At 60.9% G+C, this 57,671-nt stretch carries 48 protein-coding genes; 12 read left to right on the top strand and 36 right to left on the bottom strand.

What is annotated here, in order from left to right:
- Window positions 1-44: 44 nt before the first annotated feature.
- Together HNQ50_RS11360 and zigA are read right to left on the bottom strand one after the other, a co-directional pair.
- Window positions 45-593, bottom strand: a complete 549-nt coding sequence (locus HNQ50_RS11360) for a glutathione peroxidase (protein ID WP_184100741.1) — start codon at window positions 591-593, stop codon at window positions 45-47.
- 100 nt (window positions 594-693) lie between these two features.
- Window positions 694-1,923, bottom strand: coding sequence for a zinc metallochaperone GTPase ZigA (gene zigA / locus HNQ50_RS11365; protein ID WP_184100743.1), 1,230 nt, complete (start codon window positions 1,921-1,923; stop codon window positions 694-696).
- Window positions 1,924-2,039: 116 nt separating this feature from the next.
- On the opposite strand from zigA, the gene HNQ50_RS11370 reads away from it, so the two are divergent.
- Window positions 2,040-2,930 (top strand): metal ABC transporter solute-binding protein, Zn/Mn family, encoded by an 891-nt coding sequence (locus HNQ50_RS11370; RefSeq protein ID WP_184100751.1) that lies wholly within the window; start codon window positions 2,040-2,042, stop codon window positions 2,928-2,930.
- 66 nt (window positions 2,931-2,996) lie between these two features.
- Here HNQ50_RS11370 and HNQ50_RS11375 read toward each other — a convergent pair whose 3' ends face one another.
- Together HNQ50_RS11375 and HNQ50_RS11380 are read right to left on the bottom strand one after the other, a co-directional pair.
- Window positions 2,997-4,577 (bottom strand): thioredoxin family protein, encoded by a 1,581-nt coding sequence (locus tag HNQ50_RS11375; RefSeq protein WP_184100753.1) that lies wholly within the window; start codon window positions 4,575-4,577, stop codon window positions 2,997-2,999.
- A gap of 108 nt (window positions 4,578-4,685) precedes the next feature.
- Window positions 4,686-7,385, bottom strand: a complete 2,700-nt coding sequence (locus HNQ50_RS11380; protein WP_184100755.1) for a TonB-dependent receptor plug domain-containing protein — start codon at window positions 7,383-7,385, stop codon at window positions 4,686-4,688.
- A 415-nt stretch (window positions 7,386-7,800) separates the two neighbouring features.
- Between HNQ50_RS11380 and dsbD the strand changes: the two genes are divergently transcribed.
- A complete protein-coding gene (dsbD, locus tag HNQ50_RS11385; RefSeq protein WP_184100757.1) occupies window positions 7,801-9,297 on the top strand; it encodes a protein-disulfide reductase DsbD in 1,497 nt (498 codons plus the stop codon).
- 23 nt (window positions 9,298-9,320) lie between these two features.
- On the opposite strand, the gene pgaD is transcribed toward dsbD, so the two are convergent.
- The 10 genes from pgaD to HNQ50_RS11435 all read right to left on the bottom strand — a co-directional run bounded on the left by pgaD (window position 9,321) and on the right by HNQ50_RS11435 (window position 21,111).
- Window positions 9,321-9,851, bottom strand: coding sequence for a poly-beta-1,6-N-acetyl-D-glucosamine biosynthesis protein PgaD (gene pgaD, locus HNQ50_RS11390; protein WP_184100759.1), 531 nt, complete (start codon window positions 9,849-9,851; stop codon window positions 9,321-9,323).
- A complete protein-coding gene (gene pgaC, locus HNQ50_RS11395) occupies window positions 9,848-11,161 on the bottom strand; it encodes a poly-beta-1,6-N-acetyl-D-glucosamine synthase (RefSeq protein ID WP_308419155.1) in 1,314 nt (437 codons plus the stop codon). The genes pgaD and pgaC overlap by 4 nt, the downstream gene beginning before the upstream one ends.
- On the bottom strand, window positions 11,158-13,131 hold the full coding sequence (gene pgaB / locus HNQ50_RS11400; protein WP_184100761.1) for a poly-beta-1,6-N-acetyl-D-glucosamine N-deacetylase PgaB: 1,974 nt from the start codon (window positions 13,129-13,131) through the stop codon (window positions 11,158-11,160). The genes pgaC and pgaB overlap by 4 nt, the downstream gene beginning before the upstream one ends.
- Before the next feature lie 2 nt (window positions 13,132-13,133).
- Window positions 13,134-15,602: a poly-beta-1,6 N-acetyl-D-glucosamine export porin PgaA gene (gene pgaA, locus HNQ50_RS11405; protein ID WP_184100763.1), complete on the bottom strand. Its 2,469-nt coding sequence runs from the start codon at window positions 15,600-15,602 to the stop codon at window positions 13,134-13,136.
- 437 nt (window positions 15,603-16,039) lie between these two features.
- On the bottom strand, window positions 16,040-16,753 hold the full coding sequence (locus HNQ50_RS11410) for a GGDEF domain-containing protein (protein WP_184101321.1): 714 nt from the start codon (window positions 16,751-16,753) through the stop codon (window positions 16,040-16,042).
- A gap of 11 nt (window positions 16,754-16,764) precedes the next feature.
- The gene (locus tag HNQ50_RS11415; RefSeq protein WP_184100765.1) at window positions 16,765-17,154 is read right to left on the bottom strand and encodes a DUF1987 domain-containing protein; all 390 of its coding nucleotides are present in this window, start codon (window positions 17,152-17,154) and stop codon (window positions 16,765-16,767) included.
- Between the two features lie 50 nt (window positions 17,155-17,204).
- Complete coding sequence (locus HNQ50_RS11420; protein WP_184100767.1) at window positions 17,205-17,762, bottom strand: SiaB family protein kinase; 558 nt, start codon at window positions 17,760-17,762, stop codon at window positions 17,205-17,207.
- Between the two features lie 96 nt (window positions 17,763-17,858).
- Window positions 17,859-19,106, bottom strand: coding sequence for a SpoIIE family protein phosphatase (locus HNQ50_RS11425; protein WP_184100770.1), 1,248 nt, complete (start codon window positions 19,104-19,106; stop codon window positions 17,859-17,861).
- A gap of 219 nt (window positions 19,107-19,325) precedes the next feature.
- Window positions 19,326-20,090 (bottom strand): alpha/beta fold hydrolase, encoded by a 765-nt coding sequence (locus HNQ50_RS11430; protein ID WP_184100772.1) that lies wholly within the window; start codon window positions 20,088-20,090, stop codon window positions 19,326-19,328.
- Window positions 20,080-21,111, bottom strand: coding sequence for a M14 family zinc carboxypeptidase (locus tag HNQ50_RS11435; RefSeq protein ID WP_184100774.1), 1,032 nt, complete (start codon window positions 21,109-21,111; stop codon window positions 20,080-20,082). Before HNQ50_RS11435 ends, HNQ50_RS11430 begins: the two co-directional genes overlap by 11 nt.
- A gap of 132 nt (window positions 21,112-21,243) precedes the next feature.
- On the opposite strand from HNQ50_RS11435, the gene HNQ50_RS11440 reads away from it, so the two are divergent.
- The 4 genes from HNQ50_RS11440 to HNQ50_RS11455 all read left to right on the top strand — a co-directional run bounded on the left by HNQ50_RS11440 (window position 21,244) and on the right by HNQ50_RS11455 (window position 24,708).
- On the top strand, window positions 21,244-21,726 hold the full coding sequence (locus tag HNQ50_RS11440; protein ID WP_184100776.1) for a hypothetical protein: 483 nt from the start codon (window positions 21,244-21,246) through the stop codon (window positions 21,724-21,726).
- Between the two features lie 247 nt (window positions 21,727-21,973).
- A complete protein-coding gene (locus tag HNQ50_RS11445; RefSeq protein ID WP_184100778.1) occupies window positions 21,974-22,309 on the top strand; it encodes a hypothetical protein in 336 nt (111 codons plus the stop codon).
- A gap of 152 nt (window positions 22,310-22,461) precedes the next feature.
- The gene (bla, locus tag HNQ50_RS11450) at window positions 22,462-23,355 is read left to right on the top strand and encodes a class A beta-lactamase (protein ID WP_184100780.1); all 894 of its coding nucleotides are present in this window, start codon (window positions 22,462-22,464) and stop codon (window positions 23,353-23,355) included.
- A gap of 1,176 nt (window positions 23,356-24,531) precedes the next feature.
- Entirely contained in the window at window positions 24,532-24,708 is a 177-nt protein-coding gene (locus tag HNQ50_RS11455) for a hypothetical protein (RefSeq protein WP_184100782.1), read from the top strand.
- A 22-nt stretch (window positions 24,709-24,730) separates the two neighbouring features.
- Here HNQ50_RS11455 and HNQ50_RS11460 read toward each other — a convergent pair whose 3' ends face one another.
- Window positions 24,731-25,330, bottom strand: coding sequence for a TetR/AcrR family transcriptional regulator (locus HNQ50_RS11460; protein ID WP_184100784.1), 600 nt, complete (start codon window positions 25,328-25,330; stop codon window positions 24,731-24,733).
- A 122-nt stretch (window positions 25,331-25,452) separates the two neighbouring features.
- Between HNQ50_RS11460 and HNQ50_RS11465 the strand changes: the two genes are divergently transcribed.
- Window positions 25,453-26,730: an MFS transporter gene (locus tag HNQ50_RS11465; protein ID WP_184100786.1), complete on the top strand. Its 1,278-nt coding sequence runs from the start codon at window positions 25,453-25,455 to the stop codon at window positions 26,728-26,730.
- Between the two features lie 751 nt (window positions 26,731-27,481).
- Here HNQ50_RS11465 and HNQ50_RS11470 read toward each other — a convergent pair.
- On the bottom strand, window positions 27,482-28,243 hold the full coding sequence (locus tag HNQ50_RS11470; protein WP_184100789.1) for a 3-oxoacyl-ACP reductase: 762 nt from the start codon (window positions 28,241-28,243) through the stop codon (window positions 27,482-27,484).
- Window positions 28,244-28,383: 140 nt separating this feature from the next.
- On the opposite strand from HNQ50_RS11470, the gene HNQ50_RS11475 reads away from it, so the two are divergent.
- Window positions 28,384-28,578 carry a cysteine-rich CWC family protein gene (locus HNQ50_RS11475; RefSeq protein ID WP_184100791.1) on the top strand — a complete coding sequence of 65 codons (195 nt, stop codon included), beginning with the start codon at window positions 28,384-28,386 and terminating at the stop codon, window positions 28,576-28,578.
- A gap of 72 nt (window positions 28,579-28,650) precedes the next feature.
- On the top strand, window positions 28,651-29,364 hold the full coding sequence (locus HNQ50_RS11480) for a glutathione binding-like protein (RefSeq protein ID WP_184100793.1): 714 nt from the start codon (window positions 28,651-28,653) through the stop codon (window positions 29,362-29,364).
- A 16-nt stretch (window positions 29,365-29,380) separates the two neighbouring features.
- On the opposite strand, the gene HNQ50_RS11485 is transcribed toward HNQ50_RS11480, so the two are convergent.
- From HNQ50_RS11485 to HNQ50_RS11505, 5 genes are all read right to left on the bottom strand, one after another.
- Window positions 29,381-30,262, bottom strand: a complete 882-nt coding sequence (locus HNQ50_RS11485; protein ID WP_184100795.1) for a phytanoyl-CoA dioxygenase family protein — start codon at window positions 30,260-30,262, stop codon at window positions 29,381-29,383.
- 42 nt (window positions 30,263-30,304) lie between these two features.
- The gene (locus tag HNQ50_RS11490; protein ID WP_184100797.1) at window positions 30,305-31,624 is read right to left on the bottom strand and encodes a methyltransferase domain-containing protein; all 1,320 of its coding nucleotides are present in this window, start codon (window positions 31,622-31,624) and stop codon (window positions 30,305-30,307) included.
- Window positions 31,625-31,789: 165 nt separating this feature from the next.
- A complete protein-coding gene (dkgB, locus tag HNQ50_RS11495; protein WP_184100799.1) occupies window positions 31,790-32,593 on the bottom strand; it encodes a 2,5-didehydrogluconate reductase DkgB in 804 nt (267 codons plus the stop codon).
- A gap of 778 nt (window positions 32,594-33,371) precedes the next feature.
- Window positions 33,372-34,988 (bottom strand): methyl-accepting chemotaxis protein, encoded by a 1,617-nt coding sequence (locus tag HNQ50_RS11500; RefSeq protein ID WP_184100801.1) that lies wholly within the window; start codon window positions 34,986-34,988, stop codon window positions 33,372-33,374.
- A gap of 185 nt (window positions 34,989-35,173) precedes the next feature.
- Complete coding sequence (locus HNQ50_RS11505; protein ID WP_184100803.1) at window positions 35,174-36,550, bottom strand: S41 family peptidase; 1,377 nt, start codon at window positions 36,548-36,550, stop codon at window positions 35,174-35,176.
- 166 nt (window positions 36,551-36,716) lie between these two features.
- On the opposite strand from HNQ50_RS11505, the gene HNQ50_RS11510 reads away from it, so the two are divergent.
- Entirely contained in the window at window positions 36,717-37,616 is a 900-nt protein-coding gene (locus tag HNQ50_RS11510) for a polysaccharide deacetylase family protein (RefSeq protein WP_184100805.1), read from the top strand.
- Between the two features lie 6 nt (window positions 37,617-37,622).
- On the opposite strand, the gene HNQ50_RS11515 is transcribed toward HNQ50_RS11510, so the two are convergent.
- From HNQ50_RS11515 to HNQ50_RS11525, 3 genes are read right to left on the bottom strand one after another with little or no spacing between them, the layout of a single operon-like run.
- Entirely contained in the window at window positions 37,623-39,014 is a 1,392-nt protein-coding gene (locus HNQ50_RS11515) for an HdeD family acid-resistance protein (protein ID WP_221303139.1), read from the bottom strand.
- Window positions 39,015-39,063: 49 nt separating this feature from the next.
- Window positions 39,064-39,843 (bottom strand): Lnb N-terminal periplasmic domain-containing protein, encoded by a 780-nt coding sequence (locus tag HNQ50_RS11520; protein ID WP_184100807.1) that lies wholly within the window; start codon window positions 39,841-39,843, stop codon window positions 39,064-39,066.
- 3 nt (window positions 39,844-39,846) lie between these two features.
- Window positions 39,847-43,083 (bottom strand): autotransporter outer membrane beta-barrel domain-containing protein, encoded by a 3,237-nt coding sequence (locus HNQ50_RS11525; protein ID WP_184100809.1) that lies wholly within the window; start codon window positions 43,081-43,083, stop codon window positions 39,847-39,849.
- 240 nt (window positions 43,084-43,323) lie between these two features.
- On the opposite strand from HNQ50_RS11525, the gene HNQ50_RS11530 reads away from it, so the two are divergent.
- A complete protein-coding gene (locus HNQ50_RS11530; RefSeq protein ID WP_184100811.1) occupies window positions 43,324-44,577 on the top strand; it encodes an arsenic transporter in 1,254 nt (417 codons plus the stop codon).
- A gap of 18 nt (window positions 44,578-44,595) precedes the next feature.
- Here HNQ50_RS11530 and HNQ50_RS11535 read toward each other — a convergent pair whose 3' ends face one another.
- From HNQ50_RS11535 to HNQ50_RS22485, 12 genes are all read right to left on the bottom strand, one after another.
- Window positions 44,596-44,853, bottom strand: coding sequence for a PAAR domain-containing protein (locus HNQ50_RS11535; protein WP_184100813.1), 258 nt, complete (start codon window positions 44,851-44,853; stop codon window positions 44,596-44,598).
- A gap of 110 nt (window positions 44,854-44,963) precedes the next feature.
- A complete protein-coding gene (locus HNQ50_RS11540; protein WP_184100815.1) occupies window positions 44,964-46,181 on the bottom strand; it encodes an EAL domain-containing response regulator in 1,218 nt (405 codons plus the stop codon).
- A 12-nt stretch (window positions 46,182-46,193) separates the two neighbouring features.
- Window positions 46,194-47,324, bottom strand: coding sequence for a protein-glutamate methylesterase/protein-glutamine glutaminase (locus tag HNQ50_RS11545; RefSeq protein ID WP_184100817.1), 1,131 nt, complete (start codon window positions 47,322-47,324; stop codon window positions 46,194-46,196).
- Entirely contained in the window at window positions 47,321-47,842 is a 522-nt protein-coding gene (locus tag HNQ50_RS11550; protein ID WP_184100819.1) for a chemotaxis protein CheD, read from the bottom strand. Before HNQ50_RS11550 ends, HNQ50_RS11545 begins: the two co-directional genes overlap by 4 nt.
- A gap of 11 nt (window positions 47,843-47,853) precedes the next feature.
- Window positions 47,854-48,675, bottom strand: coding sequence for a CheR family methyltransferase (locus HNQ50_RS11555; RefSeq protein WP_184100821.1), 822 nt, complete (start codon window positions 48,673-48,675; stop codon window positions 47,854-47,856).
- Between the two features lie 611 nt (window positions 48,676-49,286).
- The gene (locus HNQ50_RS11560; protein WP_184100823.1) at window positions 49,287-49,835 is read right to left on the bottom strand and encodes a chemotaxis protein CheW; all 549 of its coding nucleotides are present in this window, start codon (window positions 49,833-49,835) and stop codon (window positions 49,287-49,289) included.
- 23 nt (window positions 49,836-49,858) lie between these two features.
- Window positions 49,859-50,374, bottom strand: a complete 516-nt coding sequence (locus HNQ50_RS11565) for a chemotaxis protein CheW (protein ID WP_184100825.1) — start codon at window positions 50,372-50,374, stop codon at window positions 49,859-49,861.
- A gap of 12 nt (window positions 50,375-50,386) precedes the next feature.
- Window positions 50,387-52,006, bottom strand: a complete 1,620-nt coding sequence (locus HNQ50_RS11570) for a methyl-accepting chemotaxis protein (RefSeq protein WP_184100827.1) — start codon at window positions 52,004-52,006, stop codon at window positions 50,387-50,389.
- Window positions 52,007-52,021: 15 nt separating this feature from the next.
- Window positions 52,022-54,202: a chemotaxis protein CheA gene (locus HNQ50_RS11575; RefSeq protein WP_184100829.1), complete on the bottom strand. Its 2,181-nt coding sequence runs from the start codon at window positions 54,200-54,202 to the stop codon at window positions 52,022-52,024.
- Between the two features lies 1 nt (window position 54,203).
- A complete protein-coding gene (locus tag HNQ50_RS11580; protein ID WP_184100831.1) occupies window positions 54,204-54,521 on the bottom strand; it encodes an STAS domain-containing protein in 318 nt (105 codons plus the stop codon).
- A gap of 12 nt (window positions 54,522-54,533) precedes the next feature.
- Window positions 54,534-54,902 carry a response regulator gene (locus HNQ50_RS11585; protein WP_184100833.1) on the bottom strand — a complete coding sequence of 123 codons (369 nt, stop codon included), beginning with the start codon at window positions 54,900-54,902 and terminating at the stop codon, window positions 54,534-54,536.
- A gap of 38 nt (window positions 54,903-54,940) precedes the next feature.
- Complete coding sequence (locus tag HNQ50_RS22485) at window positions 54,941-56,116, bottom strand: methyl-accepting chemotaxis protein (protein ID WP_308419156.1); 1,176 nt, start codon at window positions 56,114-56,116, stop codon at window positions 54,941-54,943.
- A gap of 473 nt (window positions 56,117-56,589) precedes the next feature.
- On the opposite strand from HNQ50_RS22485, the gene HNQ50_RS11595 reads away from it, so the two are divergent.
- Entirely contained in the window at window positions 56,590-57,624 is a 1,035-nt protein-coding gene (locus HNQ50_RS11595; RefSeq protein WP_184100835.1) for a CAP domain-containing protein, read from the top strand.
- Window positions 57,625-57,671 lie beyond the last annotated feature (47 nt).

Below are 57,671 nucleotides of genomic sequence, written 5' to 3' on the forward strand. Positions count from 1 at the left end.
AAAAAAAGCACCCGAGGGTGCTTTTCTTGTGGCGTGCCAATAAATCAGGCCTTGGCCAGTTCGGCAGCGATGGCGCCGGTCAGGCGGGCGTCATCGGCGGTGACATCCGGCGAGAACCGGCCCACCACGTCACCCTTGCGGTTAACCAGGAATTTTTCAAAGTTCCACAGCACGTTCGGTTGCGGGGCGATGTCGATGCCCTTGCTGGACAAGCGCTCGCGGAACGGGCCTTCGCCCGTGGCGTCGGGCTGGGCATGGGTCAGGGCGTTGTACAACGGGTGCTGATCTGTGCCGACCACCGAAATCTTGGAGAACAGCGGGAAAGTCACGTCGTACGTGGTCGAGCAAAAGCTCTGGATTTCTTCATCCGTGCCCGGTTCCTGGCCCTTGAAGTTGTTGGCCGGGAAACCCAGCACTTCCAGACCTTGCGCTTTTTGTTCGCGGTACAGTTTTTCCAGCGCTTCATATTGCGGGGTCAAGCCGCATTTAGAGGCCACATTCACCACCAGCAGTACTTTGCCGGCATAGTCGCCCAGCGTGGCCGGGGTACCGTCGATTTTATGCAGCGCGATATCTTGGATGGCTTGTGTCATGTTGAATCCTGTTGGCGTCGTGTGAGTGGAAACCGGCGCGACCGGATGGTCGCATCAGGCGCCATTTCACCGTATCTGCCGGCGCCGCGCCAGTGCTTTCTTATGCCTCTGGCATCACCTGCCACGATGCGAACAGGTCAGTCAGGGTCTGCGGGTTGCGGCGCAGGGCCACCAGTTCCGCTTCCGTCGCCAGGCATTCATCCAGCATGTGGGTCAGGCGGGGTTGATCCATCTCGATACCGATCAACACCAGTTCCTGGGTGCGATCGCCAAAGACCGGGTGCCAGTTTTCCATGATGGCGGCCAGCTCCTCCGCCTCTTGCGGCCAGTGTTTGCGTGGTACTGCGGCGTACCACATGCCTGCAGCGCCATGACGGGATGCCCCACCCGCCTGCGACCAGCTGCCGACAAAGTCCGGGCGGGTGGCCAGCCAGAACCAGCCTTTGGAGCGCAGCACGCCCGGCCATTCTTGCTGGATGCATTGCCAGAAGCGTTGCGGATGAAACGGGCGTGGATTGCGGTACACAAAACTGTTGATGCCGTATGCATCGGTTTCTGGCGTGTGTTCCCCACGTAGTTCCTGCAACCAGCCTGGCGCGTTGGCGGCCTGGGCAAAATCAAACAAGCCGGTGTTGAGAATGCTGGCGGGCTGCACCCGGCCAAATTCACTTTCCAGGATGCGGGCACGCGGGTTCAGCGCTGACAACACGGCCCGCAGCCGTGCCAGCGCGTCGGGGGTGATCAGGTCTGTTTTGTTCAGGATCAGTACATCGCAAAACTCGATCTGTTCAATCAGCAGATCCACCACCGCCCGGTCGTCCTCTGCGCCCAGGGTTTCCCCGCGCAGGGCAAGGAGGTCTTCCGAGGCGTAGTCGGCCAGGAAATTAAACGCGTCCACCACCGTGACCATGGTGTCCAGCCGGGCAATATCAGAGAGGCTCAGGCCGGCTTCATCCCGAAAGGTAAAAGTTTCAGCCACCGGCAAGGGCTCGGCAATGCCGGTGGATTCAATCAGCAGATAGTCAAAGCGTCCCGCTTGCGCCAGCCGGGTGATCTCGACCAGCAAGTCTTCGCGCAGGGTGCAGCAGATGCAGCCATTGCTCATTTCCACCAGCTTTTCTTGCTGACGGGACAACGCCGCGCCGCCATCACGCACCAGCCGGGCGTCGATATTGACTTCGGACATGTCGTTGACAATCACCGCCACTCTGAGCCCCTCCCGATTGTTGAGGATATGGTTCAGCAGCGTGGTTTTGCCGGCCCCCAGAAAACCGGACAGAACGGTAACGGGCAAGCGGGAATCTGTGGAACAGGAAAGCGTGGTTGACATGGTTGGGTCCGGTTACAAAAGCAGTTTGCAACAATGTTGCATCTGACATATGCTGCCATCCGTTTTTGCAAATTGCAACAATGTTGCATTTACCATTCAATCAGAGGATTTCACCCATGCGCCCCCTCCTGCCGCTGACCGCACTGACCCTGGCCCTGCTTGCCCCGCCGGTATGGGCCAAAGACATCAAAGCCGTCGCCAGCTTTACCGTGCTGGCCGATATTGTGCGTAATGTGGGGGGCACGCATGTCACGGTGACCAGCCTTGTCGGCCCCAATGGCGATCCCCATGTGTACGAGCCCAGCCCGCAAGACGCCATGGCCCTCAAACAGGCGGATGCGGTCTTTATCAGTGGCTTGGGGCTGGAAGGCTGGATGACCCGCTTGATCAGCAATTCGGGCTACACCGGCAAGGTGACGGTTGCCAGCACGGGCATTCATACGCGCAAGATGACCGATGACGGCAAAGTGGTGACCGATCCGCACGCCTGGAATGACATCAGCAACGGGGTGATCTACACGCGCAATGTCGTGGCTGCGCTCTCTGCGGCAGACCCGGCAGATGCTGCGGACTTCAAACGCAATGGGGATGCCTACATCGGCAAACTGCAAGCGCTGGACGCTTATGCCAAGGCGCGTTTTGCCAGCTTGCCCCGGGCCGAGCGCAAGGTGCTGACCAGTCACGATGCTTTTGGCTACTTCGGTGCCGCCTACGGGGTGACGTTTCTCTCGCCCGTCGGGATTTCAACGGATGCAGAACCCTCCGCCAAAGACGTGGCGCACTTGATCAACCAGATCAAGAAAGAACATGTGGCGGCGTATTTCTTTGAGAACTCCAACGATCCGCGCATGGTAAAACAGATTGCAGATGCCACTGGCGCAGCGCCGGGTGGCGAGTTGTATGTGGAAGCGCTGTCGCCACCCAACGGGCCAGCCGCGACCTATGAGGCCATGTTTCGCTACAACGTCGATACCCTCTATACAGGCATGACGCGCGCGGCGCGGTAACGGATACGCCTCTACCGGGTAGCCGGGCCGGGTGGTGGATCGCACACGCCCGGCCGGCCACGCCGGTCAGGCTGCGCCGGATGAGGCAGCCTTGATCAACCCTTCGCATGTGGCTTTTTGCGGGTCTGCGGCTTGCAGCTTGCCGCACACGCCTTCAAAGCGCGCCACCACTTGCTTGAACGCCGCATCGTGTGCGCCGCCCTGGTTCCATTTGGACAAATGCAGCGCCCAGCGTTGCAACGCCGCCCGGTTGCTACCGTAAAACGCGCTGGAGGTCTGCGCCAGTTCACCCAGCACCTTGCCGGACACCGCCTGGATACGCGCTTCGTCCTGCGGGGCCAGATCGATAATCCCGTTGAGATAACTCACGCCCCAGCGCAAGCGGGTGGCCGGGCCTTCGGCGGTGTTATACGCCTGCTCGTACCAACCGAGCGCTGCCGCCTTGTCCCCGCGCAAGCGCGCATTGTGTGCCAGGCCAGACATGAAGTAATACGGCGCTGGCGAGCGCTTGAGTTCGGCTTTCAACAGTGCGTCTGATTCGGTGACAAGGCCGGCGTCGGTCAGCGCATCTCCTGCCGCACTGATCACGGATTGGCGCTCGTACCCATTGGTGGTGGCTTTGTCCGCGGCCGCGACCTGGCTGCGTACGGCGGCCAGCAAGGCGGGCGGCAGCGGCTTGTTCTCTGGCTGATCCAGCCGGGCCAGCGCCACACGACCATCCACCGCAGTCAGGCGATCCGTCGTGGAAATACTCTGATCCGCACCCAGCGTGACCAGGGCTTTATCCCAGGCTTTGGTCAACTGCGCGCGTGCGGGCGTGCCTGGCTGCGTCAGATAGCGGGAGATGTCCGTGGGGTAAGCGACCACCAGATCAAAATTGCTGCGGGCCAGTTTGCCGTCAGTCAGCACCCGGCTCACCGCTGGCAGGGCACGGGCCTTGTCGACTTGCCCTTGCGGCTTGCCGCTGGCCGCAGCGGCGACAGCTTTGAACTCCAGCCGCGTGGCCGGGCCGGGGGCATGGTTGGCAGCGGCATGCTGCGCCAGGGTTTGCAGCGCCGCGGGCAGATTGTCGCCGGGCACTTGCAAGGCGCCATCGGTATCCCAGGAGTAATCAGCCAGCATGCTCCACTGCGCCTGATCCAGCCGGGCACCAGGTTTCAGGCCGGCGGCGAGCGTGTCTTTGACCGGATGCGCGGCATTCAGCCCCAGCGAGAGCACCTGCATATAGCGCGTGGCATCCACTTCACCGGGCAGGCGGGTGATTTCCGTGCCATCCGGCTTGAACAGGATCATGGTGGGATAGCCACGCACCTTGAATTGTTCGCCCCACTTTTGCGCGTTTTCGGTATCGCCATCCAGATAGACCGGTACAAACAGCGCGGTACGTTTGATAAAGGCATCCTGATTGAAGATGGTGGCTTTCACCTGATTGCACGGCGGACACCAGACGGCGCCCCAGTACAGGAACAGCGGTTTGTTTTCAGCTTTGGCGCGGGCAAAAGCGGCGGCAACATCGCCTTGTTGCCAGGCAATGCCCGGCGGTAAATGGGTGGCGGCTGCGGGGGCAGAAGCATCCGCGCCAGCCCAGGCGGCGGTGCCAGTCAGAATCACGCCGGCCACTGCCAGCGCGTAGATGCGTTGTTTCATGCAACACCTTTTGTTCTTGCATCGATCACTACGGCAACGGGTTGTTGCCGCGCTGTGGATGGGCCAGCGCTACGGATCTGCGGCGCGGGCCCACCCGGTCAAACCGGGTCAGTCAAAATGGTAATTGAACGCCAGCCAGCCCTCACGTCCGATCGGCGAGTAAGAGCCCACCGCGTAATAGGGCCAGCCGGCGGAGTCGTCTTCCTTGATGGTGTTAAAGACGTTATTCACAATCAACGAGAGCGAGGCATTCTTGCTGACCTGATAGCCCAAGCTCCAGTTAGCCAGTGCGGTCGGCGTCAGATAGCCGGTACCGGCCTGGTTAGGGATCTTGCCGTAGCGTTCTACCTGCACGGTACTGGTCCAGTCGCCCCGGTTCCAGGTCAGGCTGGTCATGAACTTGTCCGGCCAGTCGTAGTTATCCATGGCTTTGGTCAAGTCCTCAACCTCATCGCCCTTGAACTGTTGCGACTTGTGCACCAGCACCTTGGTATACGTGGCCGTCAGCAGGAAATTGCCCACCGCCCCGGCACGCCAGCGGTACTTGCCGGTCAGATCGTAGCCGGCGGTTTCTTCCATGGCGGCGTTGATCGGGTTCACCAGAATGGTGTTGATGGCGCCGGGGTCCAGCACCGCGTTATCCGGATTGCGGATCACCCGGCTGATAGCGTCCTGGCACTGCGAAGAATTGATGTCTTTCAGACCCAAACGGCAGTCTGACTCTGTACGCAGCAAGGCATCGGCATCAATGTTGGTCACTTCGTCATCAATGCGGATATGCCAGTAATCGGCCGACACATCAAAGCTGCTGGTCGGTGACCAGACAAAACCCAGCCCCCACGAGCGGCCATTCTCCGGCTTCAGGTCCTTGTTGCCCGTCTGCACATAGTTGGCTCCGGGCGAGACATTGGCATAGTCGCAGTTGCCCAGGGTCTGGCCAGCGGCGTTGCAGCGGTAATAATCCGTAGTGCTGGCGTAATAGCCCTTGGTCGGGCTCTGGAAAATGTAATTCATGTCTGGTGCGCGAAAACTGGTGGCGTAGTTACCGCGCACCAGCAACTCTTTGAGTGGACGATATTCCAGTGCGGCATTCCAGGTCAGCTTGCTGTCGCTTTGCCCGGCAAAGGAATAATCGTCATAGCGCCCGGCCAGCGTGGCATCCAGAGATTTGACAATGGGGATGTTCAACTCCAGCGCGGCAGCATAACGCGTGCGATTGCCGCTGGCCGGGTCTGCGCCAGACAAGTTGTAAAACACCCCTTCGTTGATGCGCGCATCCGGCTTGTTGGTAAAGCCCTGGCTGCCCCACTCCAGCAAGCCGGCCGACTTCACCGGCCCGGCCGGCAAATCAAACAGCTTGCCGTTGGCGGAGAAACTGGCGGTCTGCGTCCACGAGGTATTGGTGGATTCGGTCTGACCGTACAGGCTGGCAAACTGGCTGGCGGTCAGCGGTTGGGCAAAGCGGCTGGCATCCGGCGCGTAAATGGGAATGCCGTCTGAGTCCGTCCCCAATTGCGGCCCCAGGAAATAACTGTCGATCCCGGCGTACAGACGCGGAACATCCGCCACGCTCTTGTAGCCTGAGGCGTTATACGCCGCTTCATAGTTCCAGCCGGTGTCAAACAGACTGCCGCGCACACCCACCGTGATATTGCCGGCAGTGTCGTGCCAGTCTTTATCAAATGCCGAAGTACCGCCGATCTCTTCTGGCGCAAAGCGGCGCGTCCAGCTTTCATAGTCACCGGTATTCTGGTTCAGGAAATATCCGCTGGTAGCCCCCAAGGATGTCCAGCTTGGCCCGCGTGTGTTGTTGGTGGTGTGGTTCCACCCCAGCATCACATTGCCAAACAACGTGGTGCTGTCGGTCAGGCGATAATCGAACCCACCATAGAGGTTCTCGCTCTGGTTGGCGGTTTGCACGGTCCAGTAATCCGGTTGCGCCTTGCCACTGCCGCAATACACACCCGACTTGCTGTTGACCGGCACATTGGTGCCGCCAAACAGGCCGGACAAATTGCCGCATGCCGTGCTGCCATCCAGATACTGGCCGGTAGTGGCATCAAGGCGGGACCAGGTCTTGGTCGGCGTTTCGCCTTCCAGCGTGCTGGAAGACATGAAATCCCGATCCTGCGCAGCAATAGATCGCGTCTTGCTGATTTCCAGCCCGAATACGGTGGAAAGATCGCCAAAGTCTTTGCCGCCGGAAATCTGCACGCGGCCATTGTCGCCACCGCCCCGGCTGGTAGAACCTGCCTTGACGTTCACATCCACGCCATCGGCATGGTGCTTGAGAATAATGTTGACCACGCCGGCAATGGCATCAGAGCCATAAATGGCCGATGCACCCGCGTTGAGGATTTCAATCCGGTCCACGAGGGCCGACGGAATATTGGCCAGGTTAACAAAGTTGACGGTGCCGTCATACGCCACCGGGTAATCAGCCACGCGCCGGCCGTTGATCAAGACCAGGGTGTGATTGGGCCCAAGGCCGCGCAAGTTGATGGCGTTGGCCGCAGGGGTGAAGGTGTTGCCGTAGTCCGCGCCCTGGGTAAAGCCGGTGTTCTGGGTCTGCTGGTTCAGGGCATCAAACACATTGCGGTAGCCCTCTTGCTCCAGTTGTTCACCGGTAATCACCGTGACGCTGGTCGGGCCTTCTTTCTGGGCGCGGGGAATGCGGCTGCCGGTCACGGTGACCTGGCCCAGGTCGGTGGCAGGGTCGTCGGCAAAGCTGGTCTGGCTTGCGGCAAGCAGCGCCACGGTAATGGCACTGAGCCGGAACGCACAGCCGGCCGTTCTGCTTTTTTGCATGAGCGTCTCTCTTCCTGGCTGGTTGCATAAACCAGCATGTGATGTCTGCCCCGAAACCTTGCGGGTGTAATAGTTTCGGGCCGTGCCCTGTTCTGGGCGCCGCCAGGATATCAAGTCACCATATATTTCTCAAAAGTATATATAAGTTTATTTATATTTCTTTAGAGAATATCAAGAGCTGCGCTAAGATGCGCCGACACTCTGCGCAGACCCACTACCAGACCCGGAAATAACCCGATAAAACACGCTTTTCGGGCGGTAGTTCAGGACCTTTTCCTGCCAGAGCAATACCCCATCAGTAGTTGATTATCAAAGGGTTAGCGATCGGACCACGCTGTTACCGCAGCAAGGCCCCAACCTGGACCCGAACCCCGCTCACGCCACAAGCGTGAACAGGCCCAACTGGAGATTTGTCGTGCGGCGCTTGTTGCCTCTGTTGTTGTCGATATGTGTTGTATTGTTGAGTCACCCTGTACTGGCGCTGGATGAGCATGACCTGCTGCCACCCGAGCAGGCCTTCAAAGCCAGTATCACCGCCCCCACCGCTGAAGCGGCCGCACTCAACCTGACTGTGGCGCCGGGCTATTACCTGTACAAGGAACGGATCAAGATCAGCGCCACGCCGGCGCAAACGGTCACGCTGACGTTGCCTGCGGGCAAGATCAAGAACGATCCCAATTTCGGTAGGGTTGAAATTTATCCGCACGACGTCACCGTGCCACTGCATGCCAGCCAACCGTGGCAACCCGGTACGGTACTTAATGTGAGTTATCAGGGCTGTGCCGCTGCAGGTGTGTGTTATCCGCCGCGTACCGTACAACTTGCGCTGAACACCCCCACAGCAACGGCCACCGGGCCGGACGAAGGCAGTGCGCTCATCCGCAGCAATCTGGCTGTGACGCTGGGGCTGTTTTTCCTGGCGGGCGTGGGGTTGTCGCTGACGGCGTGCATGTACCCGTTGTTGCCGCTGGTATCGGGCATTGTGATCGGACAGGCGCGCAGCCGGCGTAAAGCATTCGGACTGACGCTGGTGTACGTGCAGGGACTGGCGCTGACCTACACCGTCATCGGCATTGCGGCCGCCAGCACCGGCACATTGCTGACGGTACAAGTGCAAACCCCCATCACGACCACGTTGTTTGCGGCTTTTTTTGTGGTGATGGCCTTATCCATGTTCGGCCTGTTTAACCTGCAGTTGCCCAGCGCCTTGCAAAGCCGGGTGACCGAAACCGCCAACCGGCTGCCAGGCGGGCAATTGTTGCCAGTGTTCATCATGGGCGCGTTGTCGGCACTACTGGTCGGTGCCTGCATGGCACCACCACTGTTTGGTGCGCTGGCCTATATGGCCAAAACCGGAGACCGTGTGCTGGGGGGCAGTGCGCTGTATGCATTGGGGCTGGGCACGGGTGCGCCCCTTCTGCTGATTGGTGCGTTTGGTGCCACGGTGCTGCCGCGCCTGCCGGGCAAGGTCATGCTCAACGTCAAGCGTGCTTTTGGCGTGGTCTTGCTGGGGACAGCGGTATGGATCAGCCACCCGCTGTGGCTCAAGTCATCCAGCCATGATTTCACGCCGGTGAGCACCACCGCAGCACTGGATGAGGCGATTGCGCACGCGGCCGGCAAACCGGTGCTGCTGGATTTTTATGCGGACTGGTGCGTGTCTTGCGTGGAGTTTGAACGCAACGTGTTGCCGGATGCCGGCGTGAAGGCGGCGCTGGCCGGCTTTGTACTACTGCGGGCGGATGTCACCGCCAATACGGCGGACGATGCCGCCTTGCTCAAGCGTTTTGGCCTGTACGGGCCGCCGGCCATCCTGTTTTATGACCGGCAGGGCCGGTTGCAAAGCACGCGGCTGATTGGCCCTGCCACCCCCGCACAGTTTGTGCGCTTGCTGGGTAACGCCGCGCGTTGAACGCCCGGACCGGGCATCCTGGCTTAGTGCATGACCGGTGGCGCGGGCTGCGGGACCGGCCCTGGCACCACGGTTGGCGGGGCGGGCGGTGATCCGGCATCCACCCGGATCACCTGACCGTTTTCCGCATGCCAGACCACAAGGCGCTTGGCCTTGTGCCATTGTTCGACATCCGGCTGGGGAACATTGTAAAACGCAGCCAGATCCTGATCGGTCACGGTCGGGCGCGGTTTGCGCCGATCGTAGCCCCTGAACCGCAGATAGTTGTACATGGCCCAGCCGACAAAAATCCCGCCCAGCACGGTCAGCGTGCCCACATAGGATGCGGCCAGGTGTTCAAAGGCAATGAAGCCCCGCAACTGGATCATGTGGTGCCAGGCAAAAAAGCCCTCGCCCAGCCAGCCGGCAGCGGTCAACAGCGGCAACCACAAATAGCCCCAGAATGCCCAGAACAGCGCAGAGAACGAGCCATAGGTCAGCCGCTGGCGGCGGGTTTGCCAGTCTGGACGCTCAATGATCAGGTGTGTTGCCGAAACCGGCGGCAAATCCATCATGATTTGGTACCCACATAGTGTTCATGCGCGGGCGGGTGTGGTGTCTGCGCAGTTTGCTGAATGCCCCGGTCAGGGCTGACCCATACCGCCCGCGAGTTACGCTTGCGCATGAGTGTTTTGGGCACGGCCCAGATGGTGGTCAGCATGTTCAGCAACCAGTACGCCAGCGGATACCACACCATCCAGTAGTAGGACTTGCCCATGCCTTCGTCGTATTGCGAGTCCAGCCGCAGCGCGACGCCAATCTGCATCAAACAGGTCACGCCGATCACCACCCCGTTCCACCCCGGCAGGATGGTCTGGATATACAAGGGTTGCGGCAGTGGCATAAAGAGGCCGAGGAACCACAGCAGCGTGACGCCACCCATGATGTAGGCCCAGGCCACGCTCAACAGGAACTCGGCGTAGATCGCCCACATGCGGCGCTTGCGCCAGAACAGCAGCGACGGCAGATATTTGATCAGCACCTGCACCCCGCCCATGGCCCAGCGCAGGCGCTGCTTCCACAGCCCCTTGAGGGTTTCCGGCATCAAAATCCAGCAGCAGGCTTTGGGTTCGTAACGGATATCCCAGTGTGCAATCTGCAGTTTCCAGGAAATGTCGATGTCTTCGGTCAGCATCTCCGGGCTCCAGTAGCCCACGTCGTGCAGCGCGGCGCGGCGGAACGCGCCCACCACGCCAGAGATGGTGAAAATGCGGCCATAGGTGCGCTGGGCGCGCTTGATCATGCCGATGATGGAAGAGAACTCGCCCACCTGCAGTTTGCCCAGCAGGGTCGAGCGATTGCGGATGCGCGGGTTGCCGGTAATGGCGCCCAGGCGCGGGCCGTGGACAAAGTGCTGCATGAACCAGGCGGCGGCGTACTCATCCAGCAGCGCATCGCCATCAATGCAGATCAGGAACTCGTATTTGGCCATCAGCGCGGCGGTGTTCAGACCCATGGCCTTGCCCTGGTTGGTGGCCAGGTGGATCACCCGCAGACGCGGATATTGCTCGGCCAGGTCATCCAGAATGGCGCCGGTGTCATCTTTACTGCCATCGTTGACAGCAATCACTTCAAACAGCGGATAGCGCTGGCACATCAACTGGGCGATGGTCTCGCGCGCGTTTTCACCTTCGTTGTGCATGGGCACAATCAAAGACACGCCCGGGTAGTGATCCAGAATCGGCGGAATCTGCACGCCCACCGTCTGCCGTTCAAAACGCCAGTAGTAATGCACCGCGCCGATCATCCACATCCAGGCCATGGTCAGCGGATAAAAGAACGCAAACTGCAGCAGCAGCGTGGAGAGGGAGGCCAGTGTATTCACTTGCCGCTCCGGTACGGAAAGCTGCGCAGCGAGAAGCGCTCGATCAATTCGTCGAGTTTGGGCTGGTCGCGCACAAAGTCATCGGGGTAGTAGCCGTAGTTACGGGCGCCGGCGTCAATCAGCACATCCATTTGTGTGGCCAATTCGTGGCCGCTGATCGGGGTGCTGGTTTTCCAGTCGGTGGCTTGCAGTTCAAACACGCTTTTATCCAGCGCGCCGGGAATCTGGCCCACGGTTTGCGCCAGGTTCTTCAGCCACGGCAGCGGCTCTTTGGCGCCTTCCATATACGGCATCGCCATGATGGCGGTGTAATCGTAGTGATTGAGGAAATCCGGCAAGGATTGCGCAAACCAGGCTTGTGATTCCGGCTGCAAGATCACGCGGGCGTAGATGTTACGGGCGGTTTTCAGATTGGGTTGCCACTGGCGTACCCGGTCGGCCAGTTGCATGGAAAAGTCGGTCAGATACGCGGTCTTGAGCGTGCTCCAGCGGCTGGCCAGGGCCGGGTCTTTGCGGATGTCCGCCACGGACCCCGGCAGACCCCAGCTTTGGTACACGGCACGGGCGGCCGGGCTGTCATCTTCAAAGTCAGTCAGGGTGGCGTCGTCATGGAACAGCACGCCCTGGAAGATGGCGTGGGTGGCCAGGTCTTCATACAGATCGCCAATCAACGCCCGCGCGGCCGGGTCAAACGGGCTCAGGCGATGATACGCATTGGCCCCCTTGGGATCGCTGGCGGTCACCACATGGCTGGCCAGCGGGTCTTTCTCTGGCAGCACATACGCCATCAGCGGCATCCAGGCGTAGACCTTCACACCCGCACGCGTTTCCAGTTGCCAAGCGGCGCGGCTGAACAAATCGGCGCGCATGGGCAAGTGGCGATTGGGGAAATACAGCGCCGTGGCCGCGCCCGCGCCAGAGGGGTCGGCATATGCTTGCAGAAACACCGTGGTGGCGCCGCTGGCTTTGACGCGGTCCAGCAATTTGCCCAGGTTGAGTTCCTGCTGCTTGGGGTCCGCGTCGTAGACGTAATCCAGGTCCACATGCATGACGCGGATCGGGCGGACTGAGGACGCGCGCATGGCGGCGTCCAGTGCTTTGGTGCTCTCGCCATCGTTATGCGTGATCAGCACGCGGCGCAGCCGATCCAGCCCCACATCCGGGCTGTTGGTGCCGTCATCCAGCGTCAGCGTGATGGGCATGCCGGCGGCTTTGGCGGCGTTGATGGTGGCCTGGTTGTAACGCCCATACGGCCACACCATCACACGCGGGGCCTTGCCGATATGTTTGGCGATCACATCCGAGTTTTGTTGCAGGTCAGACCGGATGCGCGACTGATACTCATCGTCGCTTTCGTACAAACCGGTGCTGGGGTCATACACATGGGTGATCAGGGCCGGCAACTGATTGCCTTGCGGGTTGGCCTGGCTGCCGTGGTGCTCGTTGAAGCTGTGCGAGGCAATCTCGACGAGGCCAGAGTCCGACAACTCCTTGATCTGCGCCCAGGTCATGATGTCATCCCGGCTGTAATTGCGGGATTCGGCGGTGATCTCGGCACCTTCGGTGGCGTCGATCCAGTGACCGACGATGCCTTGTACGGCGTGATAACCAAACGCTTTGAGCAGCGGGAATACGTTGGTGTAAAAGCTGCGATAACCGTCGTCAAAGCTCAGCAGAATGGCTTTGGGTGGCAGCGGCTTCTTGCCGGCACGGGCGTCCAGGATGTCGTCCACGCTGATCACGTGGTAACCGTTTTCCCGCAGCCACTCAAAGTGCTGCGCCAGTCGGCGCGTGCTGACCGCATAGGGATCGGGCAACACCCAGACGTCGTCGCGCACTTCGTGGTAGCACAGCACTTCAAAGCTGTCGGCCGGCCAGGTGGCGGTATCGGCGCGGGCCGGCAAGGCCAGCACCAGGGCCGCCAGGGCCAGTGCGGCAAAGTGCCGGAGCAAGGTATGCACATTGGGCATGATCAGAATTTCCAGTCCAGTGTGGTGCGAACGGCGTAATCGGTTTCCGGATTGCCGTCATACACAGCGCGACCCACGCTGGCGCCTACGCGCCAGTCGTGCAGCGCATCGATCTGGTAGTCGAGTTCGTAATCGGCAGCGGCAATCACCGCGCTGCCATAGCTTTGTTGCCAGTTGTCACCCACGCTCAGCGTGAGCGTGTGGCTAACCTGGCGCTCGTACTGGCGCCACTCTACCCAGCGGTTGATCATGGAGGCCGATGCGGCCACCTGGCTGGACGGGTTGAAATAGCTGGCGTTGTCCGCAGAGAGCGAGTTGTGCGTGCCGCCCACATCCAGACGCGCATCCATCTGGTAGTACGGCTGGCTGATGATGCGGCGCTGGCCGTAGACACCCCAGTTCACCCGGTTGTTGTCATCCGAGAAACGGCCATTGGCGGCAGAAATGCCCGCCTCGGCCGATTCGTTCCAGCGGTAGCGAAAACCCACGCTGTAAAAGTCGGTATGCACGCCATCGTTGAAGGCACGCAACGGGGTGTCGTCGCCGTTGTGGGCGTAGCCGAAATCCAGATTCCAGAAGTCGGTGGGGTGATAGCTGAGCGCCACGTGCCCGCCGACATCGCCGGCAGAGCCGTTGGCACCATCCACTTGTGCCTCGCCCGACCAGGTCGGCGCGCGGTATTCCATGCCGGCACCGGCTTCGCGCTGCAACAGGTTTTCCACGCTGTCGCGGCTTTGCTGCCAGCCCACATGGGCGTAGGCACGCCAGTTCCAGTCGATGGGCTGACTGTAAAAGCGCGTATCAAAGGTGATATCGGTAACGTCGCTGTTGTCGCTGCCGTTATTCGACAAGCCTTCTTTGCCGCCGCCGCTCCGACCCATGCGCAGCGTGGAGATCATTTCCGGCCGCATATGATCTTGCCAGGCCTGCGCCATACGGGTGGTGGCGTCGTCATCCGGCAGGGCCTGGCGGGCGCGGGCCAGATCGGCGGCGGCAGACTGATAGTCCTGGGCATCCATATGCGCGTCAAAAGTCGGCGGCAGCGCCCAGACATAATCCGGCGAGGCGGTTTGCAAGCGGGTCAGCAGCGTAATGGCACGGCGCGGCCAGCCGCGCAGGCGGTCTATCGATGCCTGTGCGGCGCTGATGTCTTCGTTGCCGGGTGCGCGGTGGTGCAAATCGTCGACCCGGCGCTGGGCATCAGCCAGTTGTTCAGAGTAAGCACGCACCTGGGCGGCCAGCAGTTGTGCCGCCGGATAATCCTGGTTTTCCAGGCGCAGCGCCGGATACGCGTTGTTGCGCCATTCCGGGGTATCGGCCACCAGTTGGTCGGCGGCGGCGATGGCCGCTTGCGGGTGCTCGGCCTCCAGCTGCGCATAAACATAGGTCACGTGCGCGTCAAAATCCCCGGCTTTGGCGGCAAAGGCTTCATCCAGCAAGCGGATCGCCACCAGCGGCTGGCGCACGGCCAGAAATGCGCTGGCGGCGGGCACTTTCACCCACGGCGGGATCGGCGCATGTTGCGTCTCAAGGCTTTGATAGAGCTTGACCGCATCTTGCATGCGGCGGCGGTTGACCAGCGCTTCCACCAGGTCATATTGCTGAGCAAAGAGCGCGTCGTCGCCAGCGGCTTCCGGGCCACGCAAGGCGGTGACGTGTGCCTGGCCATTGGCAATGGCTTTGTCGGTCAGCGTCCAGCGCGTGGGCGAATCGGCGCGGCTGTTGTCGGCCTCTGCCTTGCCCCAGCGGATTTCCCGCTGCACGGCCGCCGTTTTGGCTGCGGCCAGATCAGCCGGCTTGAGGGTCAAGGTGGTAGAGAGCGCCAGATGCGGGGCGCTCATGCGCAAGGTGGCGACAAAGCGTGATTCCGCCGCCGTGCGGTTGGCTGGGTCCAGCGTTTGCAGGTGATCGCACCAGTAGAGCACTTGCGCGTAATTGGTCAGCACGCTGTAGACGTGGATGAACATCTCGGAAAGCGCAATCTTGTCTTTGGGCTCAAGAATGTCTTCGTCCACCACTTTGAGGCGTGCCAGTGCTTTTTCTGGCTTGTTGCGCTGCAGGTCAAGCTGGGTCAGGGAAATCTGCACATCAAAGCGGGCGGGATCACGCCGACCCAGCACTTCATACAGTGTCTGGGCGGCATCAAGATGGGCAAGATGTTTTTCGGCATCAGCCCAGGCGGCCAGCACGTAAAGCGGCGCGGTGTCCGGGTCCAGCCCGTCTGCGGCAGCCACGGCATCGGCATCGCGCCCGGCCCAGACCGAGACCGCAATCAGGTCGTTGCGAAAACGCAGCTCTGCCGGGTGGGCGGCGTGCAGCGCCTGCAAGGTGCTGGCGGCGCTATCCAGATGACTGTTGCGGGCATCTTCTACAGCCTGCTTGTAGCGGGCTTCTTCCTCGGCAGAAACCGGGGACTGCGCCGCGTATGCACCCGTTGAGAGCGTAAGTAATGCAAGGGAAAACTCCAGCATTGAGCGCCGTGCAGTACGCCAGCTTGTATCTGGCCAGAAAAATACAGCAGTCCGGACGCTCATGCGGGAACCTTGATTCCTTTCAACATTTGTTAGAATGTAAGACTAAAAATCGACAGATTCCCACACCTCGAGGTCGGAGTTTAATGAAAAAATCCAACCCACTCAACATATTGAGCAACGTTTATCGGAAATATAGTTATTTCTAGTCACGCGTTCATTTTGTAAGACAACTTCTTTAATGTTGCATACAAAAATGAAGTTTTTGCATTTTATGACAATATTCTGCCGCCAGGCGACAAGTGGTCAGAAAATTCTGTTGTGAACATACGTAAGAAAGCACCGAGCGGATGCAGGAAGCAGCCCTCAAATGGCGCAGGAAAATTCAGGCAGGAAGAAAACGGGGCAAGACAGGGAAACCCGCCAGGCGGGCGCGCTTAGTCGCGGGCGCGCACAACCTGGTCACGGCCATTGCGCTTGGCAATGTAGAGCGCTTCATCCGCGCGGGCGTAGGCACTTTCGAACGGCGTGCCGGTGTCATTCCAGCTCACCCCAAAGCTGGCGGTGACATTGCGTTCGATCGGCGCGCCAAAGATATGGGCAGCCACGGCGGCCCGCATGCGCTCAGCGATCTCGAGCGCCTCATCCAGCGAGGTGTGCGGCAGCATGACGGTGAATTCTTCACCGCCCACCCGGCCAATCTCGCCGGTTTCTGGCACTACCGCCTGCAAATGCGCCACCACCGTTTGCAACACGGTGTCGCCAGCGGGGTGTCCGTAGGTGTCGTTAATGCGCTTGAAGTGATCCAGATCGAGCACGATCAGCGCCATGTCGCAACGTGAAAGCAGCTCATTGGATAACTCAATGACCGCCCCCCGGTTGAGCACGCCGGTCAGGGTATCGTGGCGGGCACGGTATTCCAGACTGAGTGCCAGCGCTTGCAGGCGCTGGTTGAGCACGGTCATTTCGCGCTCTTGCCGGTCGCTGCGGCGGATCAGCCGGCCGGTTTCCCGCAACAGGCGCTCGTAATGCCCGATCAATTCACCCAGCGCCAGCCGGTAAATGCCGGCGGGGGCGTGGGCGTCGTCAAACACCAGACCGGCCTCCGCCAGGGCGGCATGTTCCAGGTCAAACAGATCGGGATCAGTCACGGTGGTCAAGTTCAGACGCCAGACAATGCGTGGTCGTGGAAATCCAGCGCGCCGAAGTCGTCACGCAGTTCCTGACCAAACTCAAGAATGGTGTCGTCTTCTTCATCGTGATACCAGTTCAGGGTGACCACGTTGCCCATCATGGCGGCCTGGTTAAAGGCGTCAAACAGGTTGAACAACACTTTGGTGCTGGAGCTGTTGAAATACGCCAGCGCCACGTTGACCACAATGTGCTGGCCCTGGCAGCTGGCCAGCCAGCTACGCACCTGGCTGATCACGTCACTGTAAAAAGCAGCGGCGTTTTCCGGGTAAGACTCACCCTTGAGGCTCAGCACATGCTGGCTGAAGCGAAAATCAACCTCTGGCGAGGTTGGGGTGGCGGCAATGTAGAGATCATCCATATGTATTTCCTGTAGTGCGGTTGACCGGAAGTCCGTCTCAACGGTCGCGGTCAGATAATGGCCTTGATGTAGAACATGACGCGATCGGGCTCACCGGGCATCGGCACAAATTCAAATTCCAGCGGTTCGCTGGCATCGCGGGCCATGGTCAGAAAGCCCACGCCCGCGCCTTTGCTATCGACGGGCGACTCTGAGCGCAGCGCTTCTTTGTAGGCTTGTTTGATTTCTTCCAGCGTCATGGTACGCAAGGGTTCAATCTTCTGCCGCAAAGAGTCAGCCAGATCTTGTTTGATGGGGTTGGCGCACAACAGATAGTAGTGATCGTTGTCGATGCCAATGCACACAGAACCGTGGCGCACTTCGTGGTTATCCAGGTCTGGCGGGGTCAGCGCATCGTCCGAGTAATGGATGATGTTCTGCGCCATTTCCACAAACGAGGAAAACAACTTGCGCCGGGTTGGGCCGGCCATACCGGACACTTCAAGCCGCAATTTAAGCGCGTCGGCCATGGCGCCGACGATATGCTGCGAAAAATAACCCACGTAGTAAAAGATCACGTGGCGTTGCCGCGCTGCATCGCAGAAATCGCGGTATTGCTGGTAAATCATGGTGTGCTCCGACAACATTGTCCGTTTAAGGCTTGTTTACGTTCTGATGCGCGCAGGGTCAGCCAAGGCGAAACGATGCGCAGTAGAACGCAGGGTTCATGGTTTGGTGCCCGCAATACGGACACATAAACAAGTCAGGTCATCACGCCGCGTCTCGGCGGCCTGCCAGTTGGCAAATTCGGCCAGGATGGCATCGGTGATATAGCTGGCGCGCTCATGCCGGTGCGCCAGCAGCAAATCGCGGACGCGGCGTTTGCCAAAGGCAATGCTTTTCTTGCCCCCAATCTGGTCAATCAAGCCGTCCGTGGTCACAAACAACAGCGTGCCTTGCGGCAATTGCATCGTGCGGTTATGCCAGACGTAATCGGTGGCGCTATCCAGATAGCCGACGCCCACGCGATCGCCATCAATCATCTCAATCTGCGGGGCATCCGGGTACAGCACATACAGTGCGGTGCGGGCACCGGCAAAGGTCAGTGTCTGGGTGGCGTTGTCAAACCACAGGAACGCCGCATCCAGCCCGTCGTTGGAGCCGGTCTCCGAAGCGCGCTCGGTGGTCTGCCCCAGCATCTGTTTGATCCCACGGCTGACTTCCGCCAGTACCGCAGCCGGGTCGCGCGGGTTATGGCGCTCAATGGCTTGCGACAGCATCGAGGTCGAAATCAGCGTCATGAACGCGCCAGGCACGCCATGACCGGTACAGTCCGCCACCGCAGCAAACCAGCCATCGGCAAAGCGGGCAAAGTGGTAGAAGTCCCCACCGACCACATCACGCGGTTCCCAGATCAGGCTGGCGTCCGCCAGGGTATCGGCCAGCACGCTGCGCGACACCTGCAAAGTGGCGCGCTGGATCACGCTGGCGTAATCAATGCTGTGCATGATCTGGCGATTGCGCTCGGCCTGCATGTCGGCCACCACGCGCATCAGCTGCAAACCGTGGCCCACCCCGGCAAACTGGCCGTCACGGGTCAGGATAAAACCATCAGCCAGGGCTTTCTCGCCGTACTCCACGGCACGAAAAGTCAGGCTTTCAATGCCCAGCGTGTCTTCAACAATCAAGGGTTCCTTGTCCATGAAGGCAATACAGCTTTTCTTGCCGTACAGCTCACGGTGGAACGGCTTGGACATCTGGGACATAAAGATATTGCGGTTGATCAGCCCAATGGGCCGACCGTGTTCCAGTACCGGCAAGCTGACCAGTTCACGCTCGGCATTGAACACATCCAGCACGGACTGGTTGGTTTCTTCCGAGGTAATGGCAGTCATGGTCGCGCACAGATCCGCCGCCGACGGTTGGCGGAAACGTGGCAAAGAACCACGCGAAGCATTGAATTGTGCTTGCATCAGGTAACCCCTGGCGGGACGGGAATCAGCCATTTTTATCAGGAGATTATTAAATACTGATTACGAACTGATTTCTGTAACCGCTTTCCTTACAAATACAACACCGCAGCGCAACACAAAAAGGCGTTGATTGCAAAAGCAACTTTTGCCAGATGCAGCCAAAATAATGCCTTTGTCATTGGGTGTTTTTTTGACGATTTCGTTGCGCAGCCAGAAAGCTCACACGCTCAGGGAAGCCGTGTGCCACTGCACCACGGTTTGCGCCAGCCAGCAGGGATCATCCAGCGGCAGGTCATGCCCGGCATGGCCGTTGATCTGCAAGGGCCAGCCCGCTGCATACGCCAGTTGCGCAGAACAGAAGGGATCAACCAGTTGATCTTGCGCGCTGGTCACCACCAGTGTGGGGCATTGCGGCCACAAGGCCGGCGGAGCAAACCGTGCAGCAGCGTAAAGCTGACGTAACAGATTGATGGCGGAGACCGGGGCTTCTTGCTGCCACGCTTGCCAGTACGGCAGCGCTGCGGCACGCCGTTCCGGCAAATTGCTGGTCAGCGCCAGAATCAGCCGCTCCCGCTGCGACACGGAAGACCAGGCCAGGCTGAGCAGCGCCGGATAACGCTGCCAGCGCAAACGCCGCCAGAACGGGGCGATCCCGGCCAGACTGGTATTGACCAGCACCAGCCGCGCCACTTCATCCGGCAAATGTCCGGCCCAGTCCAGCGCCACCATGCCACCCAGCGACAACGCCAGCAGGTTGACCGGCCCCTGGTTCAGCACCGGCGCCAGTTGCGCTCTTAAATGATCGCGCTGGGTGCGGATGGAAGTACCGCTGGCTTGCTGCCACCAGCGCCCGTTGCCTGGCAAATCTGGCGTATGCACCGGTACGCCACCCAGCGCGACGGAAAGAATCTGCCCGAAATCCCCCCAGTGGCGCGCCTCCCGCCCCAAGCCGCGCAGCAAGACCCACGGGCGCTCAAGTGCCATTGCGATACCACAAATCCATGGCGTCACGCCGGTGCTTGAGGCTGCGGTGTTCACCCTCCAGCCAGCGATCTCCGCTACAGGCCAGCCGGGTCAGAAATTCCATAAACGCCAGATGCGTGCGCATGACGCGCTGCTGGCGGTGCGGTGCCAGCGGGTTAAACGCCCCCAGGCGCGACAGTAGTTGCCGTGGATTTTTGCGCACCCAGGTCCAGGAGCCCATTTCCAGCGTCAGCGGCAAAAACAGCTGCCCGGGTTGCTGGTTGCGCGTGCGCAAATACAGGTGATCCCACAGATCCCCATGGGTCAGGTACTGATGGCTTTGCGGCTCGAACACATAGCGGTGATGCGGGTAGGCCTGATCGAACAGCGTTTTGAGCGTGTAGATTTCTCCTACGCTATCTATCGGCAAGCGACTACCCGCCAGCGGAAACCAAATGCGGTCCCGCATGCCAAACCCGGAGTGGCAGTCGAGCATGATCGCTTGCCGCCGACCGGCGATCTCTTCTTCGACCACCTGGCACAGTGCCTGCGCCTCAGGCTGCATGGCTTCACTGACCGCGCCGCGATACCACGGCAGCCAGTTACCAATCCGGTGCCCGCCCAGCAAGTACGGGACATCTTCGGTGGCATCCAGCGGGGCGTTGCGCATCAGGTCCACACCGGCCGGATTGGCGCGCCGTCGTTGTAGCATGCCGCCAGGATTAACCAGTGGCATGAACACCAGCCGCACATGCTGGAGCTGCTGTTCCAGCATGCGATCCCACTGCAACCGGTTCAGGATGTTGTGCAGAAAGGTCAGTACCACCTGCGTGCCCACCCGCTCCAGCCCGTGCACGCCGCCAAAGAACCCCACCAGCGGCGCACAGGGGTCATCCGACCCCAGCCCGAGTACAAAAAGCGGCAGGCAGTACGGTGCGACGTGGACTTGCGCCACGGTACGCACATCTAACCGGCCCTGGCCCGCCTTGATGAGGCGTTCCAGCTGGGCCAGTTCTGGCAGGAGGTCGTAGAGTTTATTCACGGTGGCATGAGAAGGACTGGGCACAGCATAGTTCGCCCCTCTGGCAACCGGCGTGACGGTTTTATGACAACGTTGTTGCGCAGCCCTCCCGCCATCTGTTTTCCATGCAATCTGATACAAGGGGAACACACCATGGTTTCCGCCATTAACGCCGTCACCACAACCTTGCCGGCCGCCAGCATCACCACGGTGGACGAGACATCCACCGTCGCCTTGCAAGCGCAACTGGCGGCATTGCAGCAACAACTGGCTACCGCACAGCAAAGCGCAGATACGCTACAGGGCGCGCAACAGGTTCAGCTATTGCAAGCCCAGGTTGACGCTGTGCAGTCGCAGATCAACACCATTGACGCCAACAATGCGGCGGCCCAGGCCGCACAAGCTGCCCAGGCCAACGCGGCTAACCCGGCCACCGCGCAAGCCAGCGAAACCACCACTCAGACGCTGACCAACACCGTGGCGACCGAGCAGGCTGGCGTCACCCAGGCCACGACCCAGACCACGCAAACCACGCTCAACCAGCCGGTCAACACCACCAATCCGCCTGCCAACCCGGTAGAGCTGCCGCTGGCGCCGAGGGGCCCGCTGGGGACTGAGATCAACACCATTGTTTGACCTCGGAGACCACGCCTCCTTGCGGCTGGCCGCGAGTGTAAACACGTGCGTCAGACCGCATTGCGGGCCGGTTTTCGCGACCTTTTGTATCAAAACACCGTTCAACGGCACATTTTTGTATCTGGGGTGTATCTCTTGCTGACAGCCGCAATCGTCAGGTCCAGGCTGACGGCAGAAAGGTTCCTGGCACCATTGCGTCTACTCGCCGGGCACCTCTTTTCAAACCCGCATTCGAGAGGAACTGAACATGGTGACAGCAGTCAGCGCCGTATCGAGCACGTTGCCGTCCAGCAGCATCAGCGCAACCAGTGCCACATCCGCCAGTGCCTTGCAGGCTGAATTGGCATCTCTGGAACTGCAACTGGCTACCGCTGAACAAAGCGGCAGCACCTCGACGCAAAGCACACAGCAAGTTCAGGCTTTGCAACAAGAAATCCAGGCCGTCCAGCAAGAAATTGACTCGCTGAACAGCAGCAGCCAGAGCAGCAGCACCACCCAGACCGCAGCCAGCACGCCAAGCAGCACCCAGTTGCCGCTGGCCAGTAGTGGCAGCGTGGGTACGCAGGTCAACGCGCTGATCTGACGCACCCGGTCGGGTTTTGCTTTGCCCGGTTGGCCCGGGTTGATTGCGCACATGGCATGTGCAATGGGGTTGGCTATACTCCACAGGCCCGTCAGGGCTTATGTTTGTTGACCAACCGCGCCGTATCCGGCGCTTTGTGGAACCCCTCCCCCATGTCTCTTGAAGTATCCCGCCGCCAGTTGCTCACTGGCGCCGCTGCGCTATTTGCCTTGGCCCGCCTGCCGGCACTGGCTGCTGGCACCCCGGGCAGTAGCGACGAATTCACGCCCCGCTTTGCGGCCATCGAAACTCGCCTGGGCGGCCGCCTTGGTGTTTTTGCACTCGATACCGGCAGCGGTAAATACCTTGCCCACCGGGCCGATGAACGCTTCCCGATGTGCAGCACCTTCAAGTTGGTCCTCGCCGCCTGCGTACTGAGCCGCGTGGATGCCGGCGCAGAGTCACTCAACCGTCTCGTGCGCTATGGCAGTGCCGACCTGCTGAGCTACGCGCCGATCACCAAAGCCCACCTTGAATCCGGCATGACCGTGGCCGAACTATGCGCCGCCGCCCTGCAATACAGCGACAACACCGCCGCCAACCTGCTGCTGACCAGCATTGGCGGGCCGGCCAAACTTACCGCCTGGCTACGCACCCAGGGTGACAGCATGACCCGGCTGGATCGCAACGAACCCACGCTAAATACCGCTTTACCGGGTGATGAGCGCGATACCACCACACCGCAAGCCATGGTGGGCACGATGCGGCGTATTTTGCTGGAAGACAAAACCCTGAGTGCCTCCAGCCGCAATCAACTGGATACCTGGCTGGCCGGCAACACCACCGGCAACGCCAAACTGCGCGCCGGTTTGCCGGCTGGCTGGAAAGTGGGCGACAAGACAGGCTCTGGCGACAATGGCGCATCCAACGACATTGCCATTATTCGTCCGCCGCAACGGGCGGCGATTCTGGTGAGTTCTTATTGTGTGGGCTCTGGTGCGTCTGGCGATGCGATTAACGCCGCGCATGCGGAGGTGGGGCGGATTGTGGGGACGGTGTTTGGTTGAGGCTGTTGGTTGATGGGTGTGCCCGGGAGGGTTGGGTTGTCTGCCTGGCTGTTCTGGTGTCTTCTGATAAAAGGCCACTTCGTAGCCCGGATGGAGGCCATGCCCCTCGGTGAGCCCCCCCACAAAGCCATTGGATGTGCCGGATGACAGATGCAGCGGGGTGGCTGGGAACCCGGGGTGGCGGACGTGGTTCATGTTGTTGTGGGTGTTAGCGCCTTCGGCGCGGGTTTGAAATGCATTTGATACCGGCGGTGGCCGGAGCACCCTACTTTCTTTGCTTCGCCAAAGAAAGTAGGCAAAGAAAGGCGACCCCAGCCGGGCGGCCCTCCGGGCTTCCCTCGGTTGGTCGGGAGCCTAAGGTCTCCCTCCACGCCCTCGGCGCTGGGCTTTAACGGGGGAGGAAAGTCAAAAGCAGCGACAACACCAACAGCAACACCAACTGCCACTGCCACTGCCACTGCCACTGCCACTGCCACTGCCACTGCCACTGCCAATTCAACACGCACCCCACTGACTCGTCATTCCGGTCCTCGGCGGCCCCCTTGAGCCGGAATCCAGCGACGACGCGTGCATGCCCTCAGCTTAAATTCGGAGTCGTGGTCATCACCCACCGCAAGCAGCCCGTTGGGCTGCGGACTGGATTCCTGCCTCCGCAGGAATGACGACGTGATGAGCGAGGTGAACCACTCCTGCGGGCAGATGGTTTGCGGGGTTGGGGTTGGGGTGGCTTTGGCTTTTGATGTTGCCGTTGCTTTTGACTTACCTCCCCTCCGGCAGCGCCGAGCATCGCAGCGAAGTCCGGGGTTTCGGCGTAAGGGTGTTTGAGGGCGTAGCCCGAGTTCCCTGGAGCCAGCCGGACTTTGCGAGAAGCGCGGGGAACCCGAAGGGCGCTGCCGCAGGGGTCGCCTTTCTTTGGTTACTTTCTTTGGGGCCGCCGAGGTGGCGAAGCAAAGAAAGTGACGTGCTCCGGCCACCGCCGGTATCCAAAACCCCGCGCCAAAGGCGCTATCCCCCCCAAAGACCAGCCCCCCATTCACCAGCCAAATCTGGCTGATATCAGTCACTTAGCGTATGATTCGCCGCTGATATCGCGGTCCGCCTGGTCGGGCCGTTGTTTTTTAGCTGGCCGATTGCAGCAATACCCTGCGATGCGCCACAACCGACGCAGGAATCCACATGCCCATCAATCACTTCGACTTGCAGCGTCTTGCTGCCGTCCGCATCAAAGAAAGCATCAAGAAAAAGGGTTCGCCCGATCGTTTTGGCAAGGATTCGTCTGGCCAGAAAGACAAGGACGCCCGGCCTTCACTGTTGAACGGCTTGCTGAAAAAGCACGCAGACGAACAGAAATAAGCAGTACCTCTCAAGCGGCCGTTCAGGCCGCTTTGTTTATGGCGGCATCCATCACCGTGCGCGCCACTTGCGGCAAGATGGGCAACAGCGGGTTTCCTGGTGCGTAGGTCTGGCTGCCAGCGTAGGTTCCCTCTATCAACAGGGCCAGTGCAGCACCCAATGCAGCCGCATTTTGTGCCCCCGCGGCTGCCGCCAATTCTGTCAGCCGCGCCAATAAACCCGCCTTGTTCTGCGCCACCCGTTGCCGGGCAAAGTGTTCCCGATCCGGGTATTCCACGGCAATGTTTACAAACGGGCAGCCCCGATAGTTCTCTACCTGCGTGCGGCGGGACAAGTCGTCAAACAATTGCTCCAGCTGTTTGCGCGGCTGGCCCGGGTGCTGGTCCAGACTGCCGTTGATATAACGCCAGAACGTCTCGTCCCGTCTATCCAGATACTGCCGCAGCAGGTCGTCTTTGGATTCAAACTGCCGGTACAGGCTCATTTTGTTGACGCCCGCTTTCTTGACGATGGCGTCCACACCGCTGGTGCGCGACCCTTCGAAATAAAACAGTTCTTCCGCAGCATCCAGAATCTGGTTGCGGGCGGCGACACCGTCAGTCACTTTGCGGGTAGTGGTCATGGTCTGGTGTTCCGGTATTTGTTGTTGACAATGTTACCGCTCGGTAACTAATATCACAACCAACATGTTACCGATCGGTAACAACGACGAAAATACATACAGATCAACACCGGAGATGCGCCATGCAAACGGCCTCATGGGTAAAGAACCGTTTTCACTATGGCTGGATTACCCTGGCCGTGGTTTTTCTGATCATGCTGATCACCGCCGGCACGCGTGCCACGCCCAGCGTGATGATGGTGCCGCTGGAACATGATTTTGGCTGGAGCCGCGCCACGGTATCGGCCGCACTCTCCATCAACCTGGCGCTGTTTGGTCTGATGGGCCCGTTTGCCGCAGCGGCCATGCAGCGCTTTGGCGTGCGGCGCACGGTGATGAGTGCGCTGAGTGTTCTGGCAGTAGGCGTGGGTCTGTCCAGCCTGATGAGCCAGACCTGGCACATGATCCTGATCTGGGGCTTGCTGGTGGGTGCGGCCACCGGAGCCACCTCCATGACCTTGGGCGCAACGGTGGTCAACCGCTGGTTCAAGGAACGGCGCGGTTTTGCCATGGGTGTGCTGACCGCCAGTTCGGCCACCGGCCAGTTGTTGTTCCTGCCGCTGATGGCGGCCATTGTGGAGCGTTATGGCTGGCGGCCGATTGTGCTGCTGGTGGCCGGCGCGGCGGTCATTGCCATTCCGCTGGTGGCGTTCTTGCTGCCAGAGCGCCCCGCCAGCGTTGGTCTGCGCCCGTTTGGAGAATCGCCGGATGTGCCGCTGGATCACAGTGTGTCCCAGGCCAATCCGATCACCATCGCCTTTGCCGCCCTCAAAAAAGCCAGCGGTTCGCGCGATTTCTGGCTGTTGTTCCTGAGTTTCTTTATTTGCGGTGCCAGCACCAATGGCTATATCGGCACGCACTTCATTGCCATGTGCGGCGACTACGGCCTGTCTGAGGTCAAGGGGGCCAGCATTCTGGCCAGCATGGGCGTACTTGATCTGATCGGCACCACGTTTTCTGGCTGGCTGTCAGACCGTTTCAACAACCGCGTGCTCTTGTTCTGGTATTACGGCCTGCGCGGCCTGGCGCTGATCTTTTTGCCGTGGGCGTTTGGCATCCAGTATTTCGGCCTGCCTATCTTCGCCTTCTTTTATGGTCTGGACTGGGTCGCCACCGTGCCCCCCACCGTGCGCCTGACCACAGATGTGTTTGGTTCACGGGATGCGCCGGTGGTGTTTGGCTGGATTGTGGCCGGTCACCAGTTGGGTGCGGCATTTGCCGCGCTGGGGGCGGGCTTGCTGCGCAACAGTCTGGGGAGCTACACCGTGGCGACGATGATTTCCGGTGGGTTGTGTGTGGCGGGGGCGATTCTGGTATTGCGGATTCATCGCAAGCCGAAGTTGCAGGCGGCAATGGCGTAAAGGTTAGCAACCGCCAGGCAGGTGGGATGCTGGTTTGTTTGGGCCCGAGCAGCCGAGCCTGGCATCTCCACCTCGTCATTCCCGCGAAGGCGGGAATCCAGTCTGGAGCCGGAACGGCTCCGTTCTCTGGCGAGAACCACTACAGTTGGTAGCGCCTTACGGCGCGGTTGTGAAAAGCGTTTGATACCCGGGGTGCCGGGCCCACGTTCCTTTCTTTGCTTCGCCAAAGAATAGTAACCATGCCCCTTCCCCAAACTCGTCATTCCCGCGAAGGTGGGAATCCAGTCTGGAGCCGGAACAGCTCCGTTCTCTGGCGAGAACCACTACAGTTGTTAGTGCCTTGCGGCGCGGTTGTGAAAAGCGTTTGATACCCGGGGTGCCGGGCCCACGTTACTTTCTTTGCTTCGCCACCTCGGCGGCCCCAAAGAAAGTAACAAAAGAAAGGCGACCCCAGCCTGCCCCTTGGTGGGTACCCCCACAAAGGCGTTGGTGTACCAGATGACAGTTGCAGCGGGGTGGCGGCCCTCCGGGCTTCCCTCAGTCGGTCGGGAGCCTGGGGTCTCCCTCCCTCCTTCGGAGCTGGGCTTTAATGGGGAGGTAAGTCAAAAGCAACGGCAACCCCAACGGCAACGGCAACGGCAACGGCAACGGCAACGGCAACGGCAACGGCTCAATATCAAGCCTCAACGCTACTTCTAGCCCACAAAAAAGCCCGCATCATGCGGGCTTTTTTTTGGGGCCAGACTGGCTATCAATCCTTCACCAAACCACCATCCACCACCAGATTCTGCCCCGTCACCGCGCGGGACCACGGCGAGAGGAAGAACAGCACGGCGTCGGCAAATTCATCCGGCGTAGTCACGGAGCGCAGCGGCGTCAGGCCGGCGATGATGTCGAACACGGCTTCTGGCGTGGCGGCGCTGGCGTCAGTCGTGCGCAGCAAGCCGCCAGAGAGCATGTTGACGGTAATGCCGTCCGGGCCCAGGTCGTTGGCGGCGGTGCGGGTCAGCGACAGCAGCGCGGCCTTGGCGGCGGTGTAGTCGTGATACGGCACCACCGGGTTCTGAAACAGGTTAGTCCCGACGTTCACGACGCGGCCAAAGTGTTGTTCACGCATGCCAGGCAGGGCAGCCTGGATGGTGTTGAGCGCGCCCTTGATGGCGCCTTGCAGTTGCTGATCAAACCGCGCCCAGGAAATCTCACCGATTTTGGGGCGGGCATCGCCATCAAACTTGAAGTCCACCAGGGCATTGTTCACCACGCCGGTGATCGGCTTGCCGGTTTTTTCACGGGCGGTTTTGAACAGTTGCGCTACCTGGCCGGCATCGGTGATGTCTGCCTGAATGGCAATCGCCCGCTCACCCAGTTCAGCGGCAAGGGCATTGGCGGCGTCAGCACTTTGGTAGTAGTTGATGATCACGCCCGCGCCTTCGCGCGCCAGTGCGCGGGTGATCGACGCGCCCAGACCGCGTGCGCCGCCGGTCACCAATACCCATTGTTCAGACAGTTTCATGGCTCATCCTTGTGTGATTTGACCGCTACTTTACGGCAGATCGTCATATTGGTGGCAGTTCAACCATCGGCCTGCGCCGGTTTGCGGGCGACAAATCGCCGTGGCAAAGTAAACCTTCACCTCTTCTTGCCTGGTTCACCATGTCCCCCAGCCCGACCATTGATCCCACCCGATGCCCTGCCTGTGGCGCGCCCAATCTGTGCGCGGTGGCGCGGGGCGAAGACCCGGACACCTGCTGGTGCATGGTGGTCAAACCAGATGACGCCGCACCGGTTAAACCGGCCGGTGCAGCCAATCAATCCTGTTTGTGTCCGCGCTGCCTGACCGGGGCGTGAGTGCTCGCGGGCTCTGGTCTTGACGGGGTATCGCCCCTATCTAGAAGGGATATCCCCGCCAAGGACCCCGCCATGATCGACCTGTATTACTGGACTACGCCCAACGGCCACAAGATCACCCTCTTTCTGGAAGAAACCGGCCTACCCTACACGCTGCACCCGATCCATATCGGTAAGGGCGAGCAGTTTGCGCCGGATTTTCTGAAGATATCGCCCAACAATCGCATTCCGGCCATTGTGGACCAGCAGCCGGCAGACGGCGGCGCGCCGCTCTCTTTGTTTGAATCCGGGGCCATTCTGGAATACCTGGCGGATAAAACCGGCCAGTTCCTGCCGCAGCATGATTTGCGCGCCCGCTTTACCACACTGCAATGGCTGTACTGGCAAATGGGCGGCGTGGGCCCCATGGCGGGGCAGAACCACCATTTCAACCGCTACGCGCCAGAGCCGATCCCGTACGCCATCAACCGTTATGTCAAAGAGACCGCCCGGCTATACGGCGTGCTGGATAAACAACTGGCCACCAACGACTGGGTGGCCGGCGCGGATTATTCGATTGCCGATATGGCCATCTACCCGTGGGCCAAACTGTGGGAAGGTCAGCAACAGCGTATTGAAGACTTCCCGCACATGGCACGCTGGCTGGAGCGCATTGCCGCGCGCCCGGCGGTGCAACGCGCTTACGCCCTGGTAGACCAGATCAACACCGACCCCAAGGCGCTGATGACGGCAGAGGCACGCAAGCTGTTGTTTGGCATTGAGGCCAACAACCCGCCTGCGGACTAGCTGGACCAGGCAGCGCTTACGGTGCCAGGTTATCCGCCAGCCATGCCAGGCCGGCGTCATCCGGGTGATGATGCCGGTAGCGCTGAAATTGCGCGGCAATGATCAACAACCGGTCCGCAAACGTCGGCATGGCTGTTGGGTTAAGCCAGGGCTGGCTGAAGGCTTCGGTATCCGAGCGCTGGAACTCGGCACCAATCGAAATACGCGGCGGCACGTTACGCGGGGCACTGTGAGAGCCCCAGTGCAGCACCGCCTGGTTCCAGCCCAGCATGCTGCCGGCTGGCGCAGGCAAGGCGCGGATATCGTTGAGCTGGTACTGCATGCTCATCTCGTCCGGCGTGTTGTAGGTGGGGTCCCGATCGGCCGGCACCAGATACATGCAGCCATTGAGTGGCGTGGCGTCCGACAGGGGTAGCCAGATATTCAGAATGCGCGGGCGGCCGTCTTCAAACAGGGATATCCGGCCCCGGTCCCGATGGGGCTTCCAGCCGTGTTCATTCTGGGCCGGGTCGATATGCCAGGCCCACATATTGGGCAGCGTCACATAGTCATCGCCCAGAATGCGCGCCAGCAAGGGCCGCATCTTGACGTAGACCAGCCAGAATTCGTCATAGACAAAACCCAGCACCGGCGGAATCTGCATTTGTCGCAGGGTATGGATCAACGCCCCCATCCGGGCAATGGGCAATTGCCAGTCCACCGGGTCCGTCTGGAAATACCCTTCGCGAATGGTGCGCTCGTTCAGCGTGGCGAGTTGGGTTTCATCCAGTTCCAGCGCCGTTTGTGCTTGCCAGAAGTCCGCATCACCCACATGCAGCTCCGGCGCCAGTTGTTGCCAGAAAGCGGGGTCGCGCAGGCGCTCGACGGCAAAGCCGCCATAAAAGGATTGCTGATTCATCTTGGTTATTCTCGCCGGCCATGCGGCGCGGCATGGTTACGATCAGGGCTGGCGCGTGGCCACGACCACCCAGCCGGGGACGGGGCGACCGAACTCTTGCCGGACCACCTGCTGTTTGATCTGCTTAAGCACAAAGCCACTTTGCGCCAGCGTTTCGGTCAGATACTGATGCCCGTGGCCATAGCGGCCGCTGGGCAGCAGTTGAAAGTCGTGTTCCTGCATGGGGCCGTGCGTATTCTCGGCAGAGAACAGCAGCAGGCTGCCCGGTGACATGGCGCGATGCATGGCGGCAAACAGGGGCAACAGGTCGCCAAAATAGATCATCAAGTCCGCCGCACACACCAGGTCGAACCGTTCCGGAGTCTGGTCAAGCCAGGCGGTCAGTTCCGCCTGAATCAACTGGTCGTAGACCGCGCGGTGACGTGCTTGCTCCAGCATCTTGCCGGAGAGATCCACCCCGGTCAGCGCGCTGGCATAGCCACGCAAGAACGGCCCACACCAGCCGGTGCCACAGCCGGCGTCCAGCACGTGCCATTGGCGGCGCGGCGCGGCCAGTTGCGCCAGGGTATCGTCCAGCGCTTGCGGGATGGCATAGCCCAGTTGTTCCAGGCGGGCGTCGAACGTGGCGGCGTAATCATCAAAGGTAGACTGGACATAATCGTCGGCACAGCGACTGGGCACGTTCTCGCCCGAGCAGGCCGCCAGCAAGTGTGCGGCCGTCGGGTTGCCCGGTTCACGCGCCAGCCAGTCCCGGTAGACCTGGGCGGCGTCATGAATACGGCCCAGCCGGTAAAACGCAATGCCGCGCATGGCAGGGGGCTGGCCTTCTGCAGGCTTGAGCACGTAGGCGCGGCAAACATAACCGGCGCCTTCTTGTTCATGACCATGCCGCATCAACCAGTTGCCGTAGTTATCCAGCGCATCGATCTGATGCGGCGCCAGCGCCACGGCGCGTTCAAACGCCGGGCCGGCGTCGTTGTCGCGGCCAATGGCTTGCAACATGGCGCCGTAGTTATTCCAGTAGGTGGCATTGCTGCCATCGCGCTCGATCGCGGCCAGAAACTGTCCGGCGGCATCAAGCTGTGCACCTTGTCCGGCCAGCACATTGCCCAGATCGTTACGCCAGCCGGCGATATCCGGCATCTGCGTACAGGCATCGACCAGATAGCGCAGTGCTTCAGCACCGTTGCCTTGCTGGTGGCGCAAAATGCCCATGCCATGCAGCGCCAGCGCGTTGGCGCTGTGGGCCAGAATGGCTTGATAGGCCGCCTCCGCCTCAGCCAGGCGGCCATGAAGATGCAGGGTGATGGCTTGCTGCACAATCTGCGATTCGCTGGCAAATACGGCGTCGCGTTCGGTCATGGCCCCTGCCTTGAGAAATTCAAAAAGCCCGCCAACCGACGTAAAGCGTGGATGGGCGTGTTGGGTCTATCTTCCCATCAAATATGCCATTTGCGTGTATCCCGCATGTATCAAACGGAAAAAAGGCCACCGTTCGGGTGGCCTTGGGTCGTGCAGGCAATGCGATCAGTCCCAGGCGGGCGCCAGACCATTTGGGTTCACCAGCCGCTCGTTGCGGTCCAGTTCAGCGATGCGCGCCATATCGTCCAGGCTGAGCTTGAGCGTGGCCGCCTTCAGATTGCTGGCCAGGTTCTCCGGTTTGGTCGAAGACGGAATCACCGCGTAGCCCTGCCGGATGGCCCAGGCCAGCGCCACCTGCGCCGGAGTGGCGTTGTGGCTGGCGGCAATCTCGTTGATCACCGGGTCTTTGAGTACCGCGCCATAAGCCAGCGTCATGTACGAGGTGATATGAATGCCCTGGCTTTGCGCAAAATCGACCACCTTGCGGTTTTGCAACCACGGGCTCAGTTCAATCTGGTTGGTGGCAATCTCGCCTGCGCCTACGGCGGTAATGGCCTCCTGCATCAGCTTGATGGTGAAATTGGACACGCCAATCTGCCGCGTCAGCCCCTGGGCTTTGGCCTCGGCCAGCGCGCCCATGAACTCGGCCACCGGCACGGCGTTGTTGGGTGACGGCCAATGGATCAACAGCAGATCCACCTGATCGGTGCGCAGTTTGGTCAGGCTGTCTTTCAGGCTGGGAATCAGCTTCTGGCGGGAGAGATTGTCGGTCCAGATTTTGGTGGTGATGAAGAGTTCATCACGCGGCACGCCGCTAGCAGCAATGGCCTGGCCGACTTCGGCTTCATTGCCATAAATCTGCGCGGTATCAATGGCACGGTAACCGGCCGCCAGCCCGTCACTCACGGAATCGATGACGACCTGATCTTTCAGGCGGAAGGTGCCCAGACCGATTGCGGGGATGCTCATGGTGTTTCTCCAGATGTCTTGGTGGATGTGTGATCAGACATGCCTGACGACATGCAGTTGCCGTGCAGTATGGAGAAAAGCGGTTATTGCTTGAATGGGGTTTTTGTTGAAGGAATGTTGATTTTTGGTCAAGTAATGGAGTGAGCGTGGTGGGTTGCGACCTGGGTGGTTCTGGCTGGAAAAGGCCGCCGGCGGCGGCCCGCTGGATTCCCGCCTCCGCGGGAATGACGAAGTGGTGGGGTGATCGGACCAACCTTGCGTACAGAGGGTTTACGGGGTTGGGGTTGGGGTTGGGGTTGACGTACCTCCCCTTCGGCAGTGCCGAGCATCGCAGCGAGGGCCGGGGTTTCGGCGTAAGGGTATTTGAGCCCGCAGGGCGAGTTCCTGCCCCTTGGGGGTACCCCCACAAAGGTGATCATCTCAACGGATGACAGTGGCAGCGGGGCTGGAGCCAGCCGGACTTCGCGAGAAGCGCAGGGAACCCCGAAGGGGCGCTGTCGCAGGGGTCGCCTTTTCTTTGGGCACTTTCTTTGGGGCCGCCGAGGCTGGCGATCCAAAAGAAAGTGCCTTGCTGTCGGGCAACCCCCGACATGTCAAACACCGCGCCGTCAGGCGCTAACACGCAAACGTTGCAATGGTGGATTGTCGCTCACGCTCCGAATCCACCCTACCGCCAACATCGCAAAGGCCCCCTGCGGCGGCCGGCCTGGATTCCGGCCTTCGCCGGAATGACGAGGTTGTGAACACGCTGCCAGCAGCGTAACCCTGGTCTGAAAAATCAAACCCTGAACTGCCCCACCGAATCCTTCAGCCCCCGCATGATCTGGTCCAGCCGCTGGCTGGCCTCTGCCACCCGGCGGGCATTGCTGCTGTTTTGCTCGGCCATGTTGGCAATGTCTTCCACATGGCTGGCAATGGCATGGCTGGCGGAGCTTTGTTCGCGCAGCGCTTCGGAAATCTGGCTGGCCGAAGTCACTACCCGGCCGGCGTCGTCGCGGATGCTGGCAATGGCCGTGCTGGCTTCACCGGCCATTTGCACGCCAGTGGCCACCTCGGTCACCACCGAGCCCATACGCACGGTCGCTTCTTGCGAGGCCGCGCGGATCGCATCGATCTTGCCGCTGATTTCAGCCGTCGCCGTGCTGGTGCGTTCCGCCAGTTTGCGCACTTCATCCGCCACCACCGCAAAACCCCGGCCCGCTTCACCGGCACGCGCAGCCTCAATGGCGGCGTTCAGCGCCAGCAAATTGGTCTGGTCCGCCACTTCCCGGATCATCTGCATGATGCTGGCGATGCTGTCGGTCTGCTCACCCAGCGCGCCAATACTGGCGGCGGAGTTCGCCACAATGCCGGAAATATGATTGATCTTGTTGCTGGTGCTATCAATGATGCGGCTGCCTTCGCGCGCTTGATTGCCAGCCTCGCCGGACAGGCGACTGGCCTCGCCGGCGCTGTCAGCGACGACCGAGATACTGGTCGTCATCTCTTCAATAGCCGCCGCCATGGAGCGCGTGGCGTCAGACTGGCTGTCTGAACCACTGGCCACCTTGTTGGCGGCGTTGGCGACTTCCACCGTCAGATGGCCGGCTTCACCTGCGTTCTCATGAATCTGCCGGATCAGGCTGCGCAAGGAGTTGGCCATGCGCTGAATGCCGGCCAGCAAACTGCCTTCGTCCCGGGATTCCGTGCGTACTTCTGCTGAAAGATCGCCGGCCGCAATCCGCCGTACCACCTCACTGGCGTATGCCGGTTCTCCGCCCAGTTGCTTGAGCACGGAGCGCACCAGCACGCCGGCCACGACACCCAGGATCACCAGCACGATGACAATGTAAATCAGCTGTTTGAGGGTTTCTTCCCAGAACGCCGTGGTGATGTCATCAACATAAACGCCCGTCCCTACCACCAATTGCCAGTCGTCAAACGCGGCGGCGTAGCTGATCTTGGGCTTGGGTTCGGTGCTGCCCGGGCGCGGAAACGCGTAGCTGACAAAGCCGCCGCCATTGCGCGCAGCCTTGACCATTTCGGGCACAAACAGCACGCCGTCGGCATCAGCGACGTTGCTCATGTCCTTGTTCAAGAGTTTGGGGTTGGAGATAAACCGCTCAACGCTGTTGTAATCGAAGACAAAGAAGTAATCCTTGCCGTCGTTGTAGGTGGCGTTCTGGATCGCAATGCCCGCCGCGTGGATGGCCTGATCCCGGGTGAGTTTGCCGGCCAGTTCTTCACCGTGGTAGTACTTCATGATGCTGATGGCCGACTGCACCATGTGCTGCACTTGATTCTGCCGCGCCCCGATCATGCTGGAGCGCAAAGACAGCAGCCCCAGGCCAGAGATCAGAATCAGCCCAATCAGCATGCAACCCAGCAAAACCCGCATGCGCGCACGTATACCCATGCTATTGAACATGGTGAATCCCCCCAACTATTTGTGGTTGTGTCCGGCGCGCGCCGTTGTTGCGTCGCGCAATCCGGTCTATCGATAGCCCCGATCGATATATCGGCATTATGACGATGTTCTAGCGGTTCACCCGGCGCTATCCGGCAAACGGAGCAAAAAAGTGTTGCGGCAAACGTTGCGTATCAGGGGACGACAGCAGCAGGTGCCGAGGCCTGCGTTTTCAGCCAGGACAAGGCGGCTTGCAGGGTTGGGTCGGCGCCTTCTTCCAGCGCCGTGCGGGTCACGTTGATGGGGACATCCGGGATCACACCACGCCCTTCAATGCGTTCACCATTGGGCATGCGCATGTCTACCTCGCTAAAGGCCAGCGCGCCACCACCTGGCAGGGGGTCGTAATCAAAGAAACCCAGCAGGCAGCCGCAGCTGGTTTCGCCAAATACTTTGGCCCGACCGATCGATTGTGCGACCCCGGCCACCAGCTCTGCCGCGCTGGCAGAGTGCCGATCCAGCAAGATGGCCAGTGGCGCGGTCAGCGGGTGCGCATCGCCCTGCAAGACCGGGTTGGTATCCAGCAAAGAGAAGCCAAACAGGCGCACCGGCTGGTGGTCCCGCGTGATGACCTGGCCGCCTTTGACTTCGCCTTTGACAAAGCGCGCCAGCAAATCCAGCGCCATCAGGCCATCCCCGCCGCCATTGCTGCGCAGGTCGATCACAATGCCTGCGGCCTTGCTGCTGCCGGCTTGATCCAGCACGTGCATCAATTGCGGTTTGAGTTGCCGGTCAAATCCGGAAAAACGCACGTAGACGAGGTTGCCATTGAGGGTGTGCGAGATCAGCCACGGCGGCGCGGCAGCTTCTTCATCGGTCAGGGCCACGCTAAAGCGCGTGCCATCCGGCCGGGTAATGTCCAGCGTGCGCACCTTGCCGGCCGGCAGGCTATTGAGCGCGCGCAAGACATAGGCATCTCTGGACCATGTGGTTGAACCGCCGCGAACCTGACTGCGCTGCTGTTGCCACCAGGCCAGCGCGTCTTCGCCATCAATACCGGTCAACTCTTGTCCGGTGCGCACGCCCAGCAACGCGGCCTGCGACATTCCGCTCACGCCGTGAAAAACCAGATGCCCGCCCAGTTCATCCACCCCCAGACCCAAACCCGCTGATTTGTCGTTCTTGATCTGGGCATAGCGCGCCGGGTTTTCCACGCGGGTGTGGGCATCGTTCAACTCGCCCGTCATGTGATCCAGTTCTGCCCAGAAGCTGGCATCGTCCGGCGCGTTCAACACCTGCGCCCGGTAACGCTGACCCACCGCAGCCCAATCCACACCGTTGAAATCCGGGTCGACGTAACTGTCGTTGATGGTGTGCCAAACCTGGTCAAACGCGGCCTGGCGGTTCTGGGCGTCCAGCGTGTTGCTCACCGTCAGCCGGTCTATCTGGCGCGCCAGAATGCGGTGCGGGTCTACCACGGCACAACTGCTGAGCACCAGGGGCAACAGCAACAAGGACACAAGGCGGGACAACGGCACGGGCAGGCGTTCCAGGAGACCAAACCGGCCCATCTTAGGCGGCCTGACCGGCAAAGCCCAGCGTGGCGTTGTAAACGCCGTGGCCCGATCAGCCGTTGTTGGCCTTAGCCGCCGGGTGTCCGGTCCTGTATACCCGTTTGGCATAGCTGGGTATCATGCGCCGCGTTCCGGCCCTTTATGGCCGCCTTTGTGCAAGATCATGTTGACTCGACCAACCACCCGAACCCTTGTCCTGGCTGCACTGATCAGCCTGCTGGCCGCCTGTGCCAGCACCCCGCCGCCCCAGACCACGCCAGACATGGCCAGTCAGTTGCAACAGCGCGCGCCAATCCGCTTTTTACTGACCTTTGACGATGGGCCGGCACGCGGCAGCACCGATAACTCGTCGCTGCAGATTCTGCGCACGCTGGACCAGAACCCGGTGCAGCCTGGCATCAAGGCCGTGTTCTTTGCCCAGACCCGCTCCTGGCATGCGGGCGAGACCGAGGCCGGCCGCGCCATCTTGCGCCAGGAAGTGGCCGATGGGCAGGTACTGGGTTTTCATACCGCAACCCCGTTTCATGCCGATCATGCGCTGATGAAACCGCAGGATCTGGAAGCCTCGCTCAACAACGGCATTGCCGATCTGACCAGCCTGCGCGGCAGCGCGCCAGACCTGGTGCGACCGCCGTTCTGGGCCTATAACGCCCAGACCTTTGCGGCCTACCAGCAGCACGGTTTGCATATGTTGCTGACCGATCTCTCTGCCAACGACGGCAAGATTTACGGCTATCACATCAGCCTGCACCGCCGCGGCAACCTGCTGAACATGCTGGCCCACGTGCGGGACGAAATCCTGATCGGCAAGCTGCCGGTGGTGGACGGGGCCATTCCGGTCGTGGTGACCTTCCACGATATCAACGGTTATACGGCGGACCACATGGCCGAATACCTGCAGATCTTGATCGATACCGCACATGAATTGCAGATGCCCACCACCACCAGGCCGTTCTATGACGAGGCCGCGGCGGTAGATCGGGCCGCCGTGGCGCGCGCGGTAAAAGACGGTAGCGCGCCCAAAGAACTGCCTGGCGTATGGCAGTGGATCTGGGGCGAATAAGCCGCGCTATTGTCCGGCGCCTTCCCGTGCGGTTTGCGCTTCAGAACGCCAGCGCTTTCTGGAGCGCAGCATCCGCTTCACCGCAATCCGCGCCATTTTGAACCAGCCAAACGGCCGCGGATCGACCAGCATGCTCAGGGCACGGGCGTAATCCAGCGTCAGGCCCGGGGTCCAGGCCATGGTTTTGGCGCGTTTGCGAATTTGCGCCGCCACCCACAATTCTGGCGTCACCAGCAAACGCACAAACACCCGCCAGCCCCGGTCCTGCCCCCGGAAATGCCCCACTGAACCTTCTACCGCCGCTTCCAGTGCCTTGGCCACACTGCTGGAGCAATTGCGGCTGGTCAGGTTGTAGGTGGTGTTCTGGCGATATTCCGCCCAGAACCGCGCCAGCCGTGCCGGGCTGTAATTGCGGATGCGCACGCGCACGGTAGACGGGCACCAGGCTTGGGATTCCGTGACGTAATCGGGTTGGAACAAACCGGGCACGTCGTTCTCGCGCGTGGCGCGCAGAAGCCGGCCAAAGTCTTCTGGCGAGCGGTCAATCTCAACCCCAGGGTAGAGGCTGATGTAGATGCCTTCTGGCGACTCCAGCGCGGCGTGGCCGGTGGAGATCACGCCATTGGCATCGACCGCCGCGATATAGCGATCCACCAGCAAACGCCGCTGCGCCTGGGTACGGGCAGACCCCACCGGTGTCCAGACATGCACGGTCAATGCGCGTTCGGCTTCAGCCGGCGGACCATCCCACACCAGCGCGGCATCTGGCGGGATGTCCGGGTTGTAGTCTTGCCAGCGGGTGATGTCCGGCTGATCGAGCACAGCGCGCATAAACGCGCTATCCGGCATGCGGCGCACCCGGTAAGACAGTAAGAGCAAACCCCAGCCGCTGAAAAACAGCCCCAGCCCGATACAGTACGGCACGGTGCCGACGTAATGGGTGGGATAAGGCTGGTAGAAGAAAATGGCCAGCAAGACTTCAATCACCCCGGCGGTCAGCGCGGCTTTCCAGCGTGGATAGCGCACCACCCGGGCGGCAATGGATTGCAACAGGCCATCGGCCAGGAACAGCGTGCCAAAGATTATGGAGAGGATGAAATTGCCATGATGATGCCCCGCCAGGATCAACACGGCGGAGCCAATAAACGCCGCCGCTTTGACGTAGCGCAGCGCCTTTTGCCCGCCCATGCCGGTCCAGGCGACCGCCAGCGTGCCTACGCCATCCAGCAGTAAGAGCCAGGCAAAAAAGGCGATGGGGAAATAAATGGCGTTATCCAGGGCATCGATAAAAATCACCACCCCGGCAAGCAGCCAGAACCAGCCCAGCACCCGCAATACGCGCCAGCGCTTGCGCAGATAATCCACACCCAGTAGCAGCAAAATCAACCGCACCATCATCAAGGCTCACTCTTTGCAGGTCACCAACAGGCGGCCATCCCACGCCATACTACTTAACGCCAGACACGGGGTGGCGGATGGCATAAGAAAATGTCTCATCAATCACGGCATTGGGCGCACGCCGGATCAGGCTTTGCTGTTTGAGTTGGGCAAACGGGCGCGTTTGATCCAGTAAGCCCAGCTCCCAGGTGTAGGCGTCGGCATAGCCGCTGGCCAGGATTTTCCAGCTGTATTTGAAATGCGGTGCCAGCGCGCGGGCGTGGCGCAGGATATTGGTGGTGCAGTTGTTCAACAGCGTGTTGTAGAACTCGGCCTGCTGGTTCAGGTGATCCACCCGCCGCAGGTATTGCTCCAGCACCTGACGGCAGACGGCAGGGGATAGATCCAGCCGGTACAGATGCACCCGTTCCCGCCGGATATCCGTGCGCACGCCAATCAGGTCACGTTCATCGGCCACCACGTAAATCAGCGCGTAGGTGCGTAAAAAGCCGCGCCAGGTGGAATAAAACTGCCCTTGCTGGCGGCGGGTTTCAATCGACACCGCCAGATAGCGACCATCGGCAAAGCCAAAGCTGAGGAACACATGGGCAATGGACTCCCCTGCCCAGTGCGACACCACCAGATCAAGCGACTGCACGGTATCGAGCGCATACGTGGCGTCATACCAGGCCGGGATGGGGTCATCGCGGGTGCGATATCTGAAATTGCGCACGTCACGCAGGGTGACGCTGTCGCTCTGCCATTGCACCTGGGTGGTACGGGCGTATTCTGGCACCCAGTTGGCGTGTGTCGGTGGCGTTTTATGCAGGAACACCCGTTGCGACCCCATCCGTTACCAGTTCGCCGCCAGGCCAGCGTGCAAGGCGACGCCTTCCCGCTCACCCTGGGTGGCACGTTGATACTGACCATCCAGATACAGCATGGCCCGCGTATTGATACGGGTACTCAGGCCGGCCCCGGCCGTAATCCAGGTACGGGCAAAGTCCGCCGCAATATCGGTATTGCTGACCGTCACCGTGGGCGCGCCGCTAAAGTCATGCAGCAGGTTCAGCGCCAGCCACGGCTGACTGGCCCCGCCATCCGCATTGTTGAACGCCGGCAACAACCGCAGGCCCACGCGGCCACGCAGGCTGGTGTCCCGCGTGCTGTCGATGGTGGAAATACGGTCGGCAAATGCGTCCAGATGCAGATACTGGCCGGCCAGTTGCGCTTGCGGCTCCCAGCGCCAGCCCCCTGCCAGCGCAAAAGGCTGGCCGATTTCCACCGAAACGGCGGCCCCTTGGCCGTGTTGCGTGGCACTGATGTCCGTGGCATCGGTATAGGCGTTGTGCAAGAAACTGGCTTGCGCAACGACATCCAGATAACCCCCTGTGGCGCTGATACGGGTGTAATAACCGCCCAGGCTGGCGACCTCAAGATCATTGTGGCCGGTGTGCGTATCCAGCCCGGCGACATTGCCGCGCGCGGCATCGGATGCATCCATGTTGGCCCCGCCAAAACTGGCGAGGATGCCAACACGTTGCTCCACGCCAGAGGCCGACAAGGCTCGCCAGACCGATTTGCCAAACTGCGCCAGCCACAGTTGGTTGTCATAATCAAAGCGGTTGTCGCTGCTGGCGCGCAAATCCTGGCTGACCCAGCGGCCCCAGAGATCGTCCGCGCCGCTGGCCTGATCCGGGGCCGTGCTGTCCCCCACCCGTTCGTGCCAGTTGGCCAGATTGGCGTAACCAAATTCCCGATCCAGCCACGGACCACCACTGTATTGCACCACCGCCGGCCGCCAGGCGGCGACCGTTTGTTGCGCAACCGGAGCGGACACCGGAGTGGGAGGTGGGGGCGATGCCGGCAGGGTGGAGCGCAAGAACCAGCTATTGGCATCGGTCGGCCCGCCCTGGTACAGCAGATATTGGTATGCCCCGGCCTGCAAAGGCGTAACCAGGCTAAACGCGTTGGCTGCGCTGGCGTGCCCCAGTTGCACCAGCAAAATGCCATTGCCGGTGGTCAGCGCGCCGGAGCCGCCCTGGTTGGTCACCGCCAGCCGGGTTGAACCCGCCACGCTGCCACTGACTTGCAGCAGGTCTGCCGGGCTGTTGCTGCCAGCCAGTACGGTATTCATGTTGATCAGGCCACCGCCGCTCAGATTGCTCAATGCCAGCGTGGTAAAGGAACTGGCTGCCGTTTTGCGGCGCGCAACAGACTGGCTGGGCGTGACGGTGGCCAGAAACGTGAGCGTGCCGCCATTCAATTGCAGCGTGTCCAGCTGACTGTTGCCGGTGATGGTCCAGTTGCTGCTGGCATCCAGTGTCACTGCACTCAGGCCACGGGCAGCACCTTGCCAGTCACTGCCGTGCTGGAGCGTCAGGCTAGCCTGGTTGCCGCTGGTGGCACTCGCATCCCCACTCAGGCGGGTGGCGTCGGCCGTTACGCTGAGCTGGCTGGCGGTGCCCTCCACCTGCAGCAGCGATGCGCCAGCCAACGCGACCCCGTTTTGCAACAACACCTGGCCGCTGCCGCCGTTGCTGTAAATTAGTGCGCCACCGCTACCCAGGCTGCCCCCGCTGACGGTGATATTGCTGGGGGCGCCGGCGCCAGTCGGGCTGAGGTCCAGCGCGTGCAAGCCGGCGCTCAAGGTCACATTGTTCAGGGTGATGCTGCCACCATCGCTGGCGCTCGCGCCCACCCCGTTGGCGTTGGCTGCACTGATGTGGTCATGGTTCATCTGCATGACCGTGCCGTTGCCCTGGCTGACCAGCACCGATGCCGCACCGCTCACGCTGATGCTGCTATCGGTGCTGTTCACTTGCCCGCCGTTCTGCGCCATCACCCCTGGCGCATTCTGACCAGCCGTCCCGACTGTCGTGCCGCTGAGGGTGAGCGTACTGCCGCTGCCATCCACCAGCACCCCGGCAGCACTCGTGCCCAGCGTGGTAATGGCGCCCTGGCTCAGGCTGGCCTGGCCGCCCTGTTGCACCAGCAGGCCGGTGGCGTTGTTGCCTTTGGTGTTCAAGCTGCTGTTGCCCTGCATCTGCAAGACGCCCAGTTGATCCACCTCGGCCCCGGTAGCGCCGTCTCCCCAGGTGGTCACGCTGATATCTTGCGCTTGCAAGGTGCCGCTGAGGGTTGGGCCAAAGTATTGTTCGCTCGCCAGCAAGCCCTGGGCCCCTGCTCCGTGGGTAATCAGCGTGTCGCCATTCAGGGTAAGCAGCCCGCCATTGACCGCAGCAGCCGTCGCCAGTTGGCCCCAGGTGGTGACGGTATTGCGCGCGCTGTTGAGGGTGCCGCCGTTCTGGGCATACAGGGCGTATTCAAAATAGCCTTGGGCGGGATTGCTACTGCTGCCTTCGGTCACCGAACTGTCGCTCAGGTTGATGACGTTGCCGGTCTCAAAGGCTTTCACCACAGACGCGTTGAGCCCGGTCACGCTGACGTGACTGGCAGTGATGCTGCCATTGCCAGAGAGGGTTTCCGCCAGCATGGCGCTGGCATTGCCCCCGGTGCTGACGGTGCCCCCCGTCATGGTGATCTGCCCACCGCGCGCCGCGATACCAAAGCTGTCGTCATCGGCAGTGCTGACATTGGTGTTGTTGAGCGTCACCACCGCCCCGGAGAGTGCCGCCACGGCGTATTCATACTGGCCTGCGCCGGTCACGGTGGCGGTGTTCACTTGCAGCGTGACACCGCTGCCGCTTGCGGTGATGCCAACCGCCCGACCATTGATGCTGGCACCGCTGGCATCAATGACAATGGCCAGGTTGCTGATGCTGTTCTGGCCGCTGGTCGCGCTGACGGCCGCATTGGGGCCATGAACCCGCAACATGAAGGGGGAGGCTGCGCCCACGCCAGAGACACTGGCCGTCGCGGTGCTACTGCCCAGCAAAGAGACCACCGTGCCGGACGGCGGATCAAGATAACCGCCCAGATCACGGTTGATGATGAGCGACCCCCCCGCCTGCACCAGGTAGTTGTCGGTCGGCGTCACCGTGTTATCGACCGTCAACGTTTGACCATTGCTGACCGTCTGGTCAACCGCAAGCGCCGCCGAGGGCAAACCCGCCAGCGCAAGATGCAATGCACATCCCCGCCAGGGTATGGAGTCCGTGCGCAATCAGCCCTCCCGGATCGGCCTGGCCGCAGCACCATGCTGACCGGCCGCCTGTCATTGCAGTGTAGACAGCGCGCCGGCATCTACCGCCTTTTTGGATTGGGCGAGGGCTTGCTGCCGTTGGCGCGTGCATCCGGCTTGACGCTGCCCGGCGCACACGGCACTGTGCGGCGTCCGCCTACCTCTTGATCAAGCCGATAGATTGTCATGCCTGCACACCAACTTGCCTGGGCGCTGGCCGCCTGCACCACCGCTGCGGTGATCCTGCGCCCTTTACGCTGGACGGAGGCCGTCTGGGCCTGCATTGGCGCGGCGCTGGCCGTGCTGCTGGGTTTGCTGCCGCTGGCAGATGCCTGGCACGCCATCGGCAAGGGGCTGGATGTGTATTTGTTTCTGGGCGGCATGATGCTGCTGTCTGAAGTCGCCCGCCGGGAAGGTCTGTTTGAATGGCTGGCGGGGATCGCCGTCAATCACGCCAACGGCTCGCCTGCGCGCTTGTTCGGCCTGGTGTACCTGGTGGGCACGGGCGTCACTGTGTTGTTATCCAATGACGCCACCGCCGTGGTCCTTACGCCCGCCGTGTTTGCCGTGGCACGCCGTGCAGAGGCGCCCGCCCTGCCGCTGCTGCTGATCTGCGCCTTGATCGCCAATGCCGCCAGTTTTGTGCTGCCGGTTTCCAACCCGGCCAATCTGGTGGTGTTTGGCAGTCACATGCCGCCGCTGGCCGAGTGGGCGCGGCGCTTCTGGTTACCGTCTGCGGCCGCCATTGCCGTTACCTGGCTCATGCTGCGTTTTACCCAACGCAAGGCACTCATCGGCCAATGTGCGCCAGCCGTACCGGTGGCACCGCTGAGTGGCCACGGCAAAGTGGCGCTGGCCGGCATTGGCGTCACCGCCACCGCACTCTTGCTGGTCTCCGCCCTGGGTCTGGCGCTGGGTTTGCCCACGCTGATTCTGGGCGTGCTGACTGCGGCCATTGTCACCATCAGCCAGCGTGTGTCACCGCTGCCCTTGCTGCGCGGCGTGGCGTGGAGCGTCTTGCCGCTGGTGGCCGGCCTGTTTGTCATGGTGGACATGCTGGCCCGCGCGGGCCTGATGGCTGATGTCGGGCGCGGGTTGCACGGGCTGATGCAACACAGCGAGCCCGTGGCCGCCGCCACGGCGGGCGTCGCTATTGCCGCGCTCAGCAATGTCATCAACAACCTGCCCGCAGGTTTGATCGGGGCCTCGGTCATGGCCGCGCAGCACCTGCCAGACCGGGTTGCCGATAGCTTGTTGATTGGCGTTGATCTGGGGCCCAATCTGTCGGTCACCGGCTCGCTCGCCACCATTTTGTGGCTGGGCGTGTTGCGGCGGGAAGGGCTGGAGGTCGGCTTCTGGGCGTTCCTGAAAACCGGGGCGCTGGTCATGCCGCCCGCGCTGGCCGCCGCCATTGTGGTGCGTATCCTGTTGGGGGCCTGACACGACGCCTCACGCCACTCAGTCCGCATCCTCCGGCATGGAGCTGACGAGGGTGCAACCACATTCGCAATGATGGCCATCCAGTGCCACTTCTGCGCCGCCAAAGCGGGTGCGGGGGGAGCCTTCGGCAATGCGGGTGGGGCCGTGTTGATGGCAATTGGCGGTATCGCCCTTGCAGGCCGGCGCCTTGCCTTTGATCTTGATGCCTTTGGCGGCACTGGTAACCTCGCCGCCGAATTCACGCAGGGTATCGCCCAGGCGGATGATCTTTTGCATGGTGGGGGTGCTCCTCTCTGGCGCCGCAAAAGTCGAGGAGCGTGAACAGGCTCACGGCAACGCTCTATCAGGGATGCCCGAAATCCGGCGGCGGTGCGGGGGTACCCTCGTCACAGGTTTTGAATCTTGCCCCACAAATGCAGCCATTCATGGCGGTTACGCACCCATTCATGAATGCTCTCTGCCGGCATGGGGCGGGCCACAAAAAAACCCTGCACCAGTTCTACGCCCAACTCCTGCACCAGTTTCCAGTCCTCCGCATCTTCCACGCCTTCGGCCACCACGCTCAGTTTGAGGCGGTGCGCCATATCCACCGTGCTTTCCAGCAAGGTGCGCAGTTGTGGCCGGCGCGAGGCGCCATTCACAAACGAGCGATCAATCTTGAGTTCAGAACACGGTGTGCGCATCAGTTGCTGCAAAGTAGCGTTGCCGGTGCCGTAATCGTCGATGGAGATCCCCACCCCGGCCATGCGCAGGCGCGCCAGCGCCCCCAAAGAGCGCGCCAGGTCGGCCATGACGCCCGATTCGGTAATTTCCAGCGTCATTTGCGCGGGCGGAAACGACTCTTGCGCCAGCAATTGCTTGATCCGTTCGGCAAAGCCAGCCTCTGGCAGGTTCTCTGCCGAGATATTCACCGCCAGCCCAAAACGCAGGCCACGGGCGTACAACTGCCGGGCTTCGCGGATGGCTTGCGTCATGATCTGTTCAGTCATGCGCCCAATCAGCCCGGCTTGCTCCAGCAAGCCAATGAAATACACCGGGGCGATCATGCCGTGTTCCGGGTGCTGCCAGCGCGCCAGCACTTCCGCCGATTGAAACAACCCGCTGCGCGTGGTGACTTTGGGCTGAAACCACGGCACGAACTCGCCCCGCTCCAGCGCGCGCCGCAGATCTCCCTCGTCAATCGGCGGCGGCGCGGACATGGGCGGCCGGTTGAGCATATGAAAGCGCTCTAGCGCACGCTCCAGGCCCTCCAGTTTCATGGGCTTTTGCAAGGTGCCCAGCACCGGAAACCCGTAGGCGGCCGCCGCCGCTTCCACCGTATGCAGCACTTGTTCATCGGTGCTGCTCATGAAAATGATGGGCATGAACTGGTTGCTTTCGGCCATATGGCGCAATAACTCCACGCCATCCATGCCAGGCATTTCCAGATCGGTGAGCAAGATGTCGGGTTTTTCGGGCAGTGTTTGCAGCAGGGATAACACTTCTTCGCCATTCATGGCCTGCCAGATCACCTGGCAGCCGCATTGCACGCACAACTCCACCGCATGATTCAGTTGCAGCGAGCTATCGTCGGCAATCAGCATGGAGGGCGCGTGCGGGCTCATCGTTGCGCCTCTCTACTTGCCCACACGCTGGATCAGCCCGGCAATGCGGTCCAGCCCCACCACTTCATTCACGCCGCCCAGTTCAATGGCCTCTTTGGGCATGCCAAACACTACACAACTGGCTTCATCCTGGGCGTAGGTCACCGCGCCGGTATCGTGCATTTCCTTGAGGCCCTGCGCGCCGTCGTCGCCCATGCCGGTCATGATGAAACCCACGGCGTTGCGCCCGGCAGCCTTGGCCACCGAACGGAACAACACGTCCACACTGGGCCGGTGCCGGCTGACCAGCGGGCCATCGACCACATCCACGTGATATTGCGCACCGCTACGCTTGACCACCATATGCTTGCCACCCGGCGCAATCAGCACCCGCCCGGGCACAATGCGATCGTTGTGACTGGCTTCCATGACATCCACCTCGCACATATTGTTGAGGCGGTCAGCGAAGCTTTTGGTGAATTTCTCCGGCATGTGCTGCACCACCACCACGCCGGGGATATTGCGGGGCAAGGCGGTCAGGATCACTTCCAGCGCCTGGGTGCCGCCCGTGCTGGTGCCCAGCGCCACAATTTTCTCGGTGGTCGGCAAAAAGGCGTTGGAGGTGGGCGCGTTGAGGATGACGTCGGCCGACTGTTTGCCGCCCTCCATGCGCTCGCGCACGCTGGCCGCCGTGGAAGAACCCGCCGAAGGGGTCGAACTGGAGACCGGCGGACGCGGCGACGAGAGCGTCCGCAGATTGGACACCCGCGCGCGGGAGGCGGCGCGGATGGCGCTGACCAGATCGTTGGAGCTGTCTTGCAAAAAGTCGCGCAGGCCCAACGTCGGCTTGGTGATGACGCTGACCGCGCCCGCCGCCAGCGCTTCCATGGTGATATCCGCGCCCTTTTGCGTGAGCGTGGAACAGATCACCACCGGGGTCGGGTGCTCGGCCATGATCTGTTTCAGAAAGGTAATGCCATCCATGCGTGGCATTTCGATATCCAGCAGCAGCACATCCGGCCACTTTAGCTTCATGCGCGTCATGGCAAACAAGGGGTCTGGCGCCGCGCCGATGACCTCGATATCCGCATGCTTGGACAACACCTCCTGCACCACCTGGCGCATGATGGATGAGTCGTCCACAATCATTACCTTGATCGTCATCGAAAGCCTCCTGCGGGTTTGACCGGCTCACGCCCCGGGGTCGCGGCCGGCAGGCCTCGTCCACGGCGCACCCAGACATCCCCTGTCGCCAGATCAAAACGCAGATAACGGTAGCCCTCGCCCGCCACGTCCTGGCCGGCAATGGGTAAATCAATTTCACGCAAGGCAGACAAGGCAAAGCGGGCGTTGGCCTCGCCGATGGTGGCGCCTGAACGTTCATTGACAAAAATACGGCCGCCGCCAAATACCTTGACCTGGTAATCCCGCAACGGGGTACGCCGCGCGGCCACTTCTTCAATCATGTATTGCAGCGCTTCGTCGCCATACCGACCGTCGCCGGTGTAAACCGGCACCTTGCCGTGGATACGGTTGGGCAGCAGAAAATGACACATGCCACCCAAGCGTTTGACCGGGTGCCAGAAAGTGATCGCCACACAAGAACCCAACAGGGTTTCGATACGTTCATCGCCCTGCCCGAAGTAGATTTCGCCGGGGTTTACAAAAATGCGTTCTGACACCGTAAAAGACTCTAAAGCTTGCGATAAACGGAGGGCGAGATCATCTGCAAAGGCAACTGGATGCCATGCAAAGACTCGGAATGGCCTACCAGCAGATAGCCGCCCGGTTTTACAAAATGCGTCACGTTGGCCAGTACGCGGGCCTTGGTGGGTGCATCAAAATAGATAATCACGTTGCGCAAAAACACCACATCAAACGGTTTGAGCCGGGCCGGCAAAGCGGTCAGGTTCATTTGCGTGAACTCCACACGTTGTCGCAGATGCTTGCCGACCAGAAACTGACCCTCATATTGACCCGTGCCACGTAAACAATGTTTCTTCAAATCGGCAGGCGGGATGTTTTCGCCCCGCACCATGGGGTAAACACCCTGCCGCGCGCTATCGAGCACACGCTGGCTGATATCAGAGCCGACAATCTCCCACGGTGCATCGTGGCGTTCGTTATCCAGCAACATGGCAATGGAATACGCTTCCTCACCGGTCGAACTGGCGGCGCTCCAGATGCGCAAGGTGTCGGTGCGGCTAAATGATGGCAACACCTTCTGGCTTAGAAAGGCAAAGTGGCCAATCTCCCGAAAGAAAAAGGTCTCGTTGGTCGTAATCAGGTCAATGGCGCGCTGTCGTTCTTCCCGCTCGCCCGGTGCGGCAATCAGATCATGGTAGGCCCGGAAATTGGGCAACCCCAACGCCACCAGCCGCCGGGACAGACGGCTGGACAATAACGCCCGTTTGGATTCGGGCAAATGCATGCCGATCTGCTGGTAGAACAGTTGCTGAAACAGCCGCATTTCCTCGTTACTGACGGGGGGCGGCGCGGGGGCGGTTCCGGCCATGATCAAGGGGGCCTCTTTTCTGTTTGCTTGAGCCGCAGGGGGCTTTTAGTCACCGAAGTTGTCATTCCGGCACAGACGGGAATCCAGTGGCAATGATTGCCTGGGCCACAGAAATTCGCCTTATCCACCGACTCGTCATTCCGGCCTTGAGCCGGAATCCAGCCTGGCTACCGCAGGGGGCCTTTGCTGGCCGAAGCTGCGAACCTTTAAACCTGTTAGCGCCTGTGGCGCGGTGTTTGCATCAATTGGCCTTCTCCACTGAGTCGTCATTCCGGCCTTGAGCCGGAATCCAGCCTGGCCGCCGCAGGGGGCCTTTGCTGGCTGAAGCTGAAAACCTTTAAACCTGTTAGCGCCTGTGGCGCGGTGTTTGCAACCCGGCGGTGGCCGGAGCACGTTACTTTTCTTTGCTTCGCCAAAGAAAAGTAACCAAAAGAAAGGCGACCCCCGGACTTTTGCCCTCCGGGCTTCCCTCAATCAGTCGGGAGCCTAAGGTCTCCCTCCCTCAATCGGAAAAGTCCTTGCCAGGGGGAGGTAAGTCAACGGCAACGGCAAAACCGAAAACCCAACATCAACATCAACACCAACTACGCACCCAACCCGCTTCTCTGTGCTTAAAAACCCTGATCCGTCACCGCCAGCGTGGCGGCAAGCTCAGGTTCAAGTTCTTCGGTCACGGCCAGTTGGGTCATTTCTTCTACCGACAATACTTTCTGGATATCCAGCGCAATCACAAAGCGCTCAGACAAGCGCAGCATGCCCAGGATGAACTCCGCCCGTAGTCGCGCGCCAAATTCCGGCGTCGGTTCAATCTGGTCGGCTTCCACGGTAATGACCTCGTTCACGGCATCGACCAGCACGCCCAGCGGCAATACGCGTTCATCCTGCGTCACTTCCAGGATCACCACGCAGGTGCGCCGGCCCACTTCCGTGGCGGCCCGGCCAAAGCGTGCGGCCAGATCCACCACCGGCACCACCGCGCCGCGCAGGTTGATCACGCCGCGCAAAAACACCGGCATAAGCGGGATTTGCGTCAGTCCGCCAAACTCGATGATTTCGCGGATATGTTCGATCGGGATCGCAAACAGCTCGCTTGCCAGCGAAAACGTCAGAAACTGCTGGCTGATCGCCGGGCTGGCGCCGGGCGCAATACTGCTGGTCATGACGCACTCCTGTGAAGTGGGCCTCAGGCCGCGTGTTCTTCCACCGCGAGGCCAATCAGCCCGCCCATTTCTTCAACCGACAACACTTGCCCGACATCCAGCACAATCACAAAACGCTCGCCCTGGCTCAGCATGCCGCTCATGAAATCCGCACGGATACGCGCACCAAAGGGCGGGCGTGGTTCGATCTGGCTGCGGTCAGTGGTCAGCACCTCGTTGACGGTATCGACCAGTATTCCGACCGGCAGCATGCGTTCAGCCGCTTCGACTTCCAGAATCACAATGCAGGTACGCCGGCCAATGGTGGTGCCGCTGCGCCCAAAGCGCGCGCCCAGGTCCACCACCGGGACCACTGCGCCGCGCAGGTTGATCACGCCGCGCAAAAACTGCGGCGTCAGCGGTACGGCCGTCAGCCCGCCGAACTCGATGATTTCGCGGATATGTTCGATTGGCACTGCAAACAGCTCGCCGTCCAGAGAAAACGTCAGGTACTGCACGGCATCCGCGGCTGCCGCTGTGCTGCCGGTGCGGCTGGTCATGCGCGTACTCCATCAAAACCGGGTAAAGGCGGATTCATCCACCGCGTCGTTGCCGCGTGCTGCCGCGCGCGGACCAGCCGCGGCGCGGCGTGCCGCCGGGCGTGCACCACCACCTTCATCCACCCGGAAAAAGCGGATCAACTCTTGCAGCTGGATGGCTTGCGCACTCATCTCCTCAGAGGTGGACGACAACTCTTCCGAGGCCGAGGCATTCATCTGCGTGGTCTGCGCCAGTTGCGAGACCGCCGTGTTGATCTGGTCCAGCCCGCTGGCTTGCTCGCGGGAGGCGGCAGAAATCTCTTGCACCAGATCGGCCGTCTTGCGGATGGCGGGCACCATTTGATCCAGCAAGCTACCGGCGCGTTCGGCCATCATCACGCTGTTGGCCGCCACCGAACTGATCTCTTGCGCCGCCACTTGCGAGCGTTCGGCCAGCTTGCGTACTTCGGCTGCCACCACCGCAAAGCCCTTGCCGTGTTCTCCGGCGCGGGCCGCTTCAATGGCTGCGTTCAGCGCCAGCAGGTTGGTCTGGTAAGCAATGTCGTCAATGATGCCGATCTTGCCAGCAATCTGTTGCATGGCCTGGACGGTCTGTTTGACCGCATCGCCGCCCTCACCCGCATCACTGGCGGATTTGGTCGCCATGCCGTCGGTCACCCTGGCGTTTTCCGAGTTTTGCGAGACAGTGGAGGTGATTTCTTCCACCGCCGCGCTGGTTTCTTCCACGTTGGCGGCTTGTTCCGAGGCGTTTTGACTGAGCGCCTGGGCGGAGGCGGAGATTTCTTCCGAGGCCGAGGCCAGCGCGCTGGCCGAACTGGAGACATCCGTCATCACCCCGGTCAGCTTTTGCACCATCTGGTCAATGCTGAACAGCATGGAGTTGCGATCTCCTGGCCGTAGCTGGATACGCACGGTCAGGTCCCCATCGGCCACGCGCTGCAAGATATCCACGGCTTCTGCGGGTTCGCCGCCGACCTGTTTGGTGACCATGCGCGCCAGCATGATGCCCATGACAATGGAGAGCAAAAACGCCACGATCACGATCACGATGGTCACGTTGCGCACGTTGGCGACCATGGCCTCGTTCGAGGCATTGGCCTGGTCGGCCTGCTTGATATTGTCTTCGGCAATATCCGCCATGATGCTGTCGATCTTGTTGTACTGCGTGCGCAGATCGCTGTTGATCAGCGGGCGCGCTTCATCAATGTGATCGTCCGAGAGCAGCTTCTGCGCCTTGTCCGTGGTGGCCAGGAACTCGGTGATCAGCGGTTTGATCTGCTCGCGCAGGTGTGACTCGTTTTCACTGGGCGCGGTCTGCATATAAAGCGGCCAGTACTTGTTGTACATGTCCTCATAACCTTGCAGACGACCGAGCGTGGCCTTCATGTCATCGAGTTTCTCGGACTGCGTCATCGCCCGCACCAGCGTGCGGGATACCGCACCCAGCGCAATGGAGGCGCGGGCCTGGTTAGCAATCGCCAGCAGGTTTTCCGTATAAATGGCCGTGCCCGCCGCTCCCACCCGGCTGATGTTGATCAGCGCAAACACGCCAATCAGCAAGGTAAACAAGGCCACAATAATAAATCCGGCCAGGAGCTTGGTGCCCAGCCGCATCTGGTTGAACGCGTTCATTGGTATGCTCCTGCTTCATCCATTGCTTTTTTGTGGTGAGGCAAGGCTGCCTGCCGCCTTGCTGTTTTGCGGTGCGGCCTGTTGTTGCACGGCCTGATGCACCAGATTGGCGACATCCAGAATCAGCGCCACCTTGCCGTCGCCCAGAATGGTGGAACCACTAATGCTTTTGATACGGCTAAAGAGTTCGCCCAAGGGTTTGATCACCGCCTGGAACTCGCCCAGCAACCGGTCAACCACCAGCCCGGCACGCTGCTGGCCAAACTGCACCACCACGAGGCTCTCCCGGCCGTGCTCCAGCCTGGGCAATTCAAACAGTTCCCGCAGACGAATAAACGGCAGCGGCTCGCCGCGCAGTTTCACAATGTCGTGATGACCATCCAGACCCGCCAGATCAATACACTCGATCACCAGATCCAGCGGGATCACAAAGATGGATTCGTTCACCATGACCTGGAAGCCATCAATAATCGCCAGCGTCAGCGGCAGCCGGATGCGCACGGTGGTGCCCGCGCCTTCGGTGCTGAGCATTTCCACTTCGCCGCGCAAAGACTCAATGTTCTTCTTCACCACATCCATGCCGACGCCCCGGCCAGACAGATTGGTGACTTGTTCGGCCGTGGAAAAACCCGCCTCGAAGATCAGCCGGAACACTTCATGTTCCGCCAGCGATTGCTCCGCAGTGACCAGCCCGCGCTCGATGGCCTTGGCCAGAATGCGCGCCTTGTTCAGCCCCCGGCCATCGTCAGAGACCTCAATCACAATGCTGCCGGATTCATGAAAGGCGTTGAGCCGCAAGGTGCCGGCCGCAGGCTTGCCGGCGGCCAGCCGGGCCTCGGTCGCTTCAATGCCATGGTCCATGGCATTGCGCACAATGTGCATCAGCGGATCAGACAAACGCTCGACCATGCTTTTGTCGAGTTCCGTATCCGCGCCGGTGACCACCAGATCAATCTCTTTACCCAGCTCATGCGAGATATCCCGCACCACCCGCGGAAAGCGCTGAAAGACCTCACCAATCGGCACCATGCGCAGGTTCAGCGCGGCATCACGGATGTGCTCCACCAGTTCGGCAATGGATTGCACGGCCTCTTCAAACTGCGAATCCTTGCGCCGGTTGGCAATCAGGCTGGCGCCTGCGCCGGCAATGACCAGCTCGCCCACCAGATCAATCAGCAGATCCAGTTTGGAGACCTCAACCTTGATGAATTTCTGTTCATAGCCCCCCTTTTTGTCCTCCCCCTGGCGGGCGGCAGGGGCTTTGGCCGCAGTTTCTGTCATCACCACCGGCGCGTTAACGGGCACGGATTCGACGGTTTCTTCCGGCGGCAGCAAGGCGCGTGCGGCTTCGTCCGCCGTGAGCGTGCCCTGGGCCAGTACTTCGGCCAGCATTTGCGGGTCGGGGCGCAGCGCCAGCAGCGTGCGGTACTCATGCATGGGCGCATGCGGCGACAGGATCACAATGCTGGCGTCATCCCGGATAAAGTCGAACACGCCATCAATGGCAGCCCGATCTTCTTCCGACTGTAAATCCAGCTCAAACCCCAGATAAGCTTGTTCCGGGTCTAGTTGTGCCAGCGGGGGCAGGCCTTCCGGCAGGGTGCGCAAATTGAGCAGCGTGCCGACGTTGCCGAGGTATTGCAGGAAAGAGAGCGGGTCCAGCCCCATGCGCAAGACATCTGGCAAGAAGCGCAATGACAGATGCCAGTACGGGCTGTTGACCGGGTCTTCGACCACGCTGGTCTGCGCTGCCGGAATCGCGCTGGCTACCGGAGCAGGTGCCGGTGCGGCATGGGTTTGCGCCGGTTCGCCCAGTAACTGGTTCAGTTGTTCTTCCAGCTCGGCGCGGCGGGCCGGATCGGGCTCAACTTCTTCGACCCGGGCGGCAATGGCATCCACCAGTTGCGCAATGTAGTCGCCACAGTTGAGCAGCAAGGACAGCATGGGCGCGTCGATCGGCAATTTGCCGGTACGCACGCGGTCCAGCACGCTTTCCACAATATGGGTGAAGCTGACAATACGGTTGAAGGCAAACAGCCCGGCCGAGCCCTTGATGGTGTGCGCAGCGCGGAAAATGGCGTTGATGGCCTCAGAATCGGCCCCGGATGCCTCGATCTGCAATAACGCCGCTTCCATGGCGTCCAGCAGTTCACGCGCTTCTTGCACCAGCGCGTCACGGGCCATGTCCATATCCATGTCAGGCTCCGTCGCCGGCCAGCAGCCGGTCAGTCAGGTTGAGCATGGCCAGCACGGCCACCAGTTGCGGGCTGGGGTTAAGGCAACGCAGCGGTTTTTGCTGTACGGCGGCTTCAAGCTGGGTAGAGAGCAACAACTGCACCCCGGCGGTGTCAATCTCTTGCACATCGGCCAGATCCAGATCCAGATACTGGTCGGCCACGGCCAGCGCCTGCATCAGGTCATCTTTGAGTTCGGTGGCCCGAAAAATCGTGATATCACCGCCCAGTTTGTGCGGCCGGGCAGACTCTGGCGGGGTATCGGCATCTGGCTCGTCCATGGATCGGGGCCCTTATGCCATGATCAGTTTGGAGACGGCATCCAGCAGCACCGGCGGCTGGAACGGTTTGATCACCCAGGCGCGCACGCCGGCGGCACGGCCTTCTGCCTTTTTGGCTTCGTCACCTTCCGTGGTCAGCATGATGATGGGGGTGAATTTGTAGGCCGGTAACAGCTTGGCCGCTTTGACAAAGCTGATGCCATCCATATTGGGCATGTTCACGTCAGAGATGATCAGGTTGAACTTGCGGCCATCAAGCTTGCTGAGGGCATCTTTGCCGTCCACCGCCTCGACCACATCGTAACCGGCGCTTTTGAGGGCAATCCCGAGGGTCTGGCGCAAGCTGAACGAGTCGTCCACGATCAGGATGGTCTTCGCCATGCACAACTCCTTGACGGGCGCAGCGCCCGAACGGGTTCTCAGAAAAATTCAATGCCACCGGACGGGGCCGCCGCCACCGGGGCGCCGCCTTGCCCTTGATGTGCGTAACGCTGTTCCAGCGTGGTATAGCTGCGTTCCAGATCGGCAAACCAGGTGCGTTCATCCGGCAAGGCCTGGCGCGACTCCAGCAAGCCCGCCAGTTTTTCCATATCCAGTTTCACGTGTTCCAGAATCTGGCTGATGCGATCCTGGAATTGCAGATTGACCAGCACCTGCTGGACTTCATGCTCGACCGCGCGACTTTCCTGTTCCAGTTGCCCCACCGTATCGGCCAACTGGCCTGCGGCCTGCTGGAAGTTCTCCACCACGCCACTGATCACGCCCTGGCTGTGCTCGATCATGCGGGCTTCTTCTCTGGAGATATCGCTGGCGGCATTGAGCGCAGACTCAATGGTGTGATTGATCGATTCGATCTTGGTGGCAATACGTTTGCCGGTCTCGCCCGACATATTGGAGAGCTTGCGTACCTCATCGGCCACCACGGCAAAGCCGCGCCCGGCTTCACCGGCGCGGGCGGCTTCAATCGCGGCATTGAGCGCCAGCAAATTGGTCTGCCCGGCAATGTGCGCAACGTCTGCGGCCATACGCTGCAATTCCGCGTTGAACTGGCCCAGACCTTCGATTTCTTTCAGGAGGGTTTCGCGCGCCTGCAAGACCTCCTGCAAGGCGGCAATGATGCCGTCCAGCTGACTGCGGGCATCATCGATCATGTGCAGCATATTGCCGCCACTGCCCGACGCCGCCAGCCCGACTGCCTGACCTAATTGCTGGTTGATGCCACCAAAGCGCACCACCAGATTGTCGACCGCATCCCGCGTCTGGCTGCGCGCCAGCTCGATATTGCGGCCCCACAAGGGCACCACGCCGGTCACCAGTTCTGGCAAGCGCACGTACTTGGCGGCCACAGGTTCAACCGCCGCACTGACGTCCGCGACGTGGACATCAAGAGACGCGGTGCGCTGGCCCGATTGCATGACCAGCCAGCCGCCAATCGCCGCGACCACCAGGCCCAGCAACAGACCTTGCCACCAGACGCCTGCCAGCACACTGGCCAGCAGCAGATTGAAAAAACCCAGTACCGCCCAGGCGATTTGCTGTTGTTTCACCGCACTCCCCTTGCCATCAAGACCGGACACAAGCCCGAGCGATGACACGCCTTCTCCCTCGATGGTCTGGAGAACCAGACCCGGTCACTAATATTTCATATTCAGTAAGTGAAGGAGACATTCATGATCAGCGCATCATGGTTTTGTAATTTTGTTCGGCACTCAGATATGAGAGTAAACAGGCAAGCCGATAAAGCAAGGCGCAGCCACATTTTTTAATGCCAGGCGTGCGCAAAGCCGGACAGGTGTTTGAAAACAAGCGGGAAAACCAGCATCAAGAACAGACCCTGCCAAGCGCTTTTTCAATACGCATCCGACAGTCGTAAGCTTTCAGCGGCGTTTTTTGCGCGCTGGATTGGCGACTCAAACTGACACCAGCCGCAGCAAAGGCCGTTGGCTGCTACTGCGGACGCGCGCCCTTGTCAGCCTGGCAGCGCGTTTCACCTCCTGACGGGCAGACCGGCAATCGCCCTGAATCGCCGCCGCGCACCGCGCCTCTACCATAAAAAAATGACAATAAGATGATGGAGGTGATTGTGGCGCAGCCTTTTCTGCCTGATCTCCGACGCGTGGCAGCACTGTGGCTTATCTGTAGCGCGTTGAGCGCCTGTGGGGGCGGTGGCGGCGATACGCAGCCCAGTGCCAGCAGCAACAGCAGCGAAAGCGCGGCCACCCCCGTCATCAGCACCGCTTTTGGCCCCATTAACACCAGCAACCGTGCCGAAGTGATGGCGCACTATTACAACGACTTTCTGACGCTGCAGGCCACGCCATTTTCCTGGACTGGCAACGTCAGCCAATGCAATGCCGGTGACACGCCGCTGAACTACAAGAACGCCGTGGTCAAGCTGGTGAACTACTACCGCGCCATGGCCGGGCTACCGGGTGACGTGACGCTCTCGCTGGATTTGTCGGCAGAGGCCCAACAAGCCGCGCTGATGATGGACGCCAACAGCGCACTCAGCCACGAACCGCCCACCACCTGGTTGTGTTACTCCGCAGCGGGCGCAACGGCGGCGGGCAGTTCGGACCTGTCGCTGGGCACCCCCAGCCTCAACCAGGGCATAGGCGGTATCCGCCTCTATATCACTGATCAGGGCATCACCACGCTGGGGCACCGGCGCTGGGTGCTGTATTCACGCCTGGCGGTCGTTGGCAGCGGCGACACCCCGCGCGCCGACGCGCTTTGGGTGGTGGGCAACGATGGCCCGGCGTACACGCCCGCCAATGGCATTGCGTGGCCGCCCGCCGGTTACCTACCGCTGGATGATCACCTCTTTGTGCCCGCCACCATGCAATGGTCGTTTTCTTACCCAGGCGCGGATTTTTCAACGGCCAGCGTGAGCATGACCGATGACAGCGGCCAACCCATCAGCCTTTCTGGCGCAGGGCAACTGGACGCCGGTTACGCCGACAACACCATCGGCTGGAACATCAGCGGCACCGGCTGGAACCGCGCACCGGCCGATACCACGCTCCACGTCACCGTCAGCAACGTGCTCATCAACGGCGTTGCCCAATCGTTCAGCTATACCGTCACGTTTGTGTCACCGTGAGGTGAGGGGCGCAAAGGGGAGAGGAAAACAACCGCAACGGCCAGACC

Source organism: Silvimonas terrae (assembly GCF_014202765.1).
Taxonomy (GTDB): Bacteria; Pseudomonadota; Gammaproteobacteria; order Burkholderiales; family Chitinibacteraceae; genus Silvimonas; species Silvimonas terrae.

Bases quoted from the DNA above. Each gene is read 5' to 3' on its own strand.
- HNQ50_RS11415 (WP_184100765.1), bottom strand. From the start codon at position 17,154: ATGGATGATCTCTACATTGCCGCCACCCCAACCTCGCCAGAGGTTGAT.
- HNQ50_RS11360 (WP_184100741.1), bottom strand. From the start codon at position 593: ATGACACAAGCCATCCAAGATATCGCGCTGCATAAAATCGACGGTACC.
- HNQ50_RS11375 (WP_184100753.1), bottom strand. From the start codon at position 4,577: ATGAAACAACGCATCTACGCGCTGGCAGTGGCCGGCGTGATTCTGACT.
- HNQ50_RS11470 (WP_184100789.1), bottom strand. From the start codon at position 28,243: ATGAAACTGTCTGAACAATGGGTATTGGTGACCGGCGGCGCACGCGGT.
- HNQ50_RS11515 (WP_221303139.1), bottom strand. From the start codon at position 39,014: ATGATGGTGCGGTTGATTTTGCTGCTACTGGGTGTGGATTATCTGCGC.
- HNQ50_RS11520 (WP_184100807.1), bottom strand. From the start codon at position 39,843: ATGGGGTCGCAACGGGTGTTCCTGCATAAAACGCCACCGACACACGCC.
- HNQ50_RS11480 (WP_184100793.1), top strand. From the start codon at position 28,651: ATGATCGACCTGTATTACTGGACTACGCCCAACGGCCACAAGATCACC.
- pgaA (WP_184100763.1), bottom strand. From the start codon at position 15,602: ATGCTGGAGTTTTCCCTTGCATTACTTACGCTCTCAACGGGTGCATAC.
- zigA (WP_184100743.1), bottom strand. From the start codon at position 1,923: ATGTCAACCACGCTTTCCTGTTCCACAGATTCCCGCTTGCCCGTTACC.
- HNQ50_RS11430 (WP_184100772.1), bottom strand. From the start codon at position 20,090: ATGGCACTTGAGCGCCCGTGGGTCTTGCTGCGCGGCTTGGGGCGGGAG.
- HNQ50_RS11505 (WP_184100803.1), bottom strand. From the start codon at position 36,550: ATGGGCCGGTTTGGTCTCCTGGAACGCCTGCCCGTGCCGTTGTCCCGC.
- pgaB (WP_184100761.1), bottom strand. From the start codon at position 13,131: ATGCCCAATGTGCATACCTTGCTCCGGCACTTTGCCGCACTGGCCCTG.
- HNQ50_RS11595 (WP_184100835.1), top strand. From the start codon at position 56,590: ATGATGGAGGTGATTGTGGCGCAGCCTTTTCTGCCTGATCTCCGACGC.
- HNQ50_RS11585 (WP_184100833.1), bottom strand. From the start codon at position 54,902: ATGGCGAAGACCATCCTGATCGTGGACGACTCGTTCAGCTTGCGCCAG.
- HNQ50_RS11420 (WP_184100767.1), bottom strand. From the start codon at position 17,762: ATGATTTACCAGCAATACCGCGATTTCTGCGATGCAGCGCGGCAACGC.
- bla (WP_184100780.1), top strand. From the start codon at position 22,462: ATGTCTCTTGAAGTATCCCGCCGCCAGTTGCTCACTGGCGCCGCTGCG.
- HNQ50_RS11460 (WP_184100784.1), bottom strand. From the start codon at position 25,330: ATGACCACTACCCGCAAAGTGACTGACGGTGTCGCCGCCCGCAACCAG.
- HNQ50_RS11465 (WP_184100786.1), top strand. From the start codon at position 25,453: ATGCAAACGGCCTCATGGGTAAAGAACCGTTTTCACTATGGCTGGATT.
- HNQ50_RS11485 (WP_184100795.1), bottom strand. From the start codon at position 30,262: ATGAATCAGCAATCCTTTTATGGCGGCTTTGCCGTCGAGCGCCTGCGC.
- HNQ50_RS11500 (WP_184100801.1), bottom strand. From the start codon at position 34,988: ATGGGTATACGTGCGCGCATGCGGGTTTTGCTGGGTTGCATGCTGATT.
- HNQ50_RS11540 (WP_184100815.1), bottom strand. From the start codon at position 46,181: ATGAGCCCGCACGCGCCCTCCATGCTGATTGCCGACGATAGCTCGCTG.
- HNQ50_RS11560 (WP_184100823.1), bottom strand. From the start codon at position 49,835: ATGACCAGCAGTATTGCGCCCGGCGCCAGCCCGGCGATCAGCCAGCAG.
- HNQ50_RS11510 (WP_184100805.1), top strand. From the start codon at position 36,717: ATGTTGACTCGACCAACCACCCGAACCCTTGTCCTGGCTGCACTGATC.
- HNQ50_RS11575 (WP_184100829.1), bottom strand. From the start codon at position 54,202: ATGGATATGGACATGGCCCGTGACGCGCTGGTGCAAGAAGCGCGTGAA.
- HNQ50_RS11445 (WP_184100778.1), top strand. From the start codon at position 21,974: ATGGTGACAGCAGTCAGCGCCGTATCGAGCACGTTGCCGTCCAGCAGC.
- HNQ50_RS11570 (WP_184100827.1), bottom strand. From the start codon at position 52,006: ATGAACGCGTTCAACCAGATGCGGCTGGGCACCAAGCTCCTGGCCGGA.
- HNQ50_RS11380 (WP_184100755.1), bottom strand. From the start codon at position 7,385: ATGCAAAAAAGCAGAACGGCCGGCTGTGCGTTCCGGCTCAGTGCCATT.
- pgaD (WP_184100759.1), bottom strand. From the start codon at position 9,851: ATGATGGATTTGCCGCCGGTTTCGGCAACACACCTGATCATTGAGCGT.
- HNQ50_RS11490 (WP_184100797.1), bottom strand. From the start codon at position 31,624: ATGACCGAACGCGACGCCGTATTTGCCAGCGAATCGCAGATTGTGCAG.
- HNQ50_RS11370 (WP_184100751.1), top strand. From the start codon at position 2,040: ATGCGCCCCCTCCTGCCGCTGACCGCACTGACCCTGGCCCTGCTTGCC.
- HNQ50_RS11475 (WP_184100791.1), top strand. From the start codon at position 28,384: ATGTCCCCCAGCCCGACCATTGATCCCACCCGATGCCCTGCCTGTGGC.
- HNQ50_RS11440 (WP_184100776.1), top strand. From the start codon at position 21,244: ATGGTTTCCGCCATTAACGCCGTCACCACAACCTTGCCGGCCGCCAGC.
- HNQ50_RS11425 (WP_184100770.1), bottom strand. From the start codon at position 19,106: ATGCAAGCACAATTCAATGCTTCGCGTGGTTCTTTGCCACGTTTCCGC.
- HNQ50_RS11555 (WP_184100821.1), bottom strand. From the start codon at position 48,675: ATGGCCGGAACCGCCCCCGCGCCGCCCCCCGTCAGTAACGAGGAAATG.
- HNQ50_RS11545 (WP_184100817.1), bottom strand. From the start codon at position 47,324: ATGACGATCAAGGTAATGATTGTGGACGACTCATCCATCATGCGCCAG.
- HNQ50_RS11530 (WP_184100811.1), top strand. From the start codon at position 43,324: ATGCCTGCACACCAACTTGCCTGGGCGCTGGCCGCCTGCACCACCGCT.
- dkgB (WP_184100799.1), bottom strand. From the start codon at position 32,593: ATGAGCATCCCCGCAATCGGTCTGGGCACCTTCCGCCTGAAAGATCAG.
- HNQ50_RS11535 (WP_184100813.1), bottom strand. From the start codon at position 44,853: ATGCAAAAGATCATCCGCCTGGGCGATACCCTGCGTGAATTCGGCGGC.
- HNQ50_RS11580 (WP_184100831.1), bottom strand. From the start codon at position 54,521: ATGGACGAGCCAGATGCCGATACCCCGCCAGAGTCTGCCCGGCCGCAC.
- HNQ50_RS11455 (WP_184100782.1), top strand. From the start codon at position 24,532: ATGCCCATCAATCACTTCGACTTGCAGCGTCTTGCTGCCGTCCGCATC.
- HNQ50_RS11565 (WP_184100825.1), bottom strand. From the start codon at position 50,374: ATGACCAGCCGCACCGGCAGCACAGCGGCAGCCGCGGATGCCGTGCAG.